General features: G+C 39.7%; 27 protein-coding genes and 1 pseudogene (2 of these 28 running past the window's edge). 3 read left to right on the forward strand and 25 right to left on the reverse strand.

The window, feature by feature from the left end; all coding sequences use genetic code 11:
- The 9 genes from HMPREF1532_RS19600 to HMPREF1532_RS19640 all read right to left on the reverse strand — a co-directional run.
- Positions 1–361, reverse strand: the start of a protein-coding gene (locus HMPREF1532_RS19600; protein WP_167556091.1) for an ATP-grasp domain-containing protein. It extends 767 nt beyond the left edge of the window; 361 of the gene's 1,128 nt are visible here — the first part of the coding sequence; the start codon lies at positions 359–361; the stop codon falls past the left edge of the window.
- Between the two features lie 53 nt (positions 362–414).
- A complete protein-coding gene (locus HMPREF1532_RS19605) occupies positions 415–1,602 on the reverse strand; it encodes an ATP-grasp domain-containing protein (RefSeq protein WP_025820018.1) in 1,188 nt (395 codons plus the stop codon).
- Positions 1,595–2,737, reverse strand: coding sequence for a DegT/DnrJ/EryC1/StrS family aminotransferase (locus tag HMPREF1532_RS19610; protein WP_005934150.1), 1,143 nt, complete (start codon positions 2,735–2,737; stop codon positions 1,595–1,597). The genes HMPREF1532_RS19605 and HMPREF1532_RS19610 overlap by 8 nt, the downstream gene beginning before the upstream one ends.
- A gap of 4 nt (positions 2,738–2,741) precedes the next feature.
- Positions 2,742–3,275 carry an NUDIX hydrolase gene (locus tag HMPREF1532_RS19615; protein WP_005934152.1) on the reverse strand — a complete coding sequence of 178 codons (534 nt, stop codon included), beginning with the start codon at positions 3,273–3,275 and terminating at the stop codon, positions 2,742–2,744.
- Between the two features lie 25 nt (positions 3,276–3,300).
- Positions 3,301–4,509 carry a polysaccharide biosynthesis protein gene (locus HMPREF1532_RS19620; protein ID WP_005934154.1) on the reverse strand — a complete coding sequence of 403 codons (1,209 nt, stop codon included), beginning with the start codon at positions 4,507–4,509 and terminating at the stop codon, positions 3,301–3,303.
- Positions 4,510–4,725: 216 nt separating this feature from the next.
- The gene (locus tag HMPREF1532_RS19625; RefSeq protein ID WP_005934157.1) at positions 4,726–7,167 is read right to left on the reverse strand and encodes a GumC family protein; all 2,442 of its coding nucleotides are present in this window, start codon (positions 7,165–7,167) and stop codon (positions 4,726–4,728) included.
- A gap of 19 nt (positions 7,168–7,186) precedes the next feature.
- The gene (locus tag HMPREF1532_RS19630) at positions 7,187–7,978 is read right to left on the reverse strand and encodes a polysaccharide biosynthesis/export family protein (protein WP_025819596.1); all 792 of its coding nucleotides are present in this window, start codon (positions 7,976–7,978) and stop codon (positions 7,187–7,189) included.
- A gap of 42 nt (positions 7,979–8,020) precedes the next feature.
- A complete protein-coding gene (locus HMPREF1532_RS19635) occupies positions 8,021–8,506 on the reverse strand; it encodes a UpxZ family transcription anti-terminator antagonist (protein ID WP_005934161.1) in 486 nt (161 codons plus the stop codon).
- Positions 8,507–8,574: 68 nt separating this feature from the next.
- Positions 8,575–9,126: a UpxY family transcription antiterminator gene (locus HMPREF1532_RS19640; protein WP_005934164.1), complete on the reverse strand. Its 552-nt coding sequence runs from the start codon at positions 9,124–9,126 to the stop codon at positions 8,575–8,577.
- A 1,065-nt stretch (positions 9,127–10,191) separates the two neighbouring features.
- On the opposite strand from HMPREF1532_RS19640, the gene HMPREF1532_RS19645 reads away from it, so the two are divergent.
- Positions 10,192–10,686, forward strand: a complete 495-nt coding sequence (locus HMPREF1532_RS19645) for a hypothetical protein (RefSeq protein ID WP_005934170.1) — start codon at positions 10,192–10,194, stop codon at positions 10,684–10,686.
- Between the two features lie 57 nt (positions 10,687–10,743).
- Here HMPREF1532_RS19645 and HMPREF1532_RS21890 read toward each other — a convergent pair.
- The 3 genes and pseudogenes from HMPREF1532_RS21890 to yaaA all read right to left on the reverse strand — a co-directional run.
- Positions 10,744–10,887: pseudogene (locus HMPREF1532_RS21890) on the reverse strand (AAA family ATPase); the annotation flags it as partial.
- An 80-nt stretch (positions 10,888–10,967) separates the two neighbouring features.
- Complete coding sequence (locus tag HMPREF1532_RS19650) at positions 10,968–11,519, reverse strand: sugar O-acetyltransferase (protein WP_005934174.1); 552 nt, start codon at positions 11,517–11,519, stop codon at positions 10,968–10,970.
- Between the two features lie 9 nt (positions 11,520–11,528).
- Positions 11,529–12,302: a peroxide stress protein YaaA gene (yaaA, locus tag HMPREF1532_RS19655; RefSeq protein ID WP_005934176.1), complete on the reverse strand. Its 774-nt coding sequence runs from the start codon at positions 12,300–12,302 to the stop codon at positions 11,529–11,531.
- A gap of 104 nt (positions 12,303–12,406) precedes the next feature.
- On the opposite strand from yaaA, the gene HMPREF1532_RS19660 reads away from it, so the two are divergent.
- Positions 12,407–12,859 carry a copper resistance protein NlpE gene (locus HMPREF1532_RS19660; protein WP_005934178.1) on the forward strand — a complete coding sequence of 151 codons (453 nt, stop codon included), beginning with the start codon at positions 12,407–12,409 and terminating at the stop codon, positions 12,857–12,859.
- 49 nt (positions 12,860–12,908) lie between these two features.
- On the opposite strand, the gene HMPREF1532_RS19665 is transcribed toward HMPREF1532_RS19660, so the two are convergent.
- The 13 genes from HMPREF1532_RS19665 to HMPREF1532_RS19725 form a co-directional block, all read right to left on the reverse strand.
- The gene (locus tag HMPREF1532_RS19665; protein WP_005934181.1) at positions 12,909–14,303 is read right to left on the reverse strand and encodes an aldo/keto reductase; all 1,395 of its coding nucleotides are present in this window, start codon (positions 14,301–14,303) and stop codon (positions 12,909–12,911) included.
- A gap of 27 nt (positions 14,304–14,330) precedes the next feature.
- The gene (locus HMPREF1532_RS19670) at positions 14,331–15,824 is read right to left on the reverse strand and encodes a 4Fe-4S binding protein (RefSeq protein WP_005934183.1); all 1,494 of its coding nucleotides are present in this window, start codon (positions 15,822–15,824) and stop codon (positions 14,331–14,333) included.
- Between the two features lie 171 nt (positions 15,825–15,995).
- Positions 15,996–17,822, reverse strand: coding sequence for a GDSL-type esterase/lipase family protein (locus HMPREF1532_RS19675; RefSeq protein WP_244266452.1), 1,827 nt, complete (start codon positions 17,820–17,822; stop codon positions 15,996–15,998).
- Between the two features lie 81 nt (positions 17,823–17,903).
- Complete coding sequence (locus HMPREF1532_RS19680; protein ID WP_005934188.1) at positions 17,904–24,536, reverse strand: discoidin domain-containing protein; 6,633 nt, start codon at positions 24,534–24,536, stop codon at positions 17,904–17,906.
- Positions 24,537–24,646: 110 nt separating this feature from the next.
- On the reverse strand, positions 24,647–27,607 hold the full coding sequence (locus HMPREF1532_RS19685) for an MGH1-like glycoside hydrolase domain-containing protein (RefSeq protein ID WP_005934190.1): 2,961 nt from the start codon (positions 27,605–27,607) through the stop codon (positions 24,647–24,649).
- A 71-nt stretch (positions 27,608–27,678) separates the two neighbouring features.
- The gene (locus HMPREF1532_RS19690) at positions 27,679–31,731 is read right to left on the reverse strand and encodes a glycoside hydrolase family 3 C-terminal domain-containing protein (RefSeq protein WP_005934191.1); all 4,053 of its coding nucleotides are present in this window, start codon (positions 31,729–31,731) and stop codon (positions 27,679–27,681) included.
- Between the two features lie 82 nt (positions 31,732–31,813).
- Positions 31,814–36,652 (reverse strand): DUF4886 domain-containing protein, encoded by a 4,839-nt coding sequence (locus tag HMPREF1532_RS19695; RefSeq protein WP_148301706.1) that lies wholly within the window; start codon positions 36,650–36,652, stop codon positions 31,814–31,816.
- 68 nt (positions 36,653–36,720) lie between these two features.
- The gene (locus HMPREF1532_RS19700; RefSeq protein WP_025819589.1) at positions 36,721–41,262 is read right to left on the reverse strand and encodes a glycoside hydrolase family 2; all 4,542 of its coding nucleotides are present in this window, start codon (positions 41,260–41,262) and stop codon (positions 36,721–36,723) included.
- A gap of 46 nt (positions 41,263–41,308) precedes the next feature.
- The gene (locus HMPREF1532_RS19705; protein ID WP_005934199.1) at positions 41,309–45,241 is read right to left on the reverse strand and encodes a glycoside hydrolase family 76 protein; all 3,933 of its coding nucleotides are present in this window, start codon (positions 45,239–45,241) and stop codon (positions 41,309–41,311) included.
- A gap of 8 nt (positions 45,242–45,249) precedes the next feature.
- Positions 45,250–47,532, reverse strand: a complete 2,283-nt coding sequence (locus tag HMPREF1532_RS19710; protein WP_005934203.1) for a GH92 family glycosyl hydrolase — start codon at positions 47,530–47,532, stop codon at positions 45,250–45,252.
- A gap of 180 nt (positions 47,533–47,712) precedes the next feature.
- Positions 47,713–49,710 carry a RagB/SusD family nutrient uptake outer membrane protein gene (locus HMPREF1532_RS19715; protein WP_005934205.1) on the reverse strand — a complete coding sequence of 666 codons (1,998 nt, stop codon included), beginning with the start codon at positions 49,708–49,710 and terminating at the stop codon, positions 47,713–47,715.
- A gap of 64 nt (positions 49,711–49,774) precedes the next feature.
- Complete coding sequence (locus HMPREF1532_RS19720) at positions 49,775–52,936, reverse strand: SusC/RagA family TonB-linked outer membrane protein (protein ID WP_005934208.1); 3,162 nt, start codon at positions 52,934–52,936, stop codon at positions 49,775–49,777.
- Positions 52,937–53,148: 212 nt separating this feature from the next.
- A complete protein-coding gene (locus HMPREF1532_RS19725) occupies positions 53,149–56,910 on the reverse strand; it encodes an Ig-like domain-containing protein (RefSeq protein WP_005934210.1) in 3,762 nt (1,253 codons plus the stop codon).
- A gap of 512 nt (positions 56,911–57,422) precedes the next feature.
- On the opposite strand from HMPREF1532_RS19725, the gene HMPREF1532_RS19730 reads away from it, so the two are divergent.
- Positions 57,423–57,671: the 5' portion of a hypothetical protein gene (locus tag HMPREF1532_RS19730; protein WP_005934212.1), read on the forward strand. 99 nt of this gene lie beyond the right edge of the window; 249 of the gene's 348 nt are visible here — the first part of the coding sequence; it begins with the start codon at positions 57,423–57,425; its stop codon lies beyond the right edge, outside the window.

Here is a 57,671-nt window from a genome sequence, read left to right on the forward strand (position 1 = left end):
ATGAAAGTTTTCTTACTACATTTCTTAATTCTTCCAAATTGTGAATATTAAAATACCGTGCAGTTCTAACTCCATTCTTGACTAATAATTCTTTCATCAACAGTTTATTTGATGCTGCCTTAGCAGAAGCATAAGAAAGCCCCGTAAGACCAAGTTGATCGCAGCAATAACCTACGCTTTCTAGCCCCATATCGTTACACGATATTGCAATAGCATCTATATTCTCAACTTTGGCTACAGCTAACACCTCTTCAGGATGTCCAGGATGTACATTTCGGTAAACTTTATCAGCTATAGGAATACAAGGTCCTTCCATTCCTGTAACAATAGTATATAACCCCATGGCATTGGCAGTCTTCATAAGATTTAGACACCCCCTACCTGCACCATTAATTAATATTTTCGGAGGATAATTCATACTACAACAATTAAACTATTTATCTTATTCTCATATTTCTCTATTAACGCATCAATCTCCTCACGTCTATTTGCTTGAATGATAAACTGTCCATAACGATTGAGAGAAGATGTTATCTTATTTATTCTATCACCTGTTTTCAACTTGATATTAAAAGCAAATATATGTGGCCAATTGATGATACCACATATCTCAGTGTCAATAGCTTTCACTTCTCCCTCAGGCAAAGAGAAAAAGCAAACAGCAGATGCTTTTTCTACACGCCCCGTCTTTGTATCTACAGATTCACCAAGAGCAATATGAAGAAGTTGTTCTTCGAGATTAATGCCCGTAGACAGAGGGGTTAGGATTGAAGTGATATAGTCACCACCTAGGCGAGGGCTAGTCTCAATAACAAAGATACCATGATCGTTAATCTTAAGTTCAGTATGAGAAGGACAATTTTCAAACTGCATACATTCCGCTATTTTACAGATGATAGTACAAATCTTCTCACGCTGATCGTCAGTAAGATTCGCAGGCTGTTTGTGCCCTAACTCTACGTTATAAGGAAACTCTGTTGTCTTTTTCTCTGTAAACTGAATTACTTCAGATTTACCACCATAATGTAATGATTCGACACTAAACTCACGCCCTTCAATAAACTCCTCTACAAGAACAGTTGTAAGACGTGAATTTTCAAGTGCCTCATCTATTGAGATCTGCAGTTCTTCTTTACTACGACATAATTTTACACCTCGAGAACCAGAATTATCTCGAGGCTTTACGATAATCGGAAAATCCATATCTTCAACTTCATTAGCACTGGATATGAGACGACCTTGTGCACAAGGGATATCACCTTCAATAAAACGTTGCTTCATTTGGAATTTATCCGTGGACCAAATGGCAGTCCGTACACTATAGAAAGGAAAGTTTAACTTCTCTGCCACATTAGCCATCATAACCAAAGGCTTGTCCGTGGCCGCTGTTACTATCGCTTTTACATTATATTTATGGCAAATTGCAACAGTAGAATTAAAATCTTGCCCATCTACAACCTCAAAAACATCACAGCCATCCTTGCAAATAGCATTAGGACATGGATCTATACCTACTACGAATAGCCCCATTTCGTGTGCACGTTCTATGATTGACTTTTGAAGTTCACCAACTCCAAAAACCATAATAGCTTTTTTATCCATATATTTTCTTAATTCCCTTTTCCACTATATTACAAATTAAGTCTATCTGCTCCATAGTTAGAGCCGCATACATTGGTAACGTAATCTCATTATCTGTACAATAGTCTGTCTGTGGAAGATTTATCTCTAGTTCTTTGTAGGTAGAAAAGCGATGGGCAGCAGGATAATGTACCGAAGTCTGGATACCTGCGGCGTGAATATACTCACGAAGAGTATTACGTTTCTCCTTGGTAGAATCAAGAATCACAATCGGAAAAATATAGTTTGAAACAAATTCTGTACAATCTGCAAACGGAACAGTAATACGAAAGTTTTTAGTAAAACGCTCTACATAATGTTTACGGACAGCAATACGAGCCTCAAGATCTTCGGGAAGCTTCTTTAATTGTTCAATAGCAATAGCCGCACGGATATCATCCATACGAAAATTGTAACCCAAACAAGTTATATCATACTCTGTAGCATGGCCGCTGGCACGTTGATAAGACATAGTACTCATGCCATGTGAACGAATCAGACGTGCTTTCTGCGCCATCTCCTCATTATTGGTAATAAACATACCACCTTCACCTGTAGAGATATTTTTATTACTAAAGAAAGAAAAGCTTGCACAATCACCGATAGTACCGAGTTTCTTACCTTTATACTCTGAAAGAGGCCCATGACAAGCATCCTCAATAACCTTGAGATTATACTTCTTTGCAATAGACATTATTGTATCCATATCAGCAGGGAAACCAGCCATATGAACAACAATGATGCCCTTGGTACGCGGAGTAATCTTAGCCTCAATATCCTTAGGATCAATATTGATATGTTCAGGACCTACGATATCAGCGAAAACGGGAGTGGCACCCACGTAGCGAATGCAATTGCAACTAGCTGCAAAAGTAAGCGAAGGACAAATAACCTCATCGCCAGGTCCAAAGCCACAAACCATGCAGCAGACATGAAGTGAATCGGTACAATTAGACATACTGACCGCATACTTCACTCTCCACATATTGATAAACATTTGTTCAAGCTCTGCATTTTTAGGACCAGTAGAAATCCAACCAGACTTGATAGTATCGTAAGCGGCCTGAGCTTCTCTCTCATCGAAGTTCAGATTAAAAAGAGGAATTTGATAAGCCATAATATTATATTTTATTTGCAAGATATCTCCACAGAGACGCTTGCATTACTGCCTCTACAATGGAGTTTTTTTCTAATAATTCTTTTATTGTATTTTGTTCTACAAGACAAATGCGTATATCTTCGGACTGTTCGAGATTCTGAGCGGAAATCTTTTTAACACCTTTGGCTATAAAAGTGTAGCACATTGTTGCCATCCCACTCGCATTAGGAGCAGATTCCCCAAAAGGAATCCACACACCACCTGCATATCCAGTTTCTTCAAGAAGTTCACGTTTTGCAGCTTCAAGAGGTATTTCACCTTGATCAACACATCCTGCAGGAAGTTCTATACACTCTTTTTGAATGCCATGACGATACTGTTCTTCTAAAACAACCTTACCATCTTCGGTAATAGCAATGACATTGACCCAATCAGAAGTCTCAACTACATAAAAATCATCAAGTTCAAATTCTGAAGGTTGCTTAATATGGTCTTTGCGAACTTTCAACCATGGGCAGACAAAAACATACACACTTTTCAGAAGTTTCCACTTCATTAAAATCAATTCAAATTTTACACATTTACATCTTCTGATCAAGGTTCTTTCCCCTTTCTTCGTGCTCAAAGTTCGGGATAAAACGTTTGATAGATTCTACAATTTGCGCTTTGGTAAACTCGGGAGAAGCGAATATATCTTCAAGTTCGTCAAAAAAGTGGTTAATTTCTGACATAGAACGATGGGCGGTCTCTTCTATGACACCAAGAGCTATAAAACGTCCCATGTCAATTTTCTCTCCAGGAATGTAAAACTCCTCATAAGCCTTCTCACCAGTAGTATCACTTTTAAAATATACAACAGGATAAGAGTCAGACTCATAGTTCATATTTGCTGCATAATGTTTTGCTTCAGAATCATCACTACATTCAACCTTTGTAAACCCCTCCGCTTTTACGAAGTCATCACAAATAGCAGAAAAAGTAAGCATTTGATCTTCGCCCAACTTTGGAAAAAAGACTTCTCCACCATTACCAAGGACACAAGCAAGCATACAAATCTGACCTGACTCTTCTGGTGATACAAAATATCGCTTTACATCGGAGGGGGCAGCAAGAGGTTGTTTCTTTTGGAGACGATGAATCCAACCGTCAGGTAATGACCCATTAGAAAAAGCAACATTGGCAAAACGAGCAGTTGTTACTTTAAAATACTGATTGTATGCCATTACAAGATCCTCCATAATACGCTTACTAGCCCCCATAATGTTCACAGGGTTAGCTGCCTTATCAGTAGACACGCAAAAAAAATGTTTAGGTGGATATAATGTAAGTAAATCCATCAAATGCTTTGCCTTGATGTCATTATTCTCAATGAGTGCTTGAACACTATATTTATCTTTTTCGGAACGAACATGCTTATGGGCTGAAAAATTGGCTACAATATCGAATCCTTTTTCCTCACAAAAAATACGTTCAAAAATTGGATCAGCGAAATTGAGTGTATAACAACGGAACTCATCAGGGCAATATAGATCTTTTGTTGAACGAATGTCACGAACTAGCTCTGCCAAACCATTCTCATTAAGATCAATAACAACAACCGAAGCAGGCTCAAACCGTAATACTGCTTTGATGAAGCTAGATCCAATACTACCAGCACCACCTATTACACATACTTTCTTGCCTTTAATCTCTTTTATAAGAATTCTCTTGTTTGCATCAATATCTTTAGCAAACATACTGACAGGACGAAAAGTTACACTATCAGCAATAAATTTATTGAGGTTGAACATACTCTTTTATAATATATGATCAGTATTTAATTGATCCCAAGCGTTATTACATCTATTGGCATCGCAATTATTTATCCAAATATTAGCTTTATAAAAGTTACTAAAAAAGAAGGTAATGTATTCTTAACCATTATTTTGCTAATCATAAAACATATGTGTTAGTATTTGTATTTTATGGTTATAAAATACAACTTTCTCAAAACAAGAACGTACTTACTACTTATCATAAAAAAAACGAGAAAATAACTTTTTAAAACCTTTTATTTTTTTATGTTTATGAACTTCATTTCCATAACCATAGCCGTAACCATAGCCGTAACCATAGCCATAACCGTAGCCCTTATGGTCTGAAGGAATGCCATTCAATATCACGGACATATTACGAAGCTGTTCCTGACGGTACATATTCTCCAATTCAGGCAATTGACGACGATCCATCATACCCGAACGAACAACGAAAATGGTAAGATCGGTTACACGATTGACAATAGAAGCATCGGCCACCATACCGGCAGGAACATTGTCAACAATAATATAATCATAACGTTTACGAAGTTCTGCTATCAGACGATCAAAACGCTCGCTCAACAACAATTCGGCAGGATTGGGAGGAACAGGACCGGAGAAGATGACATCCAATTTATCATACTCCTCACTCCTACCTACAATATCATCCAACTTATCCGTACTCCCCGAAAGGTAATGTGTCAACCCCATACGGTTGGAGGAATTAGAAAAAATACCACTCAAGGTACCTTTACGGATATCAACATCAATTAAGACAACTTTTTTATTTGTCTGAGCGATACTCATGGCAAGGTTACTTGAAACAAAAGTCTTACCTGCTCCAGGATTGGCAGAAGTAAACATGACCACCTGTAACTTTTCAGACTTCACGCGCATAAAGTCCATGTTCGTACGGATGATACGGAAAGCTTCGGAAACCGAATCACGACTGTTCTCACGGACAACAATACCATCCGAATCCTCACCCTTATTATTGCCGTGACGGGGAATATTGCCTAAGAAAGGAATAGTAAGCACTCCATCCAATTCCTTACGAGTACGAACCTTGGTATCAGTCACATTCAACAACCAAAATACACCTACAGGAATAGCTAATCCTAAAACAATGGAAGCCAAGAAAATTGTCATTGTTTTAGGTGCCACCGGAGCACTGCTACCCGAAGCAGCATCTATGATACGGGCATTACTCTCGGTAATAGCCTGTGTCAAGGCATTCTCCTCACGCTTATTCAACAAGTAAAGATAAAGTTCCTCCTTGATCTTCTGCTGACGCTCCACTGTAAGTACATATTTCTGCTGGGCAGGCACAGCCTCAATTCGCTTCGTGGTCTGTTCTTCCTGTTCACGGATATTCTTTAATTGGATATTCAGACCGACAATCAGATTATCCACCGAACGGATAATCGTCTGCTTCATGGCACTCAAAGAGTTATTCAAATCCATCACAATCGGATTCTTACTGCTACTACCTACTACCAATTTATCGCGTTTTAATAAAACATCATTATATTCTTTAATTTGAGACTCAACACTGTTATCCGATATACCGGTATTGGCAGGAATCAGATCCGAACTTTTCTGAGGATCCGTCAAATACTCTTTAATATATTTGGCAATACTCAACTGGTTCTCCAGACTAAGTCCCTCCTGCTGATAACGACTCGTATTGGCAAGATACATACCCGTCTCGGAAGTGATGTCCGTCAACAGATTCTCGCGTTTAAAACTTTCAATATTGGCATCCACACTACCCAATTCACGTTCGATGATAATCAGACGTTCATTAATGAATTTGGAGGTATTTACCGCTATCTGGTTCTTGTCATTGATCACATCTTCATTATAGACGGCAATAAGCATATTCAGAATATCTTCTGCGCGGGCAGTGGATACATCATCCAAAACCAGGTTGATAATAGTTGTTGTTTTACCGGCAAGAGAAACTTTCAACCTGCCACGATACCCTTCGATGATACCCTCCAAATTGGATTTAACCACATTTACGGGCTTACCATAAAATACATCTGTATAATATAACGTAGGGGTAATTACCATCGGACCGATCGGAGTAGAAACCGTATCATTCAGATGTACATCCAAAACCTCTTCCGAACGGACTCCCCCACCACCTACAGCTAAAGAAAAACCAGAAAGACGTACCGTAGCGGAATCAACAGGAGTAACCACTACTTTTATAACCTGACGCTCCTCCGCCTCAGGAAAAGAAACTGTTACCGGAGCATGGGTGTAAAGTTCATCATTACGCAGACCATTCTTCACTTGATAACTCATATCCAAATGCAGACGCCGGGCAACCTCTTCCATCAGATGACGGGATTGGAAAACAAGTACTTCATTGTCTACATTACGTTTACCACCCAAAAGAGAAAGGTCGGAAAAAGCCGCCGATTCACTCATTCCACCACCCTTAGAATCATCGCGGATAAGAACGGATGCCTTACGGCTGTATATTTTAGAAGAAGATTTCAGATAAAAGAAAGCTACCCCACCACAGACCAGAACAGACAGTACGAACCAGTACCAATTAGCTAATATAAGATGGAAGATATCAGAGATATTAATTTCCGACTCCTGTTTGCGGACATCATTGTTTTTGTATTCAGTATTCATTATTCTCTTTATATCCGGATTATTTAAACATAGTTACCATTAAAGAAGTAATGGAAGCCAATACCGAAACGGCGGACAACCAAACGCCCACAGAGTTATTGGAGTTGATACGGCTCTGACCAGTCTTGGCTTTATTGGGTTCTACATACACAATATCATTCTGTTGTAAATAATAGCAGGGAGACTGAAAAATATCGGAAGAGCGAAGGTCATGATACAATATACGCCGTTTGCCGTCTTTTTCACGGATAACAGCCACACGGTCGCGACGGCCATAAATAGTCAAATCACCGGCCATACTCAAAGCTTCCAATAAAGTAATGCGGTCACCGGAAATATCAAATGTACCCGGTCGGGCTACTTCACCCATCACAGAAACTTTAAAGTTCAAAAACTGAACAGTGACGATAGGATCCTTGATCAGATCCTCATTCATTAATTTTTGTTTTATCAACTCCGTCACTTGCATACGGGTCAATCCCTCCACATGAAGCCTTCCTAAAATAGGAAAGTCAATATCGCCATTCTGATCAACAAGATAACCTAACAAACGTTGCTGTCCAGAAGTTGTACTACCTATTTGATAAGTAACTACAGGCATATTAAACGGTAACGCCAACTCCGGGTCTTTACTATTCACCAAAATAGCCAATAGGTCATCCTTATGAATGATTACCTCATAGTTCTTATCAATAACCTCCTCTTTCAGAGAAGCGATATCCTGCAAATAAAGTACCTCTTTGGGGGCAGAGCAGGATGCCAAAATCGCCAACAAACACAGCAAACATTTATACAAAAATCTCATTCTCATTACAATATCTATTAAATGATTCCGCAAAAATTACAATACGCCTTACTCTACAACCTCCCAATCAGGCCAAGGATTGGCTTCCAGACTTTCCAAATAATCGGAAACTTCACATTCCGCCTTAGTCCATTCACGACCGGTCCAACTGTTCATAATTGCATGTGCTTCCCGAGCCAGATCTTCATCAAAAACTTCACTATAACAAGCCACCAAAAGCTGACACTTTAGCAAAGAAGCAGAAAGCTGTCCAAGCAATTGCCAACTACGGTCAAGCAAAGACTGGATTTTCAGATTTTTATTACCATGATCATAGATGGTAGCATGATAGGCCGTCAATAAAACATAGCAACGTTGTGCCTCTTCTTCAACATTGGAACCTCGCAACACAAAAAGCGCCTCAGCCTGACGGTAAACTTCTGTATTGAGTGCACAAAATTCATTGGAATAAAGAGGAGTCCCGTCAAAACCCATATTAAGAAGATCACGGGTTATACGGTACAAAGTATCAATTTGTGATTGAAAAGACAACATATAGATAAATTTACAATTAGATGATTTACAGTGGACTATTGATGAAAAATAGAAAATGAACCGGCTTCTTACTCACAAGCAGCGTCGGGTATAAGCTCTATCAAAGAAGGATGAATATATGCAGTGGCTACAGCCATAATGCCCTTGATGCAAACAGAAACACGCCGATCGCCTTTTACACGAATGACAATTCCTTCCACCCCTTCGAAAACACCACCAATAATGCGCACACGATCTCCTTTCCGTAAAGAGGTAAGGGCCGGATCAAGATAAACAATCTGTTCTTCGTAGTTTCCCGAAACAGCGATAAAGCTATGCATCTGCGAATCCGGAACGATAAGAGGACGATTCGTCTCACGATCAATGATATAACGCACAGATAAGGAAGAACCAAGAGACTGTTTAACACGATCAATACAAGCAAAAGAACTGTGGACAAACACAAGGTTATGTACTACAGGAACTAACTTTCGTATCTTACGTTCTCCCTGCTTCACGTATTCATAATGCATCGGGATGAAGTTCTCTATACACTCGGCATCAAGCACTTCCTTCAACTGTAGTTCACGACTATAGGTGACACGAAGCGGATACCAACAGATATCTGTGGATTTGTTCACAATAGAATATTCTTTAGGGACACCGGGGTAATGAAGCTCCTTCCGGTCAAGCGTGTATAAAATGGATTATTAATTCTTCAGATACACTAGCCCTCAATAGTTTCCCTATCGCAGGAGACAAAACATAAAGAGGGGAAATATGTGTTATGTACCATTTTCATTTCAAATTAGTACATAAATAACTATAAACAAACTACTTAACACCAAAAAGTGTTTCAATGAACGTTCGTTTATTGGCACACTATTTTAGAAAGACTTTTATCTCCATTCAGGTTAAATTAAAAACGAATTAATTATTTTTTCATATATAATACAATCTGCTATAAATCAATAAGATATGTTCCGTTTAAAATATGATCAAATTATTTTTATTGAAAAATATTTTGTACATTAAAAAAAAGGACATATTTTTGTGCCAATAAACGAACGTTTATTGAAACACTTTTCAAATAAGACGCTAAAATCAAACAGCTCTTAATCAGATATTTAAACCCTCAATTTTATTCTCAGCATATATTAAAAATAGTATTTTCTAAAATACTATAAATGCCTATATTTTTTTATTCAGAAAGCATAAATAAAACACGTACTTTTCCAACAAAACAAGCTCAACCTTATTTTAAAACTCCTTGTTTAATTTTAGTTAATAAATCGAACAGGACAAGCCATCTCTTTTACCAACATTCGCTCATACACATGCGCGATATAAATAAACATACCGCAACGCGTCCATATTTTACAACAAAACAACGAATGCAAGCCAAAACAGGAGAATATATAAAATAGATTTTATTTTACTTTTGCAGTTTGGATTTAATGAAAGCACATGTTTCTCTACGAGATTCAATCGATTCCTCGTAGAGAAAGGACCCGTTCCTCGTAGAGAAAAGCAACGATTCTCTATGAGAAAAATATAGACCTTGTAACCATTTGATATACAACTTCTTACAGAAGTGCCAAAGAGCTCCAAAAAGTGTTGATTTTTTCTCAACACAATGGCACTGAATTCAACCGTCAAAGACGGCCACGAAGATAAAAGAATTGTTACATCAAAATCTAATCAGAATGGTCACTACAACCATCTATGTAAAGCCCTATCTGGCGGCTTACATGTATGTACGCTACCAAAACAGCGTAGTCACGGAATTCAATGCCATCAGGCTAAAAAGTATCGAAAACCTGTATCACGTAATCAAAAACCTCACAGCTAAACGACCAAGGAATGTGTCGTGGCGAGAAACCGGAAACCTGACCCTCATAATCCCCGACCCAAGATATGGGAAAGATCCTGAAACATACAATTACCTGGGACACGACAGCATCATTATCATTGAAGAAGAAATAGAAACAATGCTGAAAACAGAGCTACACAGCATGATGCTGAAAAATAAATTCCGGAACGGCATCATGTATAAAAAATCATTGCTATCATTTATGGATAAATATCACATCGACGACAAACACGAAGATGCTCTCATGAAAGCATTTCAGAGATGGAGAAAGAAAATAGAGGAAGAAGGAAAAAAGAGAATGAATGAAAATATGGTGACGCAACGGTAAAGTCAAAAGGTGCACATGTCCGTTATGTAAGGAGACATGTGCACCTCTTGACAGATTCTTATCTTTTATAAAATCAAGGTGAAGAATAGGGTGCTTTATCCACGCAAGTTTGTAGATCAGACGTGTCTTATCGACATAAAAGTATCCATCATTCCTCAAACTCTCAAAATTCTGTATACCAATCGGATAAAGCTTAGCCATAATTCATTCGCAATTAGTTATTCTACAACACATATACAGGATAATTTTCACTTAAGATACCCCTGTGACCAAATAATGCATTACTTCGACTTCTTTATCACCCGTGCCGGATTCCCCACTGCAACACTGTCAGCCGGTATGTCCTTGGTCACTACACTGCCGGCTCCGATAATGCAACGATCCCCAATAGTCACTCCGGGACAGATGACCGCCCCGCCTCCAATCCAGCAATCTTCCCCGATCGTCACCGGATAAGCATATTCTTTCGGTTCACGCCGCTCCACATAATCCACCGGGTGATGGGGGGTATAGATCTGCACGCAAGGCCCGATCAAAGTATGTGCTCCGATAGTGATATACCCGCCATCCAAGAATGTACAATTGGCATTAACAAACACATGTTCGCCCAACCGGATACCGTCACCATGATCACAATAGAAAGGAGGACAAATAACGGATGTGGCAGGAATACCCGGCACAAGCGACTCAAGCAAAGGCCGGTATTCGCCGTCATAGGTACTCAGCCCACGCATACGGGCCAATAATTTCTTCGCTCTTTCAAAACGTACCTGCATCTCAGGCACAGACATGTCGGCCAACTGCCCACTGCGCATTTTTTCTACTTCATTCATAGGATGATATTATTCCATTACTCCATTAGTGAATATTAATTTTCTGTCATCAGACAACCGTTCATTAAATTCAAATCCTTCCCACTGAAAAGATTTCAAATCCTGCGGAGACTCTATCCGGTTCTTCAAAATAAAACGCGTCATTTCGCCACGTGACATTTTGGTATAGACAACGACAGTAGCAAGTTTACCATTTTTCCATACATGGAATTCCGGGGTGATAACCGTAACCTCCTTTTCTATACGTTTCCAATCGAACAAACCACGCATTTCATCACTGGCCAGATTGCAAAGAATTCCTCCATGGGCTTTGATCTCCTCTAAAAATTCATCCGTCAGACGCGATTGCCAATAAGAAAACATCGTTTGGTCTCCCTGCTCAGGCAGTTTCACATCACCCTCCAGACGATACGGGCGGATGGCATCCAGCGGACGAAGTAGCCCGTAACAGAATGAAGTCAGCCGCAGATGATCCTGGGCATACCGGAAATCAGCTTCCGAGAAATCTTTAGGATTCAGACGTTTGAACACAATACCGGCGTAGGCCAGCAACGCCGGAAGTTCACGGGTGTCTTCCGCATGAAAAGCCTGATAACGCTTGTAATTCTCCACGGCAATTTTCGAATTGACCCGCAACAGCCGTTCCAGTTCTTCCACAGAAAACTGAGACATCCGTAATGCAACTTCCGAAGCCTCCTTCTGAAAACGGGGAAGTGTAATAAAGGGAACCTTTACTTTCGAAACATCACTCATGGTTTTGGCACAAGATAGAAGTATAAGCATGGGAAAATTTACAATTTTACGATTTACTACGAATATTACTTTTGAACAAAGTTAAACTTTTTAATTGTATCTTTGTTTTTTACTTATACAAAAATAACAATAACATGAAGAAGAAGCTTTATCTGGCAGCAGCATTTTGCATGATCATTGCAACAGGATGCACAAACAACAAAAAGTCAGCTAACAGTGACAACGTAGTTGCAGATACCATGCAGGTGGCAGACATGCACAATGCAGAAACCTCACTCGACTATTTCGGAGAATACAAAGGAACCATCCCGGCCGCAGACTGCCCGGGAATAGAAGTCACCTTAATTTTTAATAAAGACCGTACCTATACACAAAAATACATCTACCTTGAACGGAAAGACGGAGAGTTCAATGAAACAGGAACTTTCAAGGTAGAAGGCAATATCCTGACCGCTACTTCCAAAAACGGCGAAAAGTCGTATTATAAAGTAGAGGAAGGCCGGATAGTGATACTCGATGCCGACAAACAACCCATTACCGGGGCACTTGCCGACATGTACGTATTGAAACAGGAAAAAGTATTCTGACATCCAGACTACGCCACCTGATGTGTGCCCGCCAACTTTCCCGGATTTATTACAATGTACCTTGCTTCAATTGCTCTGCAAACCGGTCGATACGATGTAATACTTCGGGAATCTTTATATTTTGCGGGCAATGATGCACACACTGGTTGCATCCGATGCAATGGTTCGCCTGACGCAAACGCGGCACACTGCGGTCATAACCTACCAAAAAAGCACGACGGGCCTTACGATAATTCTCGTCCTGACTGCTTTTGGGCAGATTTCCCTCATTCACACATTTATTATAATGTATCAGGATAGAAGGAATATCGATACCGTAAGGACAAGGCATGCAATACTGGCAATCGTTGCAAGGCACCGTGGGATATTTAAGCATCAATTGTGCCGTCTCTTCCAGAAATTCCTTATCCTCATCGGCCAATGGAACTAATGGTGAGTAAGTGCGTAAATTGTCCTGCAAATGTTCCATATAAGTCATACCGCTCAACACCGTAAGCACATGTTCCGGTGATCCGGCAAAACGGAAGGCCCATGAAGCGACACTGTCCTCCGGACGTCGCTGCTTCAGACGGGAAACAATATGATTGGGAACATTCGAAAGCCGACCGCCCAATAAAGGTTCCATAATAATGGCCGGAATATTGCGTTTGACCAACTCTCCATACAGATATTCGGCATCTGTATTACGGGAATTTACCTCCTTGGCATGTTTCCAATCGACATAATTGAGTTGGATTTGCACAAAGTCCCATTTTATTTCATCGTGCCGGGAAAGCAGATAGTCAAAGACTTCGATATCTCCATGATAAGAAAAACCGAGATTACGGATGCGCCCCGCCGCACGTTCGCTGACCAGAAAATCGAGTATGCCATTGTCCAGATAGCGTCCTTTCATGGCTTCCATTCCGCCCATACCGATGCCATGAAGCAACATATAATCAAGATAATCTACTTGTAACTCTTTCAGAGAATTATGATACATGGCTATAGAAGCTTCCCTGCCCCATGTATCCGGTGAGAAATTCGACAATTTAGTGGCTATGAAATATTTATCGCGCGGATAGCGGCTGAGGGCAATACCCGTGGCATGTTCCGAACGTCCCTTGCAATAGGCGGGTGACGTATCAAAATAATTCACTCCATGCGCCAAAGCATAATCGACCAGTTCATTCACCATATCCTGATCTATCTCATCTTGGCCGCCTTTGACCACCGTCGGCCAACGCATACAGCCATACCCCAATATGGATACCTTATCTCCCGTAGAAGGATTAATGCGATAAGTCATCTCACCGGCAGGAGTATTTCCAGAACCACCCGCCACCGTTACCGAACCGTCCTTCAGGCTACAACCATACAAGGCGGCTGTAGTAGTTGCAGTGCCTACTCCCAGCACTTTCAGAAATTCACGACGATCGATCTCTCTCCTATTCTTCTTAGCCATATTTATTTCCTCCCTTTTTTCCTTTTCTTAAATGATTTTATGCGCCAGATGTCCCTCTACATAAATAGCACTGAACGGACGTGCCGGACAAAGATTCTCGCATGCACCGCACCCGATACAGCGTTCCGTGTTGACTACGGGGATTTTAAGCGAATCGGGAGAATCCGGTTCGGAAGCCACCATCTGGATAGCGCCCGTCGGGCAATGTCGGGCGCAGTTTCCACACTCTACCCCATCCGTCAACGGAACACAATTCTCCTTTATCCAAACGGCATGCCCTATCTGGATAGCCGACTTGTCTGCCGGAGTAATCGGAGAAATCGCACCGGCGGGACAAACCTCGGCGCATTTGGTACATTCCGGCCGGCAATACCCACGCTCGTAGGACATCTCCGGCTGCATCAGTTTCATCAAACCGGTAGCAGGGCGAAGCACCTCGTTCGGACATACCGATACGCACAGCTGGCAAGCGGTGCAATGTTGCGCAAAATGACGGGCACTCAATGAACCGGGAGGAGTAAGCGGAGTCGCCCGGTCCGGTATCTTTTTATCTTCGATCACCGCCAAACCGCCATCTACTTTCTTCTCCTGTGCCTTCATTGCCGCAGTAGCAGCCAATACAGCAGTAGCCGTAAAGAAGCTACGCCGCGCCCTATCTATCTGTTCACCTGTCACCCTATCGTCCGTCTTTTTTACTCTCTCACCGGACGGATGTATGTACCTGATCGCGCCTTTGTGACATTTCCCGATACAATCCATACATGCCACACAGCGGCTATAATCTATTTGGTGTTCTTTAACATCGATGCATGAAGCCTTGCAATTGCGGGCACAGAGATTACAATTCACACATTTCGATGAATCGATCACCGGTTTCAGCCAAGAGTATCTTGCTATAAATCCTAAAACAGTCCCCACCGGACAAATCGTATTGCAATAGGTCCGTCCGGCACGCCAAGCTAAAACTGCAATCACTACAAAGGATACGATGGCAACCATGAATGTCGGCAAACTCTTCACCCATACATTCACGGAATAAAAAGCATAGCTGTCGGCACGTTCGGCCAATAATGCCAACAAATTATTCCCCCACATATAAACAGGTTGAAAAAGATTGGATGCAATGCGTCCGTACGAGCTATAAGGTGCCAATAAAGCGACCAATGACCCGACACCGGCGATTAATGCCACTACAAAAATTCCGAGTACCCCATAGCGTAGCCAACTTACTGCTTTAGAATAACGAAAACGGTTCTTCTTCCGCTTTCCAGCCATCCATGATATAATATCCTGAAACACACCGAGCGGACAGACTACCGAACAATAAATGCGTCCGAAAATAAACGTCAGGAGGACAAGCAACACAACGACCCCCAAATTCAATGCCAACAACGCCGGCAAAAACTGTATCTTTGCCATCCAGCCGAACCACGTGTGGACCGTTCCGGTGAAATCCAGAAACAACAAAGTAATCAACACAAAAAATAAGACAGCGAATGAGACTCTAATTTTTCGTAACATGGGCAATTTCATTTAAAAAGCAACTAATCCGGTACAAAAATACACATGTTTATCCAGTTGATTACTATATAAATTACAGATATTAATACCAATATTACCGATTTCACTCGATTCCAATAAAAAAAGGATACCTGATAACGGTATCCTTTTCCTCTCTCCCACACAAATCCACTAATGGCCAATAATCACTTTTCGCATTTCTTTTTGTCCCCTTATCTCTAATGACACCAAATAAGTACCGGAAAGCAGATATTCACGCTGAGTCGTTCCAGGTCCGATCTTCCCCTTGGATAAGCATTGGCCGGCAATTGAAAACAATTCGTAATATCCTGTAACATCTGCATGAGATTTAATCAACAAGCCGCCATTATCGGAATAAATCGTAAATTCCGACAGTATATTCTTCTGAATCCCCACCCCATCAGAAGCTTCAAACAATTGCCATTCAGCCAATTGAAATAAATCGTTTTTCCCTGTTACGTTAAGCTTAAAACTTTTATATTCTTTATCAGATACGATTGGATATTCCAGTGTAGTATAGCGTCCTAAAAACTTCTGGCTGTTTCTGACATCCAGTTTATCCCACTTTTTGCCATCAATAGAACCATATAAAATCCATTCTGCCGGGTCACGATCAGGAGAATCATTGGCAGAAATCAAAGCGTATCCATCTACTTTGACTGCCTTCGGCAAGTCATACCGTATCCAGATACTATTACCCTCGGAAATCGCCGTACAAAATTTTGTATTAATATTTCCATCACTCAAATTGCCATATCCCTCATGAGGAAGAGTATTGAACTGAGCACTCATCATACCAGCGTTTTCCGGATCCATTAAAGAACTTCGTAAGGGTTTGTCACAACCAAACAACTGAAATTCTGCAATTGCTAAACGGTCACTCCCGTTTACTTTCAAAACCTTCAAACGAAAATAATCATAAGGAGTAAAACTGACTTTCTCATCAAAAACCTTCGTTTCATTCGCAGCAAATATAATATCTGTCTGACGATCGACAGTTCTCCAGAATGCAGAAGTTTTAGTACGTCCCTCCAGTCTCCATGATACAGGAGCTTTAGAAGCATCTTCTCCGGAGGTTATCGCATACGCTTTCAAACCGGCAGAACGAGGTAATTCTACCGAGAACCAACACTCTGTTTGACCGGAAAAATCTGTTTCCAAAATCGTCTTGGCATCGTTGTCCCACAAGGGAGCTATATTCAATCCCGCAAGGGATGATTCCATAAAGACCCCGGAGTCTCCCTTGTCATATCCGGAAATTTGAATAAATAAATCGTCCGGTAGATCAGGAATATCTGCTTCCGGAGCTATACTACGGGCTATGATATCGGCCAAAAAAATATAACCTTTATCATTCGGATGAATCTTATCACCGGTCAAATATCCTTTACCCTCAAACGGAGTATGACAGTCTATTACAGTCGCACCGGTTTCCTTCGCAACCTGATCAATCATAGGCATCATCTCTTCCGTCATTACCTTATCCTCATTAATCCAATTGCCGGGTCCGAAAAGAGGAAGAGGATAACAAATATAAATCTTCGGTTTACTGACAAGCTCCTTAAACGAATTCACCAGTGCAACATAATCTCCGGTATACTGTTCTTTGATATTGTCCCAGTTTATCTTTTTGGCATCATTGGTACCCAACTTAATCACCACGATATCCGGATTATATTTCAAAGCATTCAGATAACGCTCATGATCCCAATAAGAAGAAGCAGTACCGTCAAATTCCTTGCCGTTTTTCATCAAAGTACGCCCGCTTGCACCAAAATTCGAGACTTCGTACTTTTCAGTACCCAAATCACGTTGCAATACAGATGGATAAGTAGCCGAGCCGGATGACGCTCCAACTCCTTCGGTTATACTATTACCAATACATGCAATCTTTATCTTCTGTGCAAATGCCGGTAAAGAATAAATCTCTCCCAACAGAAAGAATATTCCACAATAAATCCAATAAATTCTTTTCATAATCTCTATGGCCCAATAAGACATTCCATAACCCTATCTCCGGATAATTCCGACCGGAGACAGAATCACAGAACGTTTTTCTTACTTCACTATTAATTTTCCTGTTTTTATTTCTTCTCCATTATCCAGCCGTACAATATAAATCCCTGCCTTTAAGCCATCTGTCGGTATCACACAATCTGCGGAAAAATAATATTCCGCTATTAAAATGCCCTGAAGTGAACAGACGCTTACATGACCGTTACCGTTTAAATGCACTTTAGTTCCTCGGGATACAGGATTCGGCCAAATGAGCAAATCATCCAAGTCCGCTGTATCGTCAATACTTTCAATACCGACCAATGCCCCCGACTCGTATACCTCAAATTCCTTAATACAAGTAGTTCCTCGCTGTGCAGTACTGGGAACGGTCAATCGTACATAACGCGTATCCACCGGTTCCTCTAATAAGATGACTTTCTTCTTTATATTTATATCCTCAAATGTTTTTTCAGCTATAGTCTCCCAAGTTACGCCATCCCGGCTAACGGCAACCTTATATCCACTGATGCGGTCCAGAGAATCCGTCAACGCAAATCCATCGATAGAATATACCTCCTCTAAATCGACTTCCAAGGTTGCTGTTCTTCTGGTAAATTCCCAAACGGTACCTTCCCGTCCATCCAAGGCATTTGCTGCAGTCAGCATATCATTGGTTCCGGCAGAACAATTCAAAATCGTCTTCCCTACACTGATTACGCCATTCCGGTCAATCGCTTCCTTAAACTGCCCATAGATGTCGAATCCGTAAATACGAACAGCATTATCACCTTTAGAAGGAACAAACTTCACAAAACGTGCATCTACCGGATCAAACGATTTCACTTTCTCATTAATCGATGCGACTCCCGTTTCACGAATTATTTCCGTCCAGCTTCCATCCAACGTATCTGTGGTACTGACATAAACTGAGTAACCGGGAACATTCGCCCAACCGGATTCTACCATCTTACAATCACGGAATTCAATGTGATTAATCGTATAAATACCGGTCAAAGAAAAAATAATGAATGGAGCGGCAGAAGTATCACACCACTTCATCGTATTGTCACCACTCAAATTTTCTTTCCAACCCCTCAACAGCCTGAAAGGATTCTCGTGAGTGCCCGTCATGCCGCTATAACTGTCGATGTTGACAATACGTTTACCCTTGCCATCGGGAGACGACACACTCAGCAAATTACTCGTGTTATACAACATGATTGTATAGTTCTCCCTGTTCTTCCCATCTTCCGAAATCACTTCTACATTCAGTTCATTCAGTCCATCAGTCAGTTCTATTTTTCCGATGCCATTAATCCTTGCATATTCACTGGTAGCTTTAGCAGCAACAACCACTTTGGAATCTTTTGTTTCCATCCGATATAAATGAGTGGAAGGGCTAAAATCAGGTTCCAACTCAAGACCTTCAATACTCAATGACTCAATTCCGGCAATAGCGGATTTATCTGCACGATAAACTTTTACCGTATAAATCCTTTCGGTCATACGATCTGCCGACTTCACTGTAATGAAGAAATCATTTTCGCCTAAAATCAACGACTTTTCTCCCAAATCTCCACCAATTTCACATTCCGGATTTCTGGCTTCCGCCTTTATGTTCACTTTCTCTATCTCTTTTGCTACATTTACCGAATAGACAGTACGTTCTGCTTCAAAAACCGGCATCAAGCTATTTCCCTCAACCTGTAAAGTCAACAAGGAAGCATCACTGGCAGTGACATCCAACTTACCGAAAATATTGAATTCGTACAGATTCAACGAACCGGAAGTTCCCAAACGGTCGGCCGGGACTTCCAATTTTATATAACGAGCTACTTTGGCCGGAGACACTTCCACCTCTTTAATATTCTCATCGGCTTTATTATTTGCATCCTCTACAACTTCCCAATCCGACAGATTCTGACTTACGGACAATATATACCCATTGATATTTTCATTTTTACCATCTACAGAACCGGCATCGTACAGTTTAAAACCGGAAACGGCATAATTATCTTTCAGATCAACCACCACAGATTTATCACCAGCGGTAGAAGTTGACCATTTACTATTGGCCGCCTTCATTTCTCCATCGAACAAAGCTACCGGTGCATTCTGTACATTAGGAGCGTCCTGCTGCATAATAACGGGCTTTCCAACACTGATCAAAGCATTTTCATAAACCGAATCGAAAGATTTACGTCCATAAATCTTAAAACCATAAATACGTACCGTATTACTGCTAATTTTAGGTACCAGTTTGATATAACGTGCTTTCACCGGAGTAATCTCTTTGACTTTATACATCACATCACTCTGGTTTATCTCATGTACCACCTCTTTCCAATCGGTATCGGATGTCCCTACAGTACTTACATAAATATGATACTCAGACAAATTCGGATTATTCGGTTCACGGGTTTTACAATCCTCAATCACAAATTTATCTACGTCATAGTAATCGGAAAGTTCTATAATCACAAAATTATCAGTGCTGTTGTAGCACCATTTCTTATTCCCATTACCAGTTACATTTTTATCAAGAAGTAAATTTTCAGGCCCTTCATTATTAAACCCACCGCTAGCCGAATGAATTCTGGCTATACGTACTCCCATACCATCGGCAGGAGTCGTACTAATAATCGGTGAGGTACCGGATGCGTAAGCTACACTGTACTCTTCAATTTTCATTGCATTGATATGAGCAAACTTACCGGCATAACGCGCCAATTCAAAATGAATAGTCCCGTCAACATCCGGATAAATAGCCTCAGATACAAAAATCGTATTATTATTCTGGTTCTTTGTATTCCCGGTTATATCTCCCTCAGCAATGTTAGCTCCTCCCATCTGATGAGTACCCTGATAAGAATTTGTACCGGTAAACGTCAACAAGCCAGTTCTGTCATTAGTATCATAACGACTACCGAAGACATAAAATTTATATGCTTTTTCGGGTTTCAGATTTTTAAAGTCGATACCTCCCTTTTCCGCTCCGTTATTTTCTTCAATAAAAAAATAATCCTGAGTCGCCGTATTAATAGCAAAATCTCCCAAAAGTTCGGTATCCGGTTCCAATAGTCCACCGTTTTTAATGCCGTTCGACAAAAAACCGGTAGTTAAATGCATTTTATAATCAACCGGCTGATTATATGAATTGACGAGTGAGTATTCCGTACCTGCCGCAGTCTTCACTGCATTATTCCAAAAATTTCCATTCGTATCTTTTCCTGTAATATTTCCATTGGTACCATCATCTTTTCCAAAATCTATATATAGTTTCTGATCCATAGTAAAACCGGCATTAACAAACTCCAACTCATTCGTAGACTGTGCCAGATTTTCCAAAAACCGATCACCTCCTAACGGTGCATAAATTTCAAGGCTGGATTTCATCATCTTACCTTGATTCACATATGCAATTTCTTCAGTATTCATCCCGGAACGCCAAAAAAACAACTCACGATACAATATCTGATCCGGAGCTAAGTTACTACCTAAAACAAATTTTTTAGGAGATAATTTTTCCGGAAGCTCCCCTACTTTTATATCATCGATATACAATATCGTATTTCCCCATGCATAATAATGAGTCAGAGTAACACGTTTCCACCCCCCTGTGTTGATAGTTGTCTCAGACTGAATTTTCCCGTTCAGTGGAGACTCGTAAACCAATGTCCCGTCTGTTTTGATTTTGAAGAAGCCATTCCCACTCTCATTCTCAAACCAGGCAATCGTACCGGTTCCTGTTGTATTGATATCAAATGAAACGGTAAATGGATGAACCGTTTCTTCCGGTATCCACTCGATCTGGCGGGAAGTTGTCGTTCTTCCCAACTCACAGGATGTCCCCTGTACACGTTTAGGCAATGGTTTTCCTGCTTCCAAGGCATCAAATAAAGAAGGAACTATAGCATAACAGAATTCTTGATGTCCGGCTGAATTGGGATGATATGCATCATTTTCATATCCACTGGCCCAACGGCCTTTACCGTCGTCAATAGCTCCCAACGTATTGATACTCGGTAAATCCCATTCATGTATCAGCAAATTCAGCTTCTTTACATAGTTATAATCGCTTTCATTGTAATCGGCACGTGTATAATTATTGGCCATAACCGGTACGATTCCGGCATCCTCTGCTTGTTTGATGGCTTGCAACATTCCGTCACGATAACTGTTATAGGCCGCTTCGCCACGGTCATGTACACCTTCATTACCTAACGAAAGCCCGTAAATCACATAACTACTGCAATTACTCAATAAATCACGTTCCCATCGATCCAATAAATTAGCAGTTGTATTTCCTCCGATAGAAATATTTGAAGTCTTCCAGTCCAAACCGCGTCCTTCTTCATGACGTTTGGTCAGCAATTGAGTATACATATAAGCATATCCATGCATATCCGGTGTTCCCGATCCGTTAGCAACCGAAGAGCCCATATAGGAAATCTTCAACGCTTCTGTTTCACCGCAACTTACCGCATAAGTATATTTTCTCAGATTGACTTCTACATAAAATTCACCACCATTCATGTTGGTACGGATATCTTCTAATGACATACCATACGATTCACCTTGTGATTGCTTAACCACCCGATTAGTACCCTTTATACGTTTCAAACATTCTGTTGCGTCCTTATTTATTATAAAATTAAACTTCGGATCACCACCATTCAATGTCAACCGTGCAGCCCATATGCCTTTACCCTGATACTCTAAAGGCAATCCTTTCGTTACATCAGCACCGGTAGAAGTGGAAGTCCCCACAATGTTCAAGGAAGTAATCGGCAAAATCTCATAGGTATTGTCGGTCAGATCAATACTAATGCGTACAGGTCCTGTAATATCCGTTTGAATAGGCTCCCCATTTTCCATCAACGAGCCTTCAGCTTTCCCTTTACCATACACTACTTTTTTATCATTACCCAAGTCACGATAAAAACTGAATGAACCTGTCCCCTTTAAAGAGGTATATATTTCAAAGAGATTGGTGATGGTCCCCTGTAAATCAGTAATCATTTGCATCTCGGCATCTTCTTCTACAGCCGTACCCGTAAAATGAGCACTACCTAACTGACCACTAATATTTATTTCAATTTCATCAGACAGAGTTTTTTCATCATATACAATAGATGCGGTGACTTTCACCTTCCCATTAGTCTTCGGATACACAATTCCCTGATTATCAACGCGAGCTATCGATTCGTCATCTACACTCCATCGAATGGCCGGAAAGATGGCCCCTTCGGGCAAAACACGAGCCTGTATCTGGGAAGTCTGGCCAGACTCCGTAATACCTTGTCCGGTCAGAGTGATCGAAGTAGCTTTTACTACAGGGTCATTCGTACATTCCTCTATCTTCATAGCATTGATATGTGCAAACTTATCAGCATAAAGATCGATATTGAAACGAATACTGCCGTTAGCATCCGGATAAACAACATCCGATACATAAATACGATCGGTTGTATGGTTTATACCGTTCCCTCCACTATTTTTTCCCCCCATTTTATAAGTTCCGGTACTGCTATTCTCTCCAGAGAATGTAAAAAGTCCCATACGATCTGTTTCCGTATCCCTGCAACCAAATACATGGAAACGATAACCGGACTTCGGATTCAAATTATTGAAATCGATAATACCCGGAATATCCGTTCCTCCATTTTCAATAAAAATATAATCTTCTGTAGCTGTCTCAATGGCCAGATCCCCTAAAAGCGCCACATCCGGATTAAGCAAGCCACCATTCAACCGTCCGTTGGAACGGAAGCCTGATCCTAATTTCATCTCGACCCCGGTCGGTACATTGGCAGAATTTACCAACTTCAGCATCGCACCCTTACTAACAGTAAAATTATCTTTCTCAAAAGCGTTATTCCAATAATGATTGTTTACATCGGCTCCGATTGTATGATGTCCGTTCGTTCCGTCACTGCGTCCGAAGTCAATATAAAAATCTTGTTTCACAGCCAACGGATCAACCTCTCCATATTCCTCTATCTTCATTGCATTAATATGAGCAAAGCCACCGGATTTTATTGCTAATTGAAAGTCAACTTCCCCTTTAAAATCCGGAAAAATATAGTCGGTGACATAAATATCACCCGTGTTCTGGTTTTCCCCATTAGTTCCGATTGCTTTGCCCGTCATACGATAAGTGCCATGACTTCCTGTTGAACCGGTAAATGAAAGATATCCTATACGTTCTTCATCTCCAGTCTGCGCACGACTGCCAAACACATAAAATCTATAAGCACGATTCTTGTTCAAGTTTTTAATGCGGAAACTACCATTAGCACCCGCACCCTCAATATAAAAATAATCTTGTGTGGCTGTAGATATTGCCAAATCACCTAATTCTGTCTGGTCCGGTACAAGAAGTCCTCCATTACGAATACCATTGGCCAAAAACTTTTTAGTAATCTCCATAATAAATCCGGTACTCTCATTGGTTCCGCTCACCAGTTCCAATGTTTCTCCATATTCCGTTTCTATGGCATTGTTCCAATAATGCCCGTTTTGATCCGGCCCTTCCGTCACATTTCCATCCAAACCATTGTTTTTACCAAAATCAATATAAACAGATTGTTTCAACACACCATTATTTGTGTTTTTTACTGAATCGGCCGCCCTTGCTGAAAGCAACCAACCGATACAACATAGCAATAGAAATACAGTAATTTTCCTCACGTTTTTTGATAATTAAAAATTATGAATTTACAGGTCCGACAAATTATCGAAATATCTGCCAGACCTGTATAAGTCATTAAAATATTTTCATACAGTCATTAAAATTAATTTCAAGGAATAATCACTTTTTGCGAATAAACTTCTTTATTACATTCTAATGATACGGTATAAATTCCCTTATGAAGATTACTCCCTATATGAAAGTTTCCACTCTGTTTTTTTTTGACTACAATTGATTTTCCCGACATATCAAACAGTGTAACTATGTCAGCCCGATAATCATTTTTCAATTGTACTCTAATTCTTCCCTCATCAGGGGTTAATGTGAAAAAAGAATTATCCTGATTTAATTGTGCAACACCGACTCCACTTGATTTTTCCAGAACAATGCTAACCGTTTGTTCTCCTGTCAAGTTTTGAGGTATTTCAGGAGTATCCATTGCAATGCCATTGAGTTTAAACTCTTTGATCCGGTTCCCTTCGCCTTCCAATTTAACGTTAAGTATCATGTTCCCATAGTTCAACCTGGTAAGTTCCAATGAATTGACTTCTTCAGGTAAAAATGGTTCGAAACGTAATTTTTCGTCCTCAAAACGCATACCTACAAGACCATACCAAACCATACGCAATAATCCGGTTGCCGACCAAGTCTGATGTTGAAGTCCCCCCCAATGGCTACCGGTCTGCCATCCTCCATCAGGATGTCCGTCTTTCGGATCATAAATTTCCCAAAAATCATTCCCACCTTTATTTAAACCAAGATCTACTAAATTAAACAGTTCGAATGTAAATCTTTCATAATCACCGGTTCTGGTACAAGCATCCGCATAGAAAGCATTTACAAATGGCCAAATCATCATATTATGGCGTCCCGGCTTCTCATCGCTGAATCGTTTGAAATGCGGATAAATAGAAGGCAGGCCAAATTTAGTAACCTGCATTTGGGATATTATTTTCTCTGCCTCCGCCGGTGATACAATGTCAAACAATATTGCAAACGAATTACCCAAACCTTCTTGGAATGAATGCAGATCTCCATTCTGATCGATCAGGTAATTAAATTTACCGGTTTCTCTGTCAAAGAGATGGGTACGTATGTTAGTTTTTAAGTTTTCAGCCTTCTTCTCCATTTCAGTAGCAGTCTCTTCTTCTCCCAAAATAGTTGCGATATGTGCCAATAAACGATACGCCTCATAATAAATACAATTCGTACTTAAACATTTTATTTTATTATGTGCCGGATGACTGACAACTGCTCCCCCCTTAGAATCACCGGACCATACAGGCTCTTCATATCCGGCAATACCATCATTAAATACAGAAGGACCTGTAAACAGCCCGTATTGAGAATCATATACAGGGTTATTATCACGCTTCATTTCCTCCAACTGATGAATGGTGTTTACCCCACTCTTCAATATCTGGTTCAAAAACTCTTTATCGCCAGTCATCTGATAGTACATATAAGCACCTTTTACCCAAATTATCTTATCCCAATATTCTGCACCGATGTACTCTTGTTCGTTATCTTCCAATAAATGCAATAATGAATTCTTCGAGATTTCCGGCTGTAACAACGGAAAACCGTTCCATACATTAATAGACAGATCGCGTGTCCAGTTTCCATCATAACGGGCTCCCGCATTCAGAATACCATTTTGAGTCGTATTGATATTCACTGTCCATAAAGCTAATTCATAGGCAGCTTTCAGATCCGCATTATTAGATATGATTTCCGGTTGAACAGCCGGTTTTCCATAAACCTCGAATTCACGGATACGCGCCAATCCTTTTTGATACTCCGAAGGAATTTCCAATTTCAGGAAACGGCTGGCAAAAGGTTCTGCCGGTACACCTTCTTTACGCACCTGCATCGCTTCAAACGTTCCATCGAAAACCAATTTCCAATCTTCATCCGTACCGGCAAAGCTGCATGCATATACTTTATATCCTGTCAACCATTCTTCACTATCGATCAACGCGAACTTATTGATTTCATATTCCTGCTCCAGGTCGATCACAACCCAGCCATCCGTACCTTCTTTTTTTCCGAAAGCCCAAGGGTTATTAGCATCTTCTCCATCGACAGCATCTGTATTTCCATCGATAATATTAGCCGGTGTTTCCCGATTACTCCAACTATTATGATAATCGACTATCGTTTTCCCTGTACTGACTATTTCTTCATTCAGTGGCCGGACATATGATCCGTAAATGTCTACACCATAAATACGTACATAAGAATCCCTGGTATCTTTTACCGGTACAAACTTAATATAACGCGCTTCTACCGGAGTAATCCGTTTCACTTTTGTATCCAGATCACCAACATTAGTCTCATGAATAATCTCTGTCCAATCAGCCTCTGCTGTTCCGGTAGTACTAACATATACTTTATATTCCGGAAGATTATAGACATCACTTCCCGTCTCTAAAATTCTTCCATCGCGAAAGCCAAATTTATTGATAGAATAAATAGCAGGTAAAGAGAATATTACCCAAGGATCATCACCTTTATACGCCCATTTATTACTCTTATTATTGTTTATTTCATCCTTATTTAACAACAATTTATAAGCATTCTCCGAATCACTTGCTTTCCCACTGCACGAATAAATATTCACGATTCTTTTTCCACGACCATCCAGAGCTGAAACAGAAATCAAATCGTCCGGTGTCACAATCATAGTCATTTTTCTGGTATCGATCGTAATCTTGAACGATCCTTCGTCATTCATGATAAATTTATAATCATCATTAGTTACACGAGAATTTTCGACATGCCGGATTTTATGTTCTTTTCCGATCACAACAGCTTCATTCGCCACTTCGGCATTCAAACAGTCAATCCATATATCATTCGGATTGGTTTTCAGCAAAAATTTAAAATCATTGCGTTTCATTTTTCCGGTCCATGTAAAAATACCGTTACCCTCATCATCCATCAAATAAGCTTTTTCAGCAGTCCAGCCACAGTCAAAAGCAGCACCTACCACATAAATTTTAGAAAACTCTTCAGCTTTAGCTATCAGAGTAAACAGGCATAAAAATAAAGTTAATAGTTTTCTCATAACATGTTTTTTTGGGGTTCATAATTTAAGATATAACACACTATTTTTAATTTACTCATCCGATGCCAATATCACTTTACAATAAATTTTCCATTTATCTTTTTATCATTAACACACATGTGGACAACATACATTCCTTGTGTTAAACCTGTAGTAGGAATACGATCCGTATTGTAAAGATTGGCCTTTAATACTCCCGAAGTATTGTACACATCGGCCTTGGCAACAATGCCAAAACTGATGTTCACAGACTCACCTGCTTCCACTACAGTAGGAAGTAAGTAAGTCTTATCAACGAAAATATCCGATTGGAGACCTGTAGGCTTCTTTATCACTACTTCTTCTTTCAATAGCAATTCATCTGCAGAAAAGCCTACGCTTATATCATAACTACCTTCGTCTACAACGAAAGAAACTTGATCCACATCATAGTAAGAAAAAGCATCCTCCGATAAAGAGAATTCTACTTTCTGCGATTCACCCGGTTTCAAGTATACCTTTTTGAAAGCCTTTAACTCCTTCAAAGGACGTTCTACCTTACTCTCCCCTTTTTTACCTACATATAATTGCACCACTTGTGCGCCGGCAACATCCCCTGTATTTTTTAGTTCACATATTACTTTCAAAATAGCATCGGCACCTATTGCAGGCTCTACAGTCATCTGTGACAGATTAAATGTCGTATAGGAGAGCCCATACCCAAAAGGATATTGTACCGTTTTTCCGGATTTATCATACCCGCGATACCCCATAAATATACCCTCGGTAAACTCTACATGTTTGTCATTATCCGAATCATAATAGCTATTATAAGTCGGATTATCAGCCCAGCGCTTTTCAAATGTCACAGGTAATTTTCCTGACGGATTTATGTCACCGAATAAAATCTCTCCCAAAGCCGTTCCACCTTCCTGCCCAGGATACCATGCCCATAACAACCCATCCAAATGCCGTATCCAAGATTGCATTTCCACATTACCACCGGCAGTAACCACACCGACAATAGGAGTGGTAGTCTTCGATATGACTTTCGTGATCAACTCTTTTTGTTTAGAAGGTAAAGCAAAAGTACGATCCCCGCCTTCTGCTTCACTGCCAGAGTCATGTCCAAAACATGCAATTACCACGTCTACATCATTCAAACTTGCTTGAAAGTAATCATCTGCGCCCACTTTCGTCCAATAAAAATCAATAATAGCGGCACCCGTCCCCTGATAATATTCTATTTTGACTGCATAGGTTTTGCCTGCAGACAACCTCATCTCGTAAGTCTTATATCTTTCTTGACCGGGATTCCAATCATCAATAACCTTTTTATCATCAATATATAACCGAAAACCATCATCACCACCAAGATGGAAAACATATTCTCCGTCTTCCATTGGTCGCAATTCTGCTGTCCAACGTACACTATAATTAGAAGTACCAATTCCCTCGACTCCCGTACCGTTCTGGAAATTAAAGTTTATATTGGCATCCACTTTCGTAGCAATCGGAGCACCTGACAAATCAGTATTATTGAAGTACTCTCCGTTAAAACCGTGCTCATCAGAACCGGATTCCACATATACATCATCATCCAAATGATCATATTCATCTATATATTTCACCTCAACACCTTTCTGTGCACCGACTGCTTTAATACCTTCATAAAAACTCACGTAATGGATAGGTGTAACTCGCCCGCTACCACCTCCGGTGAGATAACGCAAAGCATTCTGACCGACAACGGCTACCTTTTTTATTTTATCTGCTTTTAAGGGCAAAAGGTTCTCTTCGTTTTTTAAAAGGACCATACCTTCACGGGCCACATCCAAAGCTGTCTTTACAGAAGCCGGATTATCTTCGGGAATACTGGAATCCAGTTGTTCATTATCCATAAATCCGAATTTTATCATCGTTTGAAGTATATGTTGTACTTTTTCATCAATCACATTCATATCCAAATCACCCCGGTTGATGAAATAGCGCAAACTGTCAGGATTCATTTTCTCACCACCTGCCATTTCCAGATCCAATCCGCCCTGAGCAGCAGGTAAGCAATAATGAGTAGATCCCCAATCGGACATCAGAATACCGTCAAATCCCCATTGATCACGCAATACGGTACGAAGCAACCAAGGGTGATGCGTAGTCCACGTACCGTTCAAAAGATTATAACTACTCATCACACTTCCTACTTTGGCTTCCTGCACCGCAGCTTTAAAAGCAGGAAAATATATTTCATTTAATGTCCGCTCATCAATATCCGAACTTATATAGTTCCGGTCATATTCTTGAAAGTTAGCCGTAAAATGTTTGATAACAGCCATTACCCCATTTGCCTGTAGCCCATTGATATATCCTACTGCCGTACGGGAGGTCAGGTACGGATCTTCACCCATATATTCAAAATTACGTCCACACATAGGAGCACGATGAATATTAACTGCCGGTCCCAACAATATATTCACCCCTCGTGAACGGCAATCAAGCGCCAAAGCCTCTCCATATGAATGCGCCAAATCCTCATTCCAAGTAGATGCCAAACAAATACCACAAGGATAAGCCGTCGAATTTCCCCAAGTACCTACTCCTTGAGGGCCATCAGACATCTTCATTTGAGGAATGCCCAGACGGGGAATAGCTTTCGTATACATCCAGTCAACACCACCTACATACGATAATTTTTCACCTTTTGTCATCAAACGGACTAATTCGGAAGCACGCTCCCGCGGATCTGTAGAAGGTGTTGACGGTACTTCCGGAGCTACAGCAGGACCACCCGTCGGTTCACCGAAAACCTGTAAATTAGCCAATTGCACCCGGTCACCGGCATGTACGCTCGAAACTTCCAACAGAAAAGCAGTGAACTCCTTTTCCGAATCTATCTGAAATTTCATAGTGGTGTATCGCCCAGGAAAATTAAAATCTCTCCGTTCATCTAATTCAATCCATCCTTCTTCTGGATTATAACCACTTAAACTCCATAATTTAGGATCACGCTCAGAAGCATCATTAGCAGACGTCACCGTATAAGAATTAAAACGATAAGCTTTATCCAACACACACTGCACATAAAAACTCGTACCCAATGCACAATATTTTGTTGTCAATTGTTTATCAAACAATTGCATAATCCCTTCATTTGTCCCCCCTTCCGGATAACCGGAAATCTGCTTTTCCAAATTCAGCCCTTCTGTCACATCTGCAGGGAAATAAGGTTTCTTACCCGCTGTATCAAAAGCGTAACCAAACAATTGCCATTCAGCAATCCGTATGTTATCAGTTCCGGTAGCTGTAAGTCGATAATAACGCGCACTATAGGTGCTGCTTGTTACAACACGGTTGTATGTAAACAGTGCCATATCTCCCATCCCTATCATCCGAGTAGAGGCAGGCCTAAACTGTCTCCATGTCTGACCGTCCTTTGAATATTCTACTTTCCATTTAGTTACGTCCACCCCTCTACCAGCATAGAGCAGCATACCCGTAAGTACCTTATCTTCTTTACAATCTACCGTTATTGTTGTTTCAGTAATTCCCGATACTTCATAAAAAGTATTTTCATTATTATCTGTCAGAAAAGCCAAAGTAGCATTTGAATGCTCTGCCATAATCTCAGCCTCATCCGTAAAATCATACGGAAAAGCAACTGTAACTTTACGAGGCTTCTCTATTTTCACAGAGGTAGCATGAATTTCAAATTTATCAATATTGGGGCCATTTTCAAATTCGGTACCCATTTTTATGACATTAGTACCGGCATCCAAATAGATATATGCAGAAGAAACCGATGTAGGAGGTGCATTCCAATCTGGAGAGTCGCTTGTACGTAAAACGATTCGTTCATAATCATTTACTTTAATATAAAAAGGACGAGCTGTACCTGTAGTAAATGCTTTTAACTCATACGTCCCGGCTTGGTCCACTTCTATATTCTCATACAAATAATAGGAATCGGAATTTATATGAAAATCATGAACATACTTATTTCCGGAAAAACCGGAAACTTGTTCAACTTTTAGCTCACCAAATAATTTTGCATCTTCGGCCTCCAAGATAATAGGAAGTTGTGCCGCCTGGGTTGCAATCCCCCAAAACAACACCGATAAAAGAGGAATTCTCTGTAATAATGTATTCATAATATTACAATATTAAATAAAAGATCCGGACGGATGGCCACATCCACCCGGATCTAATAAAAGTATCAAACATGTAAGTTAGTTAGTCCGTCACAATTACCTTGGTTCTATTTACAAGGTACAGACCGGGAGCGATTCCTGTTATCGAATTACGTCCTTCATTCAGCATAACAGAACGTACCAGACGGCCGTCAATAGCATAAATATTTATTTGAACCGCTTGTGAAGCAATCATTTCGATACCACCACTTATAGAATAAACAGCAATATTTTCTAAAGTTTTTTCGGTAACCATACCTACCGGGTCATCTTTAGTCCTAAACATAGGATAACCCTCACTTTCTGCTATTTTCCAAATTTTGTCAAAATCCCATCCAAGCGTTTCTTTATAGAATTCTAAAGATTTAGCATCGGCATCATCGAAAAGATCCGTCCCATTACGGTCATCCGTACTTTCCCAACCACCACCGACTGAAACTGTAGTACCAATAGAATAATTGTTAATAAAATGAGCCATCGATGCTCTATTTCCCCAATTTCCAATGCGGAAACGATGCCCGCCTGCAATAGAGGTTGCCAAATTCAAGCAATTCTGAATTGTAATCTCACCGTCACGGTCTATTAATCCGAGTATAGCACCTACATGACCGAACTGGCTCGTAATAGTTCCATCAAAATAACAGTTGCTAATAGTCGCACCACCATCAAAGGAAGCAGCAGAGATACCACCGGCCTGATGAGTCCTTGCTTTAATTGTACATTGAGCTGCGTAACAGTTTTCGATTATCACACCAGCCGAAACACGGGCAGCAATTGCCGAAACACGGTCTCCTCCTTCAATGTTACTGTTGCTGACATAGCAGCGTTCTATCTTTCCTCCATCTGCAATACCCACCAATGCACCTGTATTATCACCACCGACAATAGCAACACCGGTCATACCGAGATTCTTAATCACAGCACCGTCCATTCTTTTGAATAATCCCATCGTTCCGACATTCGAATCATTAAAATTCCACCCTTTTATTATATAGCCGTTACCGTCAAATGTACCTGTAAACGGATTCTCTTCAGAACATAAACCATTAAAAGTAGTATTTGCCAAATCAATGTCATTTGTCAATACATAATCACGGGTAGGGAAATTATCGATAGTCAACAAATCGTCCGCTGTCGTTATTTCAACAACTCCCTCCGCAGGAATCACTTTACAAATATAGGTTACCGGAGTAATTTCAAACCGATCGTCAATCCCTTTCACTGTTTCCATTGCTACAACAGATGAGCCGATAGCAACAGGAGTCAACGTTTGTTCTTCAATAGTAACAACTTTCGTATTATCCGACAATAATGACAGTGTGAGACCATTCGTTGAAATAAACTGTGGTAAGACATAACTATCCATTGAGAGATATAATCTTTCTGTAATCTGAGCCGGCTGAACTTCTATCCCGACATAAAGCCCTGTCTGAATTTTACTCTCTCTCTCTAACTGCCATTTCAAAACAGGATAAGACTCACCATCCAATGGAATAATCCACGTGCTTTCCATATCCCATTTTAATGTCTCGGCATAGAAAGAAGCAGTTCGAGCCTGTTGCAAGGAAATGTCAGCTCCATCCTGCCCGATTACATCTTCACTGATAATCGTAACAGCTTCTACCACATTCTTACCAATGCGGGTAGAAAGCAAAGAATAACTATTCTCCACTTTTATTCCTCCATCTCCTACAACCCGTTTGGGAGAATCGGCACCTAATATATAAGAAGCCAGATTCACACTGTTCTTCACAGAATTACCGGTTTCATCTCCACCATTTTTCAAACCTACAATACCGCCTGTCCTATTCCAGTTGCCCACAACGACACCGGAAAAATAACTTTTATCAATAGTAGCGTTGTTTATAGATCCAACCAAACCACCAGCCTGCCAGCCTGTAGTTTGTACATATGCTGTTGAATAACAATTGCTCATTAAAGCTCCGGAATTCAACTGACCAACTAACGCTCCAACATGATCTTTGCCAACAATACGGCTATTACCGACATAACATCCATCAATATTACCACCATTCATTTCGCCGATAAAACTACCGATGTGCTTGTTTTCTTTAGTACCGATCACAGAATTTTCAATACCCAAATTTTTTATCTCAGCACCGATAGTCGACAGGAATAAGCCTAATTTCCCTTCTCCGGCACGTTGAATATTCAGATTCTTTATAATATGTCCGTCACCATCCAGTTTTCCTGAGAAGTTTTCAATACCATTAAATGAAACATTTGCAAAGTCCAGATCGGCTGTCAATTTGAAACTGCCATCTGTTGCAGCAGTTATTCTTGAAATAAAATCTTCTGCCGTAGCAACCGGTATGATGTCCGGTATAATGGAAATACTAATCTCCGCAGCTTTAAAACCAGACACAGAAACAGATACGGTAACAGTTTCCAGATCGGTTATCTCAACGTCTTCTGTTACAGATATAATACTTCCATCCAGCTTCACTTTACTATTTGCACATGAATATGATAAAATACCTCCATGTCCGGAAGCATAATATTGGCTCAGATCGATGCTACTTCCCTTTCTTAAAGACAAAACTGGTATAGACTGACTCAAATAAATCAGAGAAGTAGTCGTTTCAGCCTCCTTCTGCCATGCCAAAACCGGATAAAGTCCGTCTATCCATTTCCAAGAACCATCATCAAAATTCCACTTCAAATCTTCCGAATAAAATACTTCTTGTTTAACCCTCTCAGCAGTAACATCAATTCCTTTCTGGGCATCATTACCATTTGGTGCAGGCAACGTATTCAAAGCATAATTATTATTCAATACAGATTTACCGTCACGTGTACTGGCTATACGATAAATCTGATCACATTGCAACTGAGCGGCCAAATTGACACAATTTTCAATTGTAAGTACGTCATCACTATCCTGTAACCCCAAAATTCCTCCAATACGCTGATTTACAACTTCTACCCGTCCGGAAAAATAAGAATTCCGAATACTTCCGGCCCCTGCAGCAGATGTACCGACAAGACCACCGGCCTGGAACTCGCGAGAATAAACATTGGCAGCTGCATAACAATTATTAATCTGGCTACCCACTCCTTCATTACCTTCCATCTGTCCGATCAAAGCACCGACATGATCACGACCTGATATACTGCTATTAGCAACATAACAATTCTCGATAACTGCACCATGGCTCTGTCCAGCCAAAGCACCAATATTACTATTACCTAAAATAGAAGCTCTTTCGATACCTAAATTCTTGATAGTAGCGCCCCTAAGGTGCCTGAACAGGCCAAGTTCTCCGGAATCACTCTTATCGATAGTCAATCCGTAAATAATATGTCCTTGTCCATCTAATGTACCGTAATAGCTATCTAATACACATTCGTCCAACACCACTCCGGTAAGATCAATATCAGCAGTCAACACATAATTAATATCCGGATCCATTTTCAATAAATCACGAACATCCGAAATTTCATCAACCAATACTTCACTTCCCGGTTCTTTAGCTACTATCTGCAAAGCATTGATATAATAAAATTTATTTTTATGATTGTTATTTTCACCAGGACTGACAGTCAGCCTGATTTCTCCGTTTGCAGTAGGACGTACGCCTTTAATAGTAACGGTTTCCGTTCCGTTTCCGGCAGTGTTCAGATAACCGATTCGGGTATTCTCCCCTGTTAATGTGTAGGTAGTTTCCCGATTATCGGTAGCTCCTTTACGAGAACCGAAAATACAGAAATCATACACAAGATTTTTATTTAAATGAAAAAATATAAATCCACCGGTAGGCTGCTGAGGCTTGTTTTCAAAATTCCCTTCGGCGTATCCCCACCAGCAACTTTTGGCTACATCTGCAGGCATATCAAGCACGGTAGTCGTTTGTTGGACCCCTTCTCCATTAGTTCCGTTAAATTCATCGTCCAATATCGTTACGATCTGGGTATCATTTCCATCCATATCTTTTAAACCGAAAACAGATTTACTGGAAGAAGAAATATTATTCCACAATGCAGATTCGCTGACTGATCCAAGATTCACATTAACCGGTTTTACAGGCACCACTGTATTATCGCCCTCATAACCTATATTCTCTAATGATGTCACCTTATCAGGTGATTCTACAGCCGCATGAGCAGCCTGTTGAGCAACCATAGCCACAACATCGTTTACAGCCGAGGGCTTATAAGTTTTCCCCACAGCACTCTGTCCGGTTATAATTTCGAGCCATGTACAGGCCGCAGTATAACGTCCCATCCCGTAGTCAAGATGATATCCGTCACGATTGAAGTTATCCCCTATAAAACTTGTACGACCATTCTGAATAGCCGTACCGGAAGGAACTATAAAACTAATTTCACTATGATTCTTTTTTGCCTGATTTACAGCATCCACGATTGCCTGGTACATCGTCTGCTGATTATTACCATAGTTAGCAAACCCACCATGAGTAGAATTCTTTGCATAAGCCCATGTCTGATGTAATCCGAATTTCACATTATTATTAGTAACAATCCCTTTCACATAATCCAGTAAATTGCCTAAATAAGGTTCATACGTTTCTGGTCTTCCCGAATCTTGACTTACTTGTTGAAAGGTTATATAATCCCATGGTTCATCTTTCACACACGCTTCGAGGGTTCTATTGGTATTATTCGTTTTTTTTCCATCAACTACCTTCCGATACTCAAAAGCCGCATCATTATTAACAACCACATTCCAATGGGATTCTAACCCTTGGCCACCCCGATAAGCATTCCCGATAATCAAGTTATCACCACCTTCAAGAGCCAGTTCATATAGATACTGTTCGATAGCGTCCTCCGAAAAGCTATTACCAATAGCTAAAATACGTATATCTTTCCCCTGACCGGGTAAAGATAAAACTAACATAAATAAAAAAAAGAGTAATTTTCTCATTTTCCGATTCGATTTAATTAATAAATAGGATTAACAAATATTTATCTACATAGCATAACTTTATAGGTAGCCATCCGAGGAATGTTCTCTGTTTCCACCCCGACCAGATACACTCCATCAGTATAATTCATCCCAATCGTAAGCTTGCCTTCCGATTGATAGTCAGCCAATATGTAACCACCCACATTCATCACTTTTATTACCGCTTTACCCGGAGTACATACGGCAATCTCACCATTGGAAATAGCCGGATAAACAGAAATTCCGGGAATATCAGTCACCGGAATAATGCTAACTTCACCGAATTTTTCTAACTTCAGAAGTGCACCGTCCGATTTATCAGAATAAATATATGAACCTTCCGTATGGTTATCAAAATTGAAATATTTAGATATTTGCCACATTCCACGCATTTTAAATGTACAATCATCCTGTGTCTCCAACTGTATCCACCCGTCTTTATTATCGGTTACCATACCAATACCACACCTCCAACCGCCTTCACCTTTATTCATATATTTACTACCAACTCGAAGATTATAAAAAGAAGTAAAACCGTCTACTTTAGAAAAAGTGAACACGAAAGTTTCATTGTTGCGATCTAAAGGATTAATACAGAATTCTCCTTCATAATTACTGCCAATATCGTGTTTCCACTGTAAGTACAATCCGGAAGCAATATCCTTTATATAATATTTTTGGTCTGAAAGTAAATTATCACAGGCTTCTCCTATCGGAGTAACAATAGCAGACGCTTCAATTCCCAGCTCGGCAACAGCAGTCCACGCCTTATTATTTATTTCGGATTTAGCTATCAATTTAAAATAACGTGCAGATGGATTAGAAATGATCTTTACATGCTGAGGATCGGGCGTATCGGAAAATAGCCCTGTAGCAGATGGAGATCCCCATACAACCGGACTATTACTAAAATAAATTTCATATTCTTTTATACGGCCGTTAGAACCGTCCTTCCTTCCCTGATAGACGAACTCATCCACTCGGTAAGTCTGTCCCATATCTACCACAATCTCATGAGGATGTGCCGGCTCACTGTTCCCATATTGGGTATGCCAGATCGTAGATTCATCACCGTCAATCGCATTCTCAACTTTTTCACTTCCTCCTTGCTGGCTGGAACAACCAACGATTTTCCACAAGGACTTATCAACAAAAAGATTAATATCCATAGAAGTCAACATACTCTCAAAATATCCAACCCGATTGCAATAAGCTCTGATTGTTCCACCCTGAGCCATATTTACTGGTTCTTTGTACTGTTGGAATTCCGTATCATCTACACTATAATAAATAGTGGCACCTTCGGTTGTTGTTGACAAAACAACATTTCCTTTAGTATCTTTCTCTATTTTTACAGGAGAACAAACCGGACTCGAGATTCTGCCCTGCTCCGAGAGCCGGTCATTACTACTCTTCTCGGTTATAGGAGAAATTATAAAATTGAAAATAGTATTCTCGGCTTTCAATTCATACATTTCTCTCACATCCGGTCCACAACTGGCATTTCCCAGTGCACGATTCCGGGCATCCAGACAAACGACGGTATTCTTTCTGAAACTCATCTGATAAGGATGTTTCACTCGATTGTCACGATTGACATACATATCGCTTGCACGCCAGTGAGCTACTGAAACAGACATCTTCTCCGGAGCGATAAACAAGGCACCCGTACCGGTAGTATCCGTAATACCCATCCAGCGAACCTCCTCCTTATTGCCCATCTCCTGTGGTAAAACATAGCTGGTCCATTGTTCGGCAACAGTACTGTTGTATACACCTTCAAAGCAAGCTTCCTTACGGTCCGCATAACTATCCCATGGACCACGTCCAAACCATGTAAAGTTCTCAAAACCTTCAGGCATCTCCAATACATAACCGATTTTGGGGAGAATGACATTTTTTATAGCCGGGTCGATCACCGAGCTGACGAAAATAGTACCGTCATCCATTACTTTAAAGGAAAACTGGGTCGTAAAAGAATAAGGGAGTGTAGCAGTATACACATTTGTAACGCTCAAATCAACCAAATTTTTGGACACAGACTCTTTCACATCCCATGTGCCGGCCTTCACCTTCAAATTTCTCAAACCCATATTATCCCAATCTGCAGAATGGGTCTTATCATTATCAGTAGGTACGCGAAATACATTCAATTTCAGAGGCTCACAAATGATTGACTTACCATTCAAAACATAACTTTCCAAGGTACCTTCAGTTACGGAAAAGATTGCTTTAAAACAGGAACCCGTCACCGTTATGGCCTTCGCTGTCCGTTCTACGGTCAGATTTCCTTTCTCTGGCACACGGTAAGGAGATTTCCGGGCATTTCTTAATTGAATCTGTTCGGAAGCAACCTCATAGCCCGCTTCTGCCCACCAAGTAGCTGATTTTTGAGTGGCACTGAAACGGATAAAATAGTCGGCATCCTCCCTTATATCCACGGGAAGAGCATCGATAACCACTTCCATCGTTCCACCGGCAGGAATGGCCATATCACCGATTGTTCCCGTTTTAATCACTTTGCCATCTTCCAAGACCGAATAAGCAATATTCAAATAATCGATAGAGCTAAAAGCCAACTTATTTTTCAAGACAAAAGTCTTATTGTCTTCCTTTAATGAGAAGTCAACAGGCTGATAAATCTTCTTCGTATTATATGATTTCGCAGAAATCGAATAATCTGAAAAAACAACCCCGTTTGTGCAGAAATTACCGTCATTCGGTTTGTCACCAAAATCTCCACCATAGGCCCAATAGCTTTCCCCAATTTTACCCGGAACATCCATTTTCAAACCCTGATCTTTCCAGTCCCAGATAAACTCACCTGTCAAGGCCGGATAATGCTCATACAAATCAAACAAATCACGGACATTGCCCATAGAATTTCCCATAGCGTGACTACTTTCACACTGAATATGCGGCCGGGGAGTCTGACCACTCTTATATTGATTCTCCCGCTCTACACCTATATTCTTTATATGGTCATAATCGGCATACATCGTACTGGTTACATCACTCCACTGACTATTACCCTCGTAATGAGTCAAACGAGTATTATCCAAGCTCTTAATCGCCTTTTCCACAGATTCGAAATTTGTACCGTTTCCGGATTCATTGCCATAGGACCACATAAAAATAGAGACATGATTCCGTAACCATTTCACATGGTTCTCGGAACGTTCGACCATCGGTTTCTTAAACTGTTCCACATGGGAAAGACCCATATTACCATGGCACTCCACATTGGCCTCCGCCAATACATAAATTCCATATTTATCGCACAACTCATAAAAATATGGATTATTAGGATAATGGGAAGTGCGGACTGCATTGATATTCAGCCTCTTCATCAGACGAATATCATTTTCCATTTCTTCCCTGGAGACCGTACGACCATTGATCTCACTATGGTCATGCCGGTTCACACCATGAAATACCATCCGCTGCCCGTTGATCAATAAAGCACCGTCTTTACGGATACCGACTTCGCGGAATCCCACTTTACCGCCACGGATATCGACTGTCTTGGTACCGTCCTTCAACGTCAAAACCAAATCGTACAAATAAGGAGTCTCGGCATTCCACTTTTTCGGGTTGGTTACATCCATATATAATACATACTTGTGGATTGAAGAAACCGGCTTGATCATCTCCGCCACAATCTGGCCCTTATCCATAATTCTGACGTCCAACTTTCCTTGAGACAATTCAGGACCGCTCAAATCTATTTCAACACGTGCCCTTGCATCCATATATGTATCATCCAAATCCGTTGTGAAAAAATAATCGCGAATCTGAGTCTTAGGTGCTGACCATAGGAAGACATCGCGGTGGATACCTGTGAAACGCCAATAGTCCTGACATTCCAAAAAAGAGCCACTGGTAAAACGATATACTTGTGCAGCAATCACATTTTTCCCTGACTGAAGATAAGGGGTGATATCAAATTCAGAAGGAAGATAAGAGTCTTCCGAATAACCCACATACTGGCCGTTAACCCACAAATAATATCCATGTCCGACACCATTGAAACGAACATAGACAGTCCTCTCACTCCAACCGGAAGGTAAAACAAACTCACGGCGATAGCTACCCACAGGATTCTTCATAAGGTTGTTATAAGTCCAATCAGAAGGACGGTCGGACATCACACTATAAGTTACAGGATCGTAAGTAAAAGGATAACCAGTATTGACATAGAGAGGTTTGTCCCAAGGCTTATTATGACGAATCCCGTACATCTGCCACACAGAAGGAACCTCTATGTCATCCCAACCACTTACATCATAGGAAGGAACGTAAAAATCAATAGGTTTTTGGGAAGGATCCGGAACCCATTTAAACTTCCAGACTCCGTTCAATGACAGGAAATAGGGAGACGCTTCCATTAAATTATTCTCTATGTCCGATTCACTGCCATAAGGAATAGAAAGCGTATGCGCTACTTCCCTGTTTACTTGGGTCACGGTCACATCGTCCCACTCTTTACCTGTTTGAGCCATAAGGGGAAGAGAAAATAAAAGCATTACTCCCATCACCATACCCATAAAATGTTTTTTCATGATATTTGATTTACAACTATGATTAACATAATAGAATGCCGTAATTTTATTTTATAAATTTCCGGGAAATAGTCCGGTTAGAGAGTTGTATCCGTACAATGTACATACCCCCATTCAGATTTGCCATCGGGATATAAGACACACCTGATTGTATTTTCTCATCATGTATTAACATTCCGGTAAGATCACAGACTTGCACTTGTGCGGTTTCGGGCACATCTATATATAATCTATTATTTATTATGCGAATATCTACAAAAGCCTCAATAGCTGTTTCGGATTCAATGCCCACGCTCAAATCTACAAACAATTGCCACTCAGACAACTGCAGCATACCCTCTCCATGATTCTCTGTCACTCGCAAACGAAAATCAGAATAGGACTGTCCTTCTTGGTTGCAAGTGTAGTATTGAGTAATCTGACGATCGCTGAACGACTGGTTCGAACGAGAATCGATAGTCACCCAGTCCACCCCATCATTTGAAGCTTCTAAAACCCAACTTCTCGGATCACGTCCTTCATTATCATTTCCGGAAGTCAAACTATACATACTCACTTTTACAGGCTCTGGTACTTCACAACAAATCCACGCAGACAGAGAAGAGAACGGACCACAATATTTGGAATCCACATCTTTATCAATCAACTTATCAGCTGTCTCTTCTGGGTTTTCACTCTCATATTGAGGCGTTATCGTAGCTACCGAAGTTAAATCGTCAGCAAGAATTCCATTACCATACAATTCAAATTCGGCTATTTTAGCCTCATTACCTTCACCGGAGACAGTCTCAATCGTCAAACGAAAACATTGCCCGGAAACCACACGAGGACAAGAGACATAAACACGTTCATTCCTTTTCGTAAATGCCACTTCCCCTCTGAATGCTCTCTTGAACCGAGCATCTCCTTCATTTTTGTATTCAACTTTAATCATGACGGGATCTTTATCCGGTTCATCAGCAGATACGATTGAAAAACTTTTCAATTTAACTTCTATAGACGATTTATATTCGATCCACGGTGCAACATCACCACCAAACGTATAAAACGTATTCCCATCATTATCCGTCAGTCTTTTCAATGTCTCCGAGTTGATGGCCTCATTCAATGAAGAAGTCAGTTCGCCACCATTTGCAGTAATGTCATTATAAAAGGTCTGAGACACATATCTCCCCGTCAACTGCCATTCAGCTAAACGGGTATCAGATGCCCCATTATTTTCTGTGACATGTAGCTTGAAATAAGTATATTCAGAATCTATTGTAGAAGGAGAGGTGGTGAACGAATATGTATAAGTAGCTCCTCTATAAGGGAACAACTGTCCGGTTCTCTGATCCATTTTGATCCATGTGTTACCATCTTTAGAAGCATATAGAATCCATGACTTAGGGTCACTCTCCGGAGTATCTGCAGTAGTGATACTATAAAATAAAGGAGTATAGGCAGCTTCTGCCTCATATTCGACCCAGAAATCTGAAGCGTTTGTCCGATATGTAGAAATCACATCCTTATCAATCAGTTTCTCAATGCCATCGGAATACTGTGCAGAAATCATACCCCCATCTGTAGTAATACAATTATCAGCTAAAGCCGTACCAAACAGTTGCCATTCTGCCAATTGAAAACGATCACCATTACCTTGCCTATCTGAAACAAATAAACGGAAATACGTATAAGCCTCCACTACAGAAGTATCATATTGTTTTTTCTGATAGCGTGTCTCAAACGTCTGATTATTTTGAGTATCCACATCAATCCACCTTTTCCCATCCTCGGAAGCTTGCAATTTCCAAGATTTGGGGTCTCCTTCTTGTGTTCCTTCTGCTGCTACCAACAGATACCCCTTCAGAACCACCGGATAAGGCGACTGATACTGAATCCAAGCATCTCCGGAAACTGTACCGACAAGTGCAGTAGTTACTTGATTATCAATTACAGCACCAACACCCGGTAACTTGGTACTAACTTCTACTGAGGTGGTAAGCGTACCTCCATTATCAGTAATATCTTGCGAAGTATATCCTTCTTGCTTAAATTGGAAATTATCGAGCTGCAATTTAGCTGCACCCGTTCCTCTGGTATATTTCAAATAAATATTACGCATCCCATCCAAAGGCTTCAACAATTCCAACGCAACAGTCTGCCACTCCTGCTCATTAGGTAAGGTAACCGTACCCAACAATTCGCCATCCGGACTATCCAAATAAACTTCGATTTTACTATTCGGTCTTTGAGGTAAAACCCTAAATTCAAGGCTCTTGGCATAATAAGGTCCGAAATCAACATTATGATATCCCGTATACGCAGCCGCAGCCATATTATCCCCTCCCATTACCGGAGAATCGACACCATCTACCGACAACGTATAAATGCCTTTCAAATAATCAAAATTCTCTGCTTCTATTCCTCTAAAAGCATCTTTGCGAACTGTTTTATCACCTATATATGAGTTGAAAGCAGCAGAAACAGCTGTAGAAGGACCGAATGGATCTTTATTATAATTGGTAAAAGGAACATAGGTCGTATACTCTTCCACAGTCTTTGTCAGCCAAGCTGTACAGGATACTCCGTCAGAGTTTCGGTTGTTATATGCCTGAAAAGCATTTATCGCCATCCATTCTGCACAATCCGGTTGATACAGATCAACCATGAAACGACGTACATAGCGCATAAGAATTCCTTTGAATCCTGGTAAATCACCGACTAATTTTCCCTGATCATCAACAACTCCCTGACAAACTTTTATAACACCAAATTCATTACACATCTGTTCACGGGTATACTTCATTATCATTTGGGCATCCTCTTTATACTGTTCGTCTCCATAATGATTATACAGCATAACGGCAGTCCCTAAAAAAGTACCTTGATTATACGTTGATGCCCAAGTATTATAATTTGAAGGTACTCCTTTCTGCCAAGTAAAACTATCATACACCTGTCCTGTAGAGGGTTTATATAAATATTCACGTTGTGCAGCATATGTTTTCCGTGCCTTTTCATAATAGCTCTCATCTCCTGTAGCTATTGCCAAATAACAAGCAGCAACTCCAGCCGGACCGTTTATGCAAGAGTTGGTTCCATAAGGATTCTCACTTGCATTCCAAATAAGCATATCATGCGGAAGTACGGCTGCCCGTTCGTACATCATATCAAAATTAGATTTTGCCACATCTAAATAACTTTGTTTCCCGGTCATTAAATATCCTCGTACACTGGCTATAACAATCCAGGCAATATCATCATTAAAGTCGTTGGACTCCCAATTATTCCCCTGACGCGCAATAAAATCAGCATGTAGCTTATCGAACATTGTTTTATATTGAATATCTCCTGTAACTTCATAAGCGTCCAAAACCACCTCAAACATCTCGGCATCTCCCCAAAAACCACCTTCACCCAAGCGCCCCTGACTGTCATTATAGTAGTTTTTTTTCCATCCTTCCATCATTGCATCCCGGGTTGCTTCTGTCAAATAATTCGGCTGTGCTTCTACCACTTCAAGTTTCCACATCTGACGTTCAGCCAATGTCCCACTTTTCTTGGTACTCAATCGCACACTTTCTCCATCTGAATCCACATCAGCAACTTCCAAAAAAAGCCCAGACTGAGTTATATAATATAAATCAGCCTGATTTTTAACTGGCACAATCTCCCAAGTAGCAGCCGACTCCCCAGAAATCATTTGACAAATCTGCGCTCCGGAAATAACATTTCCTCTACAAGCAAGGTATTGACCAGTATATGCATTCATCCATTGATAACCTTTCCCTTCTCCGGACACAAGTACCCATCGCTGAGCATTCACATTCGTTTCCGTCCAACTGACTACATCCGAATTATTGGCCAGAGAACCATCTTTTACAGATAAGACTTTTTCTCCCAAAGAAAGCCTATATGTTTGCCCGGAAATTAAATCCGTGGCGAACATATATCCTGTGATCAGAAGAAAAGAAGCTGATAATAGAATCTTCTTCATAACATTAATTATTTTTCATTTGACAGTGAATAGGGATAATCGGCTTTATTGATCCCACGTTTTTTATTAGGTTTATCCCCCATACGAAACTGGATGTCGGCACCATTGAGCAGCGAAGAATGAACCAAGAAATTTTTACTGTAATTTTTACCATTATATTTGACTTCTTGTACAAAACGACTTTTATCACTATTCTCCGGAGCAGAAATTTGAATTTTCTTTCCATTCTCCAAATGGATAACCGCCTTTTTAAACAAAGGTGCACCTAAAACATATTGATCCGATCCCGGACAAACAGAATAGAACCCTAAAGCAGAAAAAACATACCATGCCGATGTCTGACCATTGTCTTCATCACCGCAATATCCATCAGGAGCCGGTGTATACAAACGAGTCAGTACCTCTCTGATCCAATATTGAGTTTTCCACGGCTCGCCAGCATAATTATATAAATAAATCATGTGCTGAATAGGTTGATTACCATGTGCGTATTGTCCCATATCAATCACTTGCATTTCGCGCATCTCATGTACAAGACTTCCACGTGTATCTGAATTAGCACCGAATGTAGGTGGCATAATAAATACGGAATCAAGCATATTCACAAATGCCTTCTCTCCTCCCATCAAATCAATTAGTCCTTGAACATCATGAAATACAGACCATGAATAATGCCAACTATTACCTTCTGTAAAAGCATCCCACCACTTCACCGGCTCAAAATTGGGCTGAAAATGACCATTAGCCTCACGACCACTCATTAAATTAAAAGGTTTATTAAACAAATTCTTGTAATTTAAGCTGCGTTTTTTATATACTTCCAACTCCTCCGAAGGGCGATTCAATTTTTTCCCCATCTGATAAATACACCAATCATTATAAGCATATTCCAATGTACGGGCAGCACTCTGATTGATATGGTAAGGAACATACCCCAATTCATTGTATTCCTTATACCCTAAACGTCCTGAGGATTTTACCGATGGATGTGAATGGTTAGCTCCATACAATAAACCTTCATACATTTTTTCCGGTTCTTTCTTTATTATATTTTTCATACAGGCATCTGCTACTACTGATGCAGAATTATTGCCGACCATACAATCCCGATGTCCCGGACTGGCCCATTCGGGGAAAAAACCGCTTTCCAAATAAGAATTTAGAAAACCTTCCTGCATTTGTGCTCCTACAGAAGGATAAACAAGATTGATAAATGGAAGTAAACAACGAAATGTATCCCAAAAACCAGTATCAGTAAACATATACCCAGGAAGAATTTTTCCATTATGCGGACTATAGTGCACTACATTCCCTTTTGCGTCAATTTCATGAAACATGCGAGGAAACAACACTGAACGGTACAAACATGAATAGAATGTACATAAACGATCTTCATTATCTGATTCTATTTCTACTTTACTTAATACCTCATTCCAGCGTTTCTTCCCTTTTGCTTGCAACTGCTCGAATGAAAGGTTTCCTAACTCTTGCAGATTTAATTCAGCTTGATCAAAACTAATAAATGAGGAAGCCACACGTACCTTTACCGTTTCTCCATTTTTTGTGGCAAATCCAATAATCGCACCGGCATGGTTTTCTTTTACCTCTAATTCATTTTTACGAATCTCATTACCTCCCACTACCGCCTTATAAGAAAAAGGCTTGTCAAAAACGATAACAAAATAATTCCTAAAGTTATCAGGAACACCACCGCTATTTCTCGTTGTATATCCGATGATCTTATTCTCTGCCGGTATTACTTTTACATACGATCCATTATCAAACGCATCGATCACAACATATGAGCTTTCACTCTCAGGGAAAGTAAACCGGAACATGGCAGCTCGTTCTGTCGGTACAATTTCGGTCACAACATCATAATCGGACAAATATGCACGGTAGTAATAAGGTTTGGAAATCTCTGATTTATGATTGAACCAGCTTGCCCTTGCATCTTGATCAAAAACAGGCTTCCCAGTAATCGGCATCAAAGAAAATTGTCCATAATCATTAATCCATGGGCTCGGTTGGTGTGTCTGCTTAAATCCACGAATTTTGTCGGACGAATACGTATACGTCCATCCTTCTCCCATCCTTCCTGTTTGAGGAGTCCAAAAATTCATCCCCCAAGGCATAGCAATAGCCGGATAGGTATTTCCATTTGACAATTCAAATTTGGAATCAGTACCTACTAAAGGGTTGACGTACTCCACCGGCTGCTTTCTCAAAGCTGCCGACACTGAATAAAAAATACCCAAAAACAATATAATTACAATATACCTCTTCTTCATTTCTTAACTTAAACTATGTATTTTAAAACAAGAAGAGAATGTGCTGTAAATCCAGCACCATGTGCTATCAAGCCACAAGAAACAAATTGATTTTACAACACACTCTCCAAGTGAAAAACTAAACGATCAATATTTTAGATCAAAGAATCCAACACAATACTTAATTGAAAGAACATTCGATTACATTTCAGTTTCCCATCCGGTATTCTGTACAATCCGAGCATTTCTATTAATCTCCGTTTGAGGAATAGGAAAGAGGCTCATACGTTTTGAATAAACACGTGTTTCCCAAACCTTACGTTTATAGAAAAGTAATGGATCTTTTGCATCGTCTGAGGCCATATCTACAGTAACATCAAATCCGACCATGTCACCTCCTTCACCACCATTATGCCATGACGGATAAATCCAGCCATCACCGGTTGCCATATCGGCTACCCCCCAACGACGTACGTCAAAATAATGATGATTTTCATAGGACAACTCAAGAAGACGTTCACGATAAATCACTTTTTTCACAAATTCCTTATCATATGAATCCAAGGTAATTCGTTCAAACCCACGTTTATCTGTCGGAGTTAAGTCTTCAGCCAACAAACCTTTATATTCCGGGATACCGGCTCTCAAACGAATCTTATTCACATAGTTTATAGCCGTACCTATATCGTCCAATTCACAACACGCTTCGGCATAATTCAAATAAATCTCAGAAAGACGGATATAAACATAATAATTCACTCCTGAAACATTTGTCCTTTTTTTACGTACCAATACACCAGACCTTGGATAATCATGTCCATTCTTCGCCTGTCCGGAGTTTCCATTTAAAGAGAAATCCGTATAATAAACCAGCTTATCATCTAAATCCCATCTACGATTCTGGAATGTAAATGCAGCATAAAAACGAGGTTCACGATTATAGAACTGCTTCATGATTTTATGTTTTGAATCCGGTCTGAAATAAACAACCTTAGAAAACGGATTCTGATGAACGGTCTGACTCGTCATTTTAGCAGCAGCACCCGCTGCCGTTAAATCATCATCTGTGTAAGTAAAATACTCAGGATCTTTTTCTATACTGAGCCCGTTTTCCGTAAAAAACAAATCTATCATCTGCAAAGGTGCAGCCAAAGCTCCACCGCCAGATTGAGCATTCGTTATTCCACTGTGCTTAGGGGTCATTGTATAATAAATGTTCCACTCGCCTCCTGTCCTAAAAAAAATCATTTCCGTATTCTCCGTCCGCCCCAATGAAGCTTGAGTTACAGATGTATATGGACATGAAGAAGCTACGTCTGACGTCGCCGCCCCTTTTTTGTCCAAATACAATAATTGAAAACCTGGATTGTTTTTCATAAAATTCTCAGCAGCGGTCTTAGCTTTTTCCCATTTTTCTCTACTATAAGTTTGTGGAAAAAGATGCTTTCCATCAACATTTGTCAAATTCTTATAGTAAGAATCGCCATTAAATAATGGACTGGCGGCATACAATAAAAGCTCCGAACGGATTGCTTCTACCGCTTCTTTGGTAATATTACCAGCAAATTGCGGATTCATAGCCCCGTCTTCCCCAAAGTGGGACTTTAACCTACCTTCAGATAGAATTGCGTCGAACTCACCTACCATATAATCTACACATTCATCTACCGAACTACGTTCACGCATCATCGCCTCCACATCTCCTTCAACATCAAATACTTCATCTCCAATAATGACAAACGGACCATATAGCTTAAACAAATTATAGTAATAAATGCTACGTAAAGCACGTGCCTCAGCTTTAGACCACAAGCGTTCGTATTCTTCCATTGCCGTACAACGATCAATATTGGCCATATAAATATTTGCTTTTTGAATACCTTTATAATAAGATTTCCACATATTCTCCACATAGCCGGTAGAAGGGTATAAAGTACCTAAATTAATATGATTAGAATTACATTGATCCCATGGTAACTTTGCTTCCAAGCAAGCAGGTGTCCAAATTCCTTTTGTTTCGTCATCACCGCCCGTATAATTCTGACTAGTTTCATCCGGCAAATAAGAGTATGTGTTGGAAAGCCACTGTAATGCCAGTCCTCGATTCGAAAAAACAGCATCCAAAGAAACCACATTGGAAGGAACACTGTCAAAATAGCTTTCACAAGATGTGCATACCATCATTGACAGCGCAGCCATAAATATACTTTTTACAATTTTCTTCATAATCTAAATAAAAAAATAATTAAAATATACATTTCTCTTAAAGGTTAATAGCTACACCTATCGTATACGAAGAAACATTAGGATAAGAAATACCATTATTCGTATTCAACTCAGGATCCCACAACTTAAATTTACTGAAAGTAAGAACATTAGATCCCATTATATAGAACCGACCACCACTTAAGAAACTTTTCTTTGTCCACGCTTTAGGAAAATAATAAGAAACGGTAAATTGTTTTAAGCGTAAGAAACTCATATCTTTCTGCCACCATGTACTTGTCTGAAAGTTATTTATATTTGAAGGATCAGCAGAAGACCATGCCAATCGTGGATAAAATACATTGTCATTAGAAGGATCGTCTTTACTCCAACGATCGGTGATATTAGCATACAAGGTTCCACCTCCGGTAGAACTGGTAAATGGACGTATACCAGACCCTTCCATTACCCGATCAGCTCCGGCAGTTCCCTGAAATAAAATACCAACACCAATATTTTTATAACGAAAATCACCACCAAATCCATAATAATATTTAGGAACATCTCCACGGCCAATTTTGCACATATCATATTCATCAATATGACCGTCACCATTCAAGTCCTTATACTTAATGTCACCTGGTTTAACCAATTGGCCCGGATAAGTTTCTCCAAATTGGGTGATGTTTCTTTCCTTAATTTCTTCCTCGCTTTCATACAATCCTTCAGCTATATATCCAAATCTCGCAAGTACATTAGTACCTCTTTTCTCCAACCATGGATAAGCTGGAGCAGGCTCTGCATTTTCAATAATTTCATCTTCATTCATTGTAAAGTTTCCACGAAGAGAAACCGTCCAGTCTTTACCAAATTGATGATTATATTCAAATGAAGCTTCAAATCCTTTATTCTCCACTATACCAACATTACCGGAAGCACTTACGGCAAAACCGGCATAGAGCGGCAAATTATTACGCGATACAAAAATCTTATCACGGTGCTCTTTAAACAGATCAAAAACAAAAGCTAAGTCATTATTCAAGAAGTTGATTTCAATACCTAAATCCTGTTTCAAAATAGTACACCAACGAGCTTGGTAACCATATTTATTAATGCCAATACCACCTTGTGCCCAAGAATTACTATATCCATTTTTACTTGTTATTTCAGTTTCAAAACCAAAACGGGTATCGCCTAAACTATCACTACCGACCAATCCATGTGAATAACGAAATTTCAAGAAAGAAATATACGGAGCAACAGATGCCCAGAATTTCTCATTTGAAGGTACCCAACCAACAGCCATAGCAGGGAAAACTCCAAAACGATGTCCAGGAGAGAAGTTTTCAGAACCGGTATATCCAACGTTACCCTCTATAAAATAGCGATCATTATATGAATAAGTGACACGGGAAGAAAGACTCATTTGTTTATAAGGTAATGAATTTATCAAATTATCTCCATTTGCATCGCGATAGTCCCGCATATTAAATAACAAAAGTCCGCTTACATTATGTACACCGCCAAATAATCTCTTATAATTTAAAGCGGCCTCTGCATAAAATGTACGATAAACTTGTTTGTCTCTTTCAAAATTAACAGTTGAATTACCTTTATACTCTTCTTGCAAAATTAAATTACCTGCTTCATCAAAGAGATTACCGTCATCTACCCAAACATCACCATTTTTTCTTCCAGCTGGCTTCCAGGTACTGTCATCAACCTTATAATTTAATTGCTGATTCGCCCGAACGTCGAATGCAATCAGTGCGTGAGCCGTAAAACCCTTACTCCAATCCCAGAAATCAAGATCCTGTGTTACTTTCAGATTAGAATTAATCTGTGTCTTATATTCTGTTTTGTAACCTCTGCGGGTTAATGTCACATAGGGACTATCAAATTCACGTTGATACTGACTAAAACCTGGATTACTCCCATCTGGATACTCTACCGGATAAATTACCGGATTAATCATCATCGCTTTCGAGAAAATATCATTTAAATCAACGGCAGGATAATTCCCACTTGAAAACCAACCATTCACGCCAACATCCATTGTTGTTTTTTTAGTAGCTTTTAAATTGATATTAGTTAAAAAGTTGTAACGGTTATAAGAAATTTCTGTACTGTATGGCTGTTTAGGATCCGTTTTTGTCAAACCGGATTCATCATAATAAGAAAGTGAAATATAATAAGAAGCATTAGGAGCTCCACCACGAACATTCAAGTTTGCACGACGATTACGTCCGAAATTCTTATAAAGTTCTTTCATCCAATCGACATTCGGATAAAGATATTTATTAACAGTACGATCATTGCTTGTATTAGGAATCAAACCATTTGCCATTTTAGTATTTTCAATATACTGTTGTGAATAATAAGGAGCACCATATGTATTATTATAGGCTTCATTTACTGCATCCATATATTCATAACCGTCTACCAAATCCGGAATGCGTGTCAAACGAGTAAAACCTTCATAATAATCAACTGAAAATTTAGGCTCACTTACTATTCCTGGTTTAGTCGTAATAAGAATAACACCATTACCACCACGTACTCCATAAACAGCTGTAGAAGCCGCATCTTTCAAAACTGTAACCGATTCAATATCTTCCGGATCCAACTGTTTGAAATCACGTTCAATGCCATCCACTAATATCAATGGCCCTTTATTTGTATTCGTCATGGAAGAGATACCACGAATCCAAATATCGGAATCATCCTGACCAGGAACACCCGTACGTTGTACAGCAACCAAACCAGAAATACGACCGGCTAAAATAGAACTCATATTTGCTACTGGTGCCTTAATATGTTCCATTTTTAAAGTCGATTGAGCACCTACAACTGAGACTTTACGCATGGTACCGTAGCCAACAACTTGCACCTCGTCCAACGTTGTTACATCATCTTGCAAAGTAATATCGAGTACCGTTCCATTTACTTTCTTTTCCTGAGTTTGATAACCAATATAACTGACCACCAATATCGGATCTTTTGTTGTTAGTGTAAGATTATATGTACCATTCATATCTGTGATAGTTCCATTAGAGGTACCCTTTTCCTGAATGGTTACGCCAATCATTAGTTCACCTGTTGTATCCGTCACACGCCCGGTTACTTTTACAGGATTTGCCGCCTGCACCATCAGTGAGACAGTTAATAAGAAAAGGCACATAATTCCTCTTCCTAATGCAATAAATCCATTTGAATTCATAAGTTTTTTACTAAATCTATTTGAAGTTTATTTTTCCTAAATGAGATCAATTTATCTTATTATTGAAAACTGAGAAGTACTAACAATCTATACAAAAGAGGAGTATCATGTTTTTCAACTTTAGTCAACAAAGTTTTTTTAAAATGCGAAAGTTTATGGCGGCAGTATTCTTCTGCCGCCATACTTCTTGCAATATAAAAATTACCAGTTCATTATTTAACAACAACTTTTACAGTCGTAGTCATTTCATCTTCCACAATACGAACAATATAGAATCCTTTTCCCATGATTGGGAGTTCTATATTTTCTCCTGAAGTAATAACATTGGAAACTAATTGTCCGTTAATATTATATAGAGCTATCTTAGCAGTATTTTTCATACCAGAAACAAAAATAGCATTATCTGAAGTATACACAATATATGTATTCTCATTCTGATCGACAACTTGTTCAATACCAACGGGGGGAGCAGGAATATATGCTACATTCTTTAATGTAGGATAACTTACTTCTTCGTCAATCGTCCAGATATTTTCAAAATCGAATTTTGCATCATTATAAGGAATTTGTGTCAAGAATTCATTATCCTCCACAGGAGTAGCGTAATGCTCTATCGGACTTTCTACCACACCACCTTCTTTAGTAACATAACCTTGACTTTCCCAATCGTTCTCAGATATTTTACCATCCATCAAGAATCTTTCAGCATCAAAATTAAATACATTTCCTGTAAAGTTTATTATACCACGCGGGTTATTCTTCTGATCGCCTCCATTGGCGCCAATAAATGAGCCTGATGCAACACTTCCCTGCAGATTACCAATTGAAACACAATCTTCAATTGTAACTGTACAATCGGCGTCAACCAAACCGACAAATCCACCAACCCAGCCATAACTGTGAGAAGGATTCAATTTCACACTACCGGCAAAATAACAATTTTTCATTGTTACATTACCTGCAGCAACACCAAAGAAACCTCCGGCTTGGCTATAAGCAAAAACTTCTGCATTTACAAATGAATTAGTAATAGTAACATTACTACAATTACCACCAACAAACCCACCGACATGGTCACGCCCCACAACTTTACCAGTCAAATAACACTGATCAAAAGTTGTTTCTTTAGCAGAACCGGCAAAACCACCTAAATCCGTACTCTTATTACCATTGGCTTGAGAACCACTGAAAGAGAAATTAGAAATCCCCAAATTCTTTATTTTAGCCCCCTTAGTTGCATTAAAGAATCCTTTAGTATTATCATCATTGGTAATAACCACCGGATTTTTAATAGTATGTCCATTACCGTCAAAGCTACCGGTGAAAGGCGATTCTAAAGAACCGAAACCTTCGAATTCAACTCCTGTCATATCAATATCATTCATCAAACAAAAACTTGCGAACAACTTATTGTTGACATCAAGTAAATCTGCAACATTGTTAATAGGAAAAACATGAGATTGCCCAACCATATTAATATCAAAAGCAGTAGTTTCAAACGGTTTCAAACCCGTAATTTCAACCTCTGGAGCTATAGATATAGTAGCTACCGTTTCACCGTCAACCTCTTTCGCACCACTAAAATCTACGATAGTACCGTCAATATAAATATATTCCTCACCTTTTGTAATTTTAAAAATCAACTTCTGCCCACACGTAGATTTAATTCTCTCTAAATTCAAACTTTCAGAAGAACTCCCGTCAGCCAATTGAATTAAAAATGCCGGCTCAGGTATACCATAAATAACAGGAGTCAAAACTTTGGACTGTTGACATTTCAATATCGGATACATATTACCTTCACCACCTTCAATAAAGGTCCATATATTATCAAAGTCCCAGCCTAACGTCTCCTTGTACCATTCAGAAGAAAGTACTTCGTCAGATTCTAATTTTTCACCATTATTACTAGCGTTATCATAAACATCGGAAGGAGCAGAAGATGACAAATCCGTTCCTTTATAAGAAGCATAGTGATCAACATAATTATTGGTTAATGTAGCAGTTGATGTACGACCGTTCTCACCAATACAATATGTAGCTTCACTACAATAAATACCACTGGCAAGACAAACATTATTCTCTACAAATACTTTACCATCCGCATCAACCAAAGAGAAAATACCACCGGCACGTCCTTTCGTTGCCCGAATATTTCCTGAGAAATAACATCTTTCTACCGTACCGTAATTCACAACTCCTACAACGCCACCAGCCTGATATTCTCTCGAATAAACTTTAGCCATAGAGTAACAGTCACTTACCGTAGTTCCGGTTATTACTTTTTCAGCAGAACCTTCTTCTTCTACCTCCATTTTCTCTACCTTACCTACAATTGAACCAATATGGTCACGACCTGCAATATAGGAAGCCTGATCTACAAAACATTCTGAGATATTACAGCCATTTGCATAACCAACAATAGCACCTACATCTTCATTACCATTAAGATAAGCACCTGCAATACCTACTCTTTTTATAGTAGCTCCCGTTGCCTCACCAAACAGACCTACACGCCCCTGTTCTTCGTTTATATAACGTAAATTATGGATTGTATATCCCTGACCATCTAATGTACCGGTAAAAACATCCATCAATTCCCAATCTTTTGTCAAATAAATATCAGCACCTAACTTAAAATCACCTGCCAAATCATACTTAACACATCTCAAGTCTTCCTCATCCATAATGGTGTAAGCAACACCTTTCACCTCTAACTCATAAGTTTTTGTGCAACCTTTTACATAATTATCACCCTGGTCTACAAAAGTCAAAGTAGTTTTACCATCTTTCAAGAAAGAAACTTTACCCTTACTATCGATTGTGGCAATTTCGGGATTAGAGCTGGTATAAGTAATAGTTCTACCAGAAGCTGGTATGGCTTCTGCATTAAAAGTTTTACCAGGCAAACATCTCTCCGGGAAAGAAGGTATGTAGATATAATTCTCTAATGGAACCTGAACATTAGATAATGATGGATATGTATTTTCTACCATTGTCCATATACCAGCATCAAAGTTAACGTCACCAAGCCAAAATTGTGCAGTTTTCAATTCATCCAAATCAAGATATCCTCCATCATAAGAATCATTTGCATTGTTAGAACGTGCTATTTCTACATTATTTTCATACAATTTCAAACCGCTCCATGAATAACTATTACTGATTGTACTAACAGCATTACTGTCTTCCGCGGGATTATCCGCACCTAAAATAGCATTTGCACCACCAGCATCTCCACTACCAGCCTTTATATAAGAAGATAATGTTACACAATTAGTAATAGTCAAACTATTACCGTCATTAAGAGCTACAATACCTCCAGAACGTCCTTCGGGACACACAGCAACACCACTAAAATAACAACGATCGACTACTGAATTTATACTTGCACCGATAATACCACCCGCTTGATAACTGGAACTAACCACAGCTGCATTGGAATAACAATTCGAAACCTGTGTCATAATATTATCGTCATCATCAACCTTTTTAGTCCCCCCAATAATACCACCAGTGTGATCCCAACCATAAACAAGCCCAGATGTATAGCATTCACTCACTTTAGCACCATATGAATTACCAATAACAGCACCTACATCTTGATGCCCAAAAATTTCCACACCTACTAAACGCAAATTTTTCACTGTTACCTTTGTAGAAGATACATCCTCTATTTTAGCAGTACCAATAAAACCAACTGAATTTTGTTCCGGACGATTGATCTTTAATCCATAAATTGTAAACCCCTTACCATCAATCGTACCCGTAAATGGAGAATCGTTTGTTCCAATAGGTTCCCATTCTTTTGATAAAGTAATATTGTTCTCAAGAACATAATCACCATTCAAATTCTCAGCAATAGCCTTTAAACCATTTTCATCTGTAATCTTAATTTGGCCCCAAACACCAATAGAAGAAAAACAAGCCAGAGCAAACATTGCTGTCTTTGCACATAGTAACTTTGTTTTCATAATAATTAAATTTTAAAATAACGATTAATATTTTATTGCAAAGTTATCGAAGTGCAAACAAATAAACAATATACGAAAAAACTATTAATAAACAAGTGTACATTTATGTCCCTTTTTAGTTCATTCACGTCCCCAGTACTTCTGTTACATTCTTCACACCATGTACCCAATCATCTATATTATATAAAACTTTAGTAACTTCTGAAAGAAATAGATAAGGAGATGGTTATTTCTACATCGAAAGCAACAACAATATTCAAAAGCCATCAGTATATAGATAGAAAATAAAAAAATAAAGGGACACAAAAGGCAATGGGATATATCTGAACAAATAGCTTCTTACCAATCTTGTTACAAGCATTGTTTTGTATTCAAACAATTTAGAATACGATAGTAAGCTACATTTATACCATACAAAGAACAACACTTTTCCATACATATTAAGTATATTATCACTGCACAAAAACTATAAGTGTACTGAATAAGTTGACACTTTATAAATCAAAAAAAGTATGTTAATTAAAAGAAAACCTCACAGAAAGTTTACAGAATTGGAAAGTAAGTCTTATATTCGCGAGTATCTTTCCAGTTCCGACCGTCGCAAAACATTTGAACGATGTAATGGATTAAGTTTAGGTACATTGTCCCGCTGGATGAAAATGTACGAGATAGAAGACCCTAAGATGCAAAAATCCATCATTGATCCACAGCTGATAGACGAAGACTCAGCCGCCCTTATCGCTCAGCTTCCTGCGGAAAAT

The sequence above is a fragment of the Bacteroides salyersiae WAL 10018 = DSM 18765 = JCM 12988 genome, assembly GCF_000381365.1.
GTDB lineage: Bacteria > Bacteroidota > Bacteroidia > Bacteroidales > Bacteroidaceae > Bacteroides > Bacteroides salyersiae.

Coding starts and splice junctions, on each gene's coding strand:
- HMPREF1532_RS19605 (WP_025820018.1), bottom strand. CDS start 1,602: ATGGATAAAAAAGCTATTATGGTTTTTGGAGTTGGTGAACTTCAAAAG.
- HMPREF1532_RS19610 (WP_005934150.1), bottom strand. CDS start 2,737: ATGGCTTATCAAATTCCTCTTTTTAATCTGAACTTCGATGAGAGAGAA.
- HMPREF1532_RS19615 (WP_005934152.1), bottom strand. CDS start 3,275: ATGAAGTGGAAACTTCTGAAAAGTGTGTATGTTTTTGTCTGCCCATGG.
- HMPREF1532_RS19620 (WP_005934154.1), bottom strand. CDS start 4,509: ATGTTCAACCTCAATAAATTTATTGCTGATAGTGTAACTTTTCGTCCT.
- HMPREF1532_RS19625 (WP_005934157.1), bottom strand. CDS start 7,167: ATGAATACTGAATACAAAAACAATGATGTCCGCAAACAGGAGTCGGAA.
- HMPREF1532_RS19630 (WP_025819596.1), bottom strand. CDS start 7,978: ATGAGAATGAGATTTTTGTATAAATGTTTGCTGTGTTTGTTGGCGATT.
- HMPREF1532_RS19635 (WP_005934161.1), bottom strand. CDS start 8,506: ATGTTGTCTTTTCAATCACAAATTGATACTTTGTACCGTATAACCCGT.
- HMPREF1532_RS19645 (WP_005934170.1), top strand. CDS start 10,192: ATGGTCACTACAACCATCTATGTAAAGCCCTATCTGGCGGCTTACATG.
- HMPREF1532_RS19650 (WP_005934174.1), bottom strand. CDS start 11,519: ATGAATGAAGTAGAAAAAATGCGCAGTGGGCAGTTGGCCGACATGTCT.
- yaaA (WP_005934176.1), bottom strand. CDS start 12,302: ATGCTTATACTTCTATCTTGTGCCAAAACCATGAGTGATGTTTCGAAA.
- HMPREF1532_RS19660 (WP_005934178.1), top strand. CDS start 12,407: ATGAAGAAGAAGCTTTATCTGGCAGCAGCATTTTGCATGATCATTGCA.
- HMPREF1532_RS19665 (WP_005934181.1), bottom strand. CDS start 14,303: ATGGCTAAGAAGAATAGGAGAGAGATCGATCGTCGTGAATTTCTGAAA.
- HMPREF1532_RS19670 (WP_005934183.1), bottom strand. CDS start 15,824: ATGTTACGAAAAATTAGAGTCTCATTCGCTGTCTTATTTTTTGTGTTG.
- HMPREF1532_RS19675 (WP_244266452.1), bottom strand. CDS start 17,822: ATGAAAAGAATTTATTGGATTTATTGTGGAATATTCTTTCTGTTGGGA.
- HMPREF1532_RS19685 (WP_005934190.1), bottom strand. CDS start 27,607: ATGAGAAAACTATTAACTTTATTTTTATGCCTGTTTACTCTGATAGCT.
- HMPREF1532_RS19690 (WP_005934191.1), bottom strand. CDS start 31,731: ATGAATACATTATTACAGAGAATTCCTCTTTTATCGGTGTTGTTTTGG.
- HMPREF1532_RS19695 (WP_148301706.1), bottom strand. CDS start 36,652: ATGTTAGTTTTATCTTTACCCGGTCAGGGGAAAGATATACGTATTTTA.
- HMPREF1532_RS19700 (WP_025819589.1), bottom strand. CDS start 41,262: ATGAAAAAACATTTTATGGGTATGGTGATGGGAGTAATGCTTTTATTT.
- HMPREF1532_RS19705 (WP_005934199.1), bottom strand. CDS start 45,241: ATGAAGAAGATTCTATTATCAGCTTCTTTTCTTCTGATCACAGGATAT.
- HMPREF1532_RS19710 (WP_005934203.1), bottom strand. CDS start 47,532: ATGAAGAAGAGGTATATTGTAATTATATTGTTTTTGGGTATTTTTTAT.
- HMPREF1532_RS19715 (WP_005934205.1), bottom strand. CDS start 49,710: ATGGCTGCGCTGTCAATGATGGTATGCACATCTTGTGAAAGCTATTTT.
- HMPREF1532_RS19720 (WP_005934208.1), bottom strand. CDS start 52,936: ATGAATTCAAATGGATTTATTGCATTAGGAAGAGGAATTATGTGCCTT.
- HMPREF1532_RS19725 (WP_005934210.1), bottom strand. CDS start 56,910: ATGAAAACAAAGTTACTATGTGCAAAGACAGCAATGTTTGCTCTGGCT.